Source organism: Brevibacillus ginsengisoli (genome assembly GCF_050113715.1).
Lineage (GTDB): Bacteria > Bacillota > Bacilli > Brevibacillales > Brevibacillaceae > Brevibacillus_H > Brevibacillus_H ginsengisoli.
On record NZ_JBNJQR010000004.1, the window covers coordinates 1 to 57,671 of the forward strand.

A 57,671-nucleotide genomic window follows, 5' to 3' on the forward strand; every position below is an offset into this window, starting at 1 on the left:
GCTAGGGTCCGAAGACCCTCGCTCGACTTGCATGTATTAGGCACGCCGCCAGCGTTCGTCCTGAGCCAGGATCAAACTCTCCAATAAAGTTGAGTTGATACTAAACTTCAAAACATTTTGCTTGGCTAGTGTTTGTTTCACTAAACGTTTATTGTTCAGTTTTCAAAGAGCATTTTGTCGAACGCTGTCTATCTTAGCACGTTCATTCTATCAAAGTCAAGCGTTTTTTTACGATAAGTTGTTTATTAATCACTTAACTTTTTTTGTTTCAACCGCTTGTCTCAGCGGCGACTTTAATAATCTATCACATTAATCTCTCGAGAGTCAATAGAAAACTAAAAATAAATTAATTGATTCATAAATAAGGGCTCTCACCTAAATGAGAACCCTTTTGCAAGTAACAAAACCAGACTTTTATCACTTATTCGTTACTTAACCTAATTCTTATCTTGCTTCAATTACTATTCAATGAAGAAAATAAAGCTTAAACCATTACTCTGCGTTCTCGCAAAGGATTTCCTCCAAACTGGACAAGGCTTCCTCGGCATCAGCACCGTCTATCACTACTGTTAGTGCCTCCCCCTGTTTTACGGCAAGACTCATCAATTGGATAATGCTCTTCGCATTAATAATTCTGCTGTTATATTTCACTTCTACCGAACTCTCAAACCCTTTCATCCGCTTGACAATTTCACTCGCTGGACGGGCATGGATTCCGTCTGGACGTTTGACAATCAATTCCTTTTCGATTCTCATGGGGGACTCCTCTATAAGATTTTCTGAATGGTCTTAGCCTCTTGCGCTGCTTGAAGGACTTCTTCCAATGAGCTTCCACAGCCTGATTCCACGATTGCCGCATAAGCTCCTTCCACTAGTGGAGCATCTGCAATGGCAACCTTATTTTTGCCCTCCAGCCATTCAATGGCGATTTCAGTATTAATCAAGGCACTGCCTAGATCGAAGAAGATAACAACTCCATGATCCGAATAGACAGATTCGATCGCATTTTTGATTTTCTCCGAACTCGTGCCGATCTCACCTTCTTCCGTGCCCCCGGCGATAGCAACCGGAACGTGTGGTTGAACCTGCTTGAGGATTTCTTGCAGTCCTTGGGTAAGCTCCTTGCTGTGTGAGACGAGTACCAGACCTACGCAGCTCATGGTTTTACCTCTCCTTTCTCAAGTGTCATGCATAACGTTGCGAATAAATAGTAGGAAGACACGGACCCAGGATCCAGATGCCCGATTGAACGACTGCCGAGAAAGGAAGCACGCCCCTTTTTGGCTTCCAGCGATTTCGTTTTTTCCATTTGCTCGTGAGACAATTCCTTTACGTGATCCCAGAGGGTTTCGTTTCCTTGCTCTGCGATATAGGATACGACCGGCTCCCATACATCAAGCATGGTTTTTTCGCCGATTTGCGCTTTTCCTCTTAACTTGATACCGCCTACAGCCTCCTGCAGCGCTTGTGAAAAATCCTCAATCGTCATTTCCTGCTTCCCTTTCAGCGACCCGGCCGCTTTAATGAAAGCTGTGCCGAAGAGCGGTCCAGAAGCTCCCCCCACTTTGGAAAGCAAGGTCATTCCGACATCCTGGAATACCGCTCCGATATCCTGATAGCTTGTCGCTGACATTTTTTTCAGCACTTCCGCAAATCCCCGAGACATATTGACTCCATGATCACCATCGCCAATTGCCTGATCCAATTGCGTCAAGTATTCTTTATTCTCTTGAATCAAATCATTTGCACGACGAATCCACTCCACTACATCTTCCAACCGAATGGTCACCCGAAACTCCTCCTTATCCTCTTTTCCAGCCCAATGTTTCAGCAGGAGCATCCAGCAATTCAATCAATTGATCGTCCAATTTCAACAGAGAAACGGAACATCCTGCCATCTCCAGCGATGTCATGTATTCGCCTACAAAGGTCTCATGGACAGAAATATCCAGATCCCGCAACATTTCAGAAACCTTCTTGTTCAAAATGTACAGCTCCATCAGTGGAGTAGAGCCAAGACCGTTAATCATTACGGCAACTCGATCCCCCGATGCCAGCTTCATATCTTCCAATATGTTATTTACCAATATTTCTGCCACTTCATCGGCCGTTGCGATATCGGTTTGGCGAATACCAGGCTCCCCGTGAATTCCCATACCAATTTCCATCCGGTTTTCCCCGATTTCAAACCCCGGCTTCCCGACGGCTGGAATGGTGCAAGAGCTGAGGGACATTCCCATGCTTCGCACATTATCAATTACTTTTTCTGCAGTCTGTTTGACCTCTTCCAGCGACGCTCCCTTTTCGGCAAGCGCCCCGGCAATCTTATGAACGAATACAGTTCCGGCGATTCCTCGTCTTCCGGTTGTATAGGTGCTGTTTTCTACTGCCACATCATCGTTTACAACGACTTTCGCTACCTTGATTTCTTCCATTTCTGCCAACTCAGCAGCCATCTCAAAGTTCATGATGTCACCGGAGTAGTTTTTGATGATCAGGAGGACCCCTTCACCGCTGTCGACCGCTTTAATTCCCTCCAGAATCTGATCAGGAGTTGGAGAAGTAAATACTTCGCCAGCAACTGCTCCATCCAGCATTCCTTTTCCAACGAAACCGGCATGAGCAGGTTCATGACCGCTTCCGCCTCCACTAACCAAAGCCACTTTCCCCTTCACAGGTGCATCGGCACGAACCAGCACAGTGGTGTCAGGCACGTTTTTGAGCAATTTGGGATGGGCTTGTACCATGCCGTCAAGCATGTCTCGCACAACCATATCAGGACGATTGATTAATTTTTTCATTGGGAAAGCCTCCTCAACCAAATGTATTCGCTTACATGATTATGTAGGAGCAAGTTCCATGCCAATTTCAATTCCGCCTATTTATCAGCTTTTCGGCTCGTAACGCATGTCAGTTGGGTAAAAAATATCAATTACCTTGATACTTTTTACCAACGAAGGATTCAAGGCCGTATTTCCTCACTTTGCTGGCGACCGTCTTATGGGTTAATCCTAACGCTTTTCCTACCATATTAAAGCTGGGGTAATATTGAATCGCGTGTTTGATGACCTCTTTTTCATACTCCTCCATCGACAGAACTTCTCCTTCTCGCAAAAGCTGCTTGGACTCGATTCCCGTTGAACCGCCAGAAACCGATGAATTCCTGATATATTCAGGTAAGTCGTGAAGGAACAGAGTCTCCCCTTCGCTAAGGTTGATCACTCGTTCCATCATATTTTGGAACTCTCGAATATTTCCGGGCCAGCGATATTCCATTAACACATCCATGAATCCGTTTTCAAAGTGCTTGATATTTTTTCCCATGCGTTGGTTGAACTGGACCCGAAAATAATCAAACAGAACGGGAATATCCGCCTTACGCTTGCGAAGAGGAGGAAGATGCACCGGAATGACATTGAGCCGATAGAACAAATCTTCTCGAAAACGCCCGTCCTCGACCATTTTTTTCAGATCCTGATGAGTTGCCGCTACGACTCGGACATCGAGCCTGATGGTATCACTGCCGCCAATCCTCTCCAGTTCCTTCTCCTGCAGGACACGCAATATTTTGGCTTGCAAATCGAAACTTAGGTCCCCAATCTCATCTAAAAAAACCGTTCCTGTATGGGCCAGCTCAAATTTTCCCCTGCGCAGCTGATTAGCGCCGGTAAACGCTCCCTTCTCATGGCCAAACAACTCACTTTCCATCAAGCTGGCTGGGATTGCGGCACAATTGACCCTGATAAACGGTCTGCCTTTCCTGCCACTGGCTTCATGGATCGCTTTGGCTACAAGCTCTTTTCCCGTCCCGCTTTCTCCCGTAATTAAAACAGTTGAACCGGTGTTGGCTACCTTATTCGCCATCAATAAGCTGTCCATCAACGCTTCGCTATTCCCGATAATCGGAGAAAAAGCTTCATTGAGAACCTCATGCTTGGACAACTCCCGCTCCAAATATCTCGTGCGTTCTTCGGCAATTTCTAACTGCTGCAACAGCGACTTTACCTCGTTCAAGGGGCTCATCGCTAAAACGGTTCCGCAGAACTCTCCTTCGATGATGATCGGATTCAACTTGGCGATATACGGATATCCTTTCTCGAAACGGATCAATTCGCTTACCATTTGGCCCGACTTCCGGACCTTCTCCCAAATCTCTCTGCCTACCAGTGATGACACCGAATTCTTTTTAGGTAACTGGTTTAGCAAATGGTCCATTTTGGGATTCACATAGAGAATGCGGCCATTCTTGTCAGACTGGGCGATCAGATCTTCCACGGAATGAAGAACAAGATCAAGCTGCTCTTTCAGAGACTTCACTTCTTTTAATTCCCTGCTGAGCTCTTCATTAAGGGAAATGTCCTGAAACAAGGCCACCGCTCCGACTATTTTGTGATCGTAGATAATTGGAGAACGACTGGTCAGAATCATGCGGCTTCCAATTTTTTGTCGTCGCGCAATTTCGCTTTCTCCGCTTTCCAGCACTTGGTGCAGCCTGGAATGAGGGATCACCAAATCCGCCCGTTTATTCAACAATTGATCATCGGCAAGTTCTAATAGCATCATCGCTTCTTCATTTGCGTACGTAATGATGTTCTCTTTATTGACGACCACAATGCCATTCGGAAGGCTGGATAAGACCGCCTCAACAGCGACTGAGTTCTCCATCAAAAGCCAATCGGTCTGGGATTGGTGCGGAGTTTCGTTAGGATCACCATTTTCAATAAACTGTTTGATTTCCGCTAGAACACCAGGTTCCACATCCTCCTCAAATCTTAGCGTGATTTTCTCGCCTTTTTGTATCTTCAAGGAGACAAGGATGAGCAGGCTGGTTATCGGAATTTTTTTGTCATGAAAATCGACGTAAATCTTTTTCAACATCTCGGTATTCTGAATTAACGATTGCAACTTGGCGATGAGCGCTGCAGCTAATCGGACATGTAATCCATTTGTTTTGTTGATGGTCACTTCTAATTTCTGCATGGTTCCCCTCCTTGATCTGGCAAACTCTTAATACCCCTAACGTTGGAGGAAAAAGAAGCAATCCGCCCTAACCATTCTATTATGCAAGATTCATGCTATTCCCCAAAACAGCGATTCGCACATCAGTTCTTACAATTTTGTGAGGCTCACAGTTGAAAATAGTAGACAACAAAAAAGAGCGGTTATCCGCTCCATGAAATCACACGATCATTCAGCTTGTTCTTCTGTATTTAATTTATCTTCTTTTTTGCAGCTCGGCTAAAACATGGTCGAATGGAAGCTTCTGTTCCCGCAATAGAACAAGCAAATGATAGAGCAGGTCAGCCGCTTCATAGCGGAGCTCCTCATGACTTCTATTCTTGGCGGCAATAATGACTTCCGCGGCCTCTTCGCCTACTTTTTTGAGAATCTTATCAATTCCTTTATCAAACAAGTAGGTGGTATAGGAGCCTTCTGGCATTTCCGCTTCTCGCTTGGCAATTAATGATTCGAGATCACTTAAGATAGCAAATCGATTGGATGGATCCACTTGGTGAGAAGAATCCTCAACGGCAGAAGATTCCGTTTCTAGACCAAATTCTTTCGTAAAACAAGAATACGTTCCGTTATGGCAAGCAGGACCCGCCGGAATGACTTGTACAACCAAAGCGTCGCCATCACAGTCGTATTGGATGGATTTGACCCGCTGTATATTGCCAGAGGTTGCTCCTTTATGCCACAGTTCCTGGCGAGATCGACTCCAGAACCAGGTTTCTTCTGTCTCTATCGTTTTCTCCAGCGATTCCTTGTTCATATAAGCGAGAGTCAGCACTTCTTTACTAGCCCAATCCTGCACAATAGCCGGAATCAGACCATTCTTTGAAAATTTGAGATCATCCCACGGAATCAAGTTTTTCATGGCCGAACCAGCACTCCCTCTTGAATTAAGAACTTTTTAACCGACTGAATGGATGTTTCATCATAATGAAAAATAGAAGCTGCCAAAGCGGCATCCGCTTTTCCTTCTGTCAGAACCTCGGCAAAATGCTCCGCAGCTCCCGCCCCGCCGGATGCGATAACAGGAATTCTGACCGCTTCCGAGACAAGACGAGTAAGCTCGATTCCAAAGCCTTTTTTCTCTCCATCGTCATCCATACTGGTAAGCAGCAACTCTCCCGCTCCCAACGCTTCCGCTTCACGGGCCCATTCGATCACGTCCCGTCCTGTTGCGTTTCGTCCGCCGTGGGTATACACTTCCCATTGCCCCTCAGCAACTCTTCTCGCATCAATAGCAACTACGATACACTGGGAGCCAAACACAGTTGCTCCTTCACGAATCAATTCTGGACGAAGGACTGCAGCAGTGTTCAGAGAGATTTTATCAGCGCCTGCTCTTAAGATTCGCTTCATATCCTCCACACTGTTGATCCCGCCGCCAACGGTAAACGGAATCGTAATATTGGCCGCCGTACGTTCTATGACATCAACCATCGTTTGTCGACCTTCATGAGAGGCCGAGATATCGAGAAAAACGAGTTCATCCGCACCCTCCTGGCTGTACTTGGTCGCTAGTTCTACCGGATCGCCGGCGTCGCGCAAGCCAAGAAATTGCACACCCTTTACAACCCGACCTTCTTTGACGTCCAAGCAGGGGATAATTCTTTTGGTGAGCATCTTATAGAACCTCCTCGACTTGCTTCAAGCTGGCTGCTAGATCAACCGCACCTGTATACAGCGCTTTCCCGACGATCGCTCCGCCGATTCCCTCGGAAGCGTAACGAGCAAGCGCGAGCAAATCATCCCCGACGCTGACACCACCTGAGGCAATTACCTGCTTGCCGGTTGCTCGGGCCAAGCCAACAATTTCGTCTACATTCGGTCCAGTCAACGTTCCATCTCTTGAGATATCTGTATAGATGAAGGTTTGGGCACCTAATTCCACTAATTCATTCGCCAGATCAACCGCCTGCACGTCTGTTGTCGTCAGCCATCCTCGAGTCGCAACATAGCCTCCGCGACAATCCAGCCCGATCGCTACTCTTTCTCCATATCGACTAAGAATCCGCTCGGTAAACGCTCGGTCTTCAATCGCCGCCGTTCCAAGGATGACGCGTTGCACACCACCGTCCAAATAAGCGACCACATCCGCCTCTGTACGAATTCCGCCCCCGATCTGTACGGGAACATTCACTTCACGAGCAATAGCCCGAATCAGCTCACCATTCACGGGCTTTCCTTCTTTGGCGCCATCCAGATCGACAAGGTGCAGCCAAGTCGCCCCTTTCAGTACCCATTCTTTTGCTATATCAACAGGTGAATCGCCGTACACGGTCTCCTGAGCGTAATCACCCTGAAAAAGGCGCACGCATTTACCACCACGAATGTCTATTGCCGGATAAATGGTAAAGCTCATTGGATTCCCCCCTCACATTGTTTGGCGAAATTCTGCAGCAGGCGCATTCCCGTATCCCCGCTTTTCTCCGGGTGGAATTGCATGCCGTAGATTTGGTCTCGTCCTACGATTGCTGTGACGTTGCCATAGTAATCGGTTGTCGCTAATAAATCAGTGGCATTCTTTACACGTACATGAAAGGAGTGGACAAAATAAACATAATCTTCCGTCGAAACACCTTCCAAGAGTGCGTGAGATGGCGCAGCAAGCTTCAATTGATTCCAGCCCATATGCGGGATTTTGTAATCTCCCTGAAAGCGAATCACTTCACCAGGCAGTAAATCCAGTCCTTGGTGACTACCATGTTCTTCACTTCGACTAAACAATAGCTGCATTCCTAAACAGATGCCGAGGATCGGTCGACCACTCGCTACATAGGTACGAATGCCTTCATCCAGCCCACGTTCACGAATGTTCGTCATAGCATCCCCGAAAGCTCCGACACCTGGCAGGATCAGCCCTTTGTATGTCTGCAATTGTTCCGGCACGGAAACAAATTCATAGGAATATCCCAGTCGTTCCAGGGCTTTTCCCAGGCTGTACAGGTTGCCCATGCCATAATCGATGACCCCAATCATCTACAACATTCCCTTCGTTGATGGTACTCCTTTTACTCGCGGATCAATGGATGTCGCTTCATCTAGCGCTCTGCCCAGCGCTTTGAAAATCGCTTCGATCATGTGATGCGTGTTCTGTCCATAGTGCAAAATGACGTGGAGGTTCATCCGCGCTTCCAGAGCAAGCTTCCACAGAAACTCGTGAACCAGTTCGGTCGGGAATTGCCCCACCTGATTGGAAGGATACGCGGCGCGATACTCCAAGTGAGGGCGGTTACTCAAATCGATGACGACCTGAGCAAGTGATTCATCCATCGGAACAAAGGCATTTCCGTAACGCTTGATGCCTTTTTTATCGCCCAGCGCTTCGCGAAGAGCATGCCCCAGACAGATCGCAATATCTTCAACTGTATGGTGGTAATCGATCTCAATATCTCCTTGAGCTTGCACACTCAGGTTAAAATGTCCGTGCTTGGTGAACAAATCAAGCATATGGCTGAGAAAAGGCACACCGGTGTCGAGTTGGCTGATTCCCTCGCCATCTACCGTGAATTCCAATTGAATATTGGTTTCGTTTGTTTTACGTTCAATCCGTGAAATGCGAGATTGCTGTTGCTGATCCATGGATGGTTTCACTCTCCTATCGCCTCTTTATTTATCATCAAGCCGCACCTGAATAGCTTTCGCATGCGCTTGAAGTCCCTCTTGATTAGCTAAACGAACGATTTGGTCTCCATTCGCCAAGAGGTCTTGCTTACTATAGGAAATAACACTCGATTTCTTGATAAAATCATCGACCGATAACGGTGAAGAAAAACGAGCTGTACCATTCGTTGGAAGCACATGATTGGGACCTGCAAAATAGTCGCCTACTGGCTCCGAGCTAAAGGCTCCCAGGAAAATCGCTCCGGCATTCTCCACTTTTCCCAGCTGTTCAAACGGATTCGATATCATTAACTCCAAATGCTCTGGCGCCAGGCGGTTCACTACCTCAAAGCCTTCCTCCAGATCACGCACGATACAAATTGCTCCATAATCCCGAATGGACGCCTCCGCAATTTCTCGGCGAGGAAGCTCTGCCAATTGACGCTCTACCTCTTGGGAAACTGCTTCGGCTAATTCCCGGGAAGGAGTAACTAATACGGCTGAAGCCATCGCATCATGCTCCGCTTGCGATAAAAGGTCTGCCGCGATATAACGAGGCTTTGCCGTATCATCGGCAAGGACAACAATCTCACTCGGACCTGCGACCATGTCGATATCCACCAGTCCATACACTTCTCGCTTGGCTAACGCTACATAGATGTTGCCCGGCCCGACAATTTTATCAACAGGCTCAATTGTATTGGTTCCGTAGGTAAGGGCAGCGATTGCTTGTGCTCCACCTACCTTGTACACTTCATCCACCCCAGCAATGCTCGCCGCAACCAAAATAGCCAGATTCAGCTTCCCATCTTCACCCGGAGGAGAGACGATGGCAATTTGCTTCACTCCTGCCACCCGAGCAGGAATTGCATTCATCAACACCGAGGAAGGATATGCTGCTGTGCCACCCGGAACATAAAGTCCCACACGTTTCAGCGGTCGAATGATTTGCCCGAGCAGTGTACCTGATTCTTTGGTGGTAAACCAGGATTGACGGACTTGACGCTCGTGGTAGTCACGAATGTTGGCGGCCGCTTCCTCTAACGCTTCTCGAACAACCGGATCAATCTTGGCCAATGCCTCTTCGAATTCTTCCTGACTTACGCGATAGTCTGGCAATGAGACCCGATCAAACTTCTCTGTATAGAATCGAACGGCAGCATCGCCCTCAGCTTTGACCTTTTGCAAAATGGATTTGACCGCTTCCTGCTGGGCTGTCGTCCCCGCTTCAATGCTTCGTCTGGTATCAAAGTTGCGTGCCTCTACGATTTTCATCATGTGTTTCGAACCTCTCCTTCCGTTACCTTTTCGCCTGATTGGGGATCACCTGCAAAAACTTGTTCGCAACATCATCAACCGCCTCACTCTTCATTCGGTAACTTGCCCGATTCGCGATTAAGCGAGTCGTAATTTCGCAAATATGCTCCAGTTCAACCAGACCATTCTCTCTGAGTGTTTGTCCGGTTGAGACGATATCCACAATTCGGTCAGCCAATCCAATCAAAGGGGCTAACTCTACCGAACCATTCAATTTGATGACTTCTACCTGTTGTCCCTGCTCTCTAAAGTAACGGGAAGCAATCCGAGGGTACTTGGTCGCCACACGCGGCGCTTCCTGCGGGCTCCAGTCCGGCATCCCCGCAACAGCCATCCGACAATATCCGATCTGTAAATCAAGAAGTTCGTATACATCCCGCTCTTCTTCCAGCAAAACATCCTTCCCAACTACTCCTACATCCGCCACTCCATATTCGACGTAGGTCGGTACATCTGTCGGCTTGGCTAAAATAAATTCGAGCTGGCTACCCTCTACCGGAATGATCAGCTTGCGTGAATCCTTGAGATCCGAAGTAACGGTAAGACCCGCCTGCTGAAGGAAAACAAGCGCCTCTTCAAAAATCCTTCCCTTGGGCATCGCAATCGTGAGCTTCTGCATATTCGTATCCCGTTGCATGCTAATTCCCCTCTTCTTCCAGCCAAATGACTTTGTAGTCTGGACGATCTCTCCATTGATCAAGCATGGAAACATCCTCCAAGAGATGAATCATCACCTGGTTACCCGATTCCCGCAGCCGAGTTGCCTCTGCAATCGCTTCTTCTCGTCTGGAACCGGAATAAAAAATAGCGGTACGAGCAGGCTGTTTCACCGGCTTTGCTGAAGTGACTTGCATCAGTCGATCCATTTTGATCGCAAAGCCGGTTGCGGCCGCCGGACGACCAAACTGCTCCAACAGGCGGTCATACCTTCCCCCGCCCACAAGAGGAGAGCCCAAGTCCGCGGCATACCCTTCAAACACGACCCCCGTGTAATAATCCAGATTGCTGATTAGATTAAAATCAAGCAGGACACACTCCGTTACTCCGTAGGACTCAAGAATTTCCCAAAGTGTCGCGATAGTTTGAATCGCTTTGCGCGCCTTTCCATTTACGGTCAATTCATAAGCTTCTGTAATTTTGGCCTTGCCTCCACGCAATCGGAGTAAAGCATGCAGCCGGTAGCGATCTTGCTCTGTTAATTGCAGGGTATCAATCAGCTGCCGATAACCTACATAATCTCGATCGTGCAAAAAGCGGCGAAATTGCGCATGCACATCCTGATCAGGAATAATCTCTTCCAGCAACCCGTCTACAAAATCGACATGACCCACAGCGATTTTAAAAGAGGAGACTCCTACCTGTTGCAAGCAAGAGATCGCTAGAGCAATCGCTTCCGCATCCGCATCAACGGAGACGTCACCGATCAGTTCAATGCCTGTTTGATGAAACTCCGCATTTCGGCCCGCTTCCTTCTCCTGTGCCCGAAAGACATTAGCCTGATAAAACAGTCGAATTGGATACGGCACTTCTTTATATAAAGACGAAACAACTCGAGCAATCGGTGTGGTTAAATCCGGTCGTAGCACCACCGTATGTCCTTGTTTGTCCAACAGCTTAAACATCCGATCCGTTAATGTTGCACTGGCAGCGCCAACCGTATCGTAGTATTCCAAGGATGGGGTCGAAATCTCGTCATACCCCCACTTTTCAATACAATTCCGCAAAATCAACTCCAGATGCCGTTGTTTGGCCAACGACTCAGGCAGGATATCCCGCATGCCCAGCGGTTTTTCAAATACCAACGGCTTTGTCATATGATTTCCTCCTGCGCTTTACTCTGCTAATAAACTAAAGCGTTTGATTAGTAAGAATGTAACACTAAATAAGTGCAAGGTCAACGGGTCTCTTCTAAAAAAACAGACGTCGGTTCTATCGACCCGACGTCTGTTAAGCGTTTCGCTATTTATTTGCAGTCTTGAATTTTGCCGCATAATTCTCATTCAGATTACCGGATACACCGCTTACCACTCCTGCTGGTAAGTAAATGTAATAGCTCTTATTTTTCTTCAAATTGAGCTTCGGATCCAGTGTAATTTTGCGAGTGGAGGCATTCCAGGTAACCTTGCTTGCTACGGTTTTGTTATCCTCGTCCACCAATTTTACCAGTGAGGCTACGTTGTCATTGGTTATATCCGTTCCGTCCGTTAGGGTAACCTTTTCACCAAACGTAATCTCGATATTTTGGCGAATATTGACGTTCTTGTCACCATCTTTTGGATTACTCTTGATCGTTGGTGGCGTTGTTTTCTGGCTCGTCGTAAACGTAACGTTTGTCCCCGCATTCGTTTTCTTCGAGCTTGTAAAGACAGAGTTTCCTTGAACAACCAGCGTGTAGGTGGCTCCTCTTTTTAATGGAGCCGCTGGTTTGATTTGTGCGGTTCTGTCTTTGTCACTCCATGTGAAAGTTACATTCACTGGCTTCCGATCTTCGTCATACAAACCAATAATCGTTCCAAGATTATAGTTTGTGATCTTGTCTTTATTCTTCAACGTGACAGAATCTCCAAAAGTAACCTTCAAAGTCTTATCCAACGGGACATTTTTCTCGCCATTGGCTGGTGTTGTTGTAACCTTTACCAAATTCCGGTCTCTGCTGGTGTAAAAATTCGATGTATAGGCTGGAACCGGGTTGTTTGACAAGTCGCGAACCAAACCAGCTGGCAGATAAATCGTATACGATTCATTCTTTTTCAAAGCATAAGTAGGTTTTAACGTCAGGATGGCATTCCCTTCATCCCATTCTGCCTGATAAGAAACCGCGTCTCCGCCGCTCTCCTTCAACTGTACCAGCGAACTAGCATTACTATTGGTCAATTTGCTTCCATTCGCCAACAGAATGGGTTCGCTAAACTGCAGGTAAATGTCGGTATCCAGCGGCACATCCTCTTCGCCATTCTCGGGTGAAGAATCTACAGTTGGTAAATCTCCCTCCTTCAGCGTTGTTGTAAAGGAGACGGAAAGCGCCGGGTTTTTGGCCCCTCCTCCGTTTTGAACGAGTCCAGCATCCATTTTGAGATCGTAACGGGTAGCCGAATCCAATTTGACCTTTGGTGATATGGTAATGGCTAGATTGTCGTCATCCCATGCGGCTGTAAATGGCACGTTCTTACCGCGGTCGTCCGTAAACTTCACCAATCTCCCCACGTTAGAATTAGTGAGAGGTGTTCCATTCGCCAAATATACGTAGTCACTAAACGAGATCAGGAATGAACGGTTAGTGGACACATTCGTTTGACCATTAGTAACATCAGCACTCACATAAAGCGTCCCGTAATAAACGGTATGGAAGCTAGCACTATAGCTGTAATTGCCGTTGCCAGCCATATCCTTAATCTTGTACGCGTCAATCACAATCCGGTAGTCTTCGTTGGAACGAAGAATCGGGGTAGGATCAATCGTAATGGTACGAGTGCTCGCATTATAGGTAGCCGTTGTAGGAACAACTTTTCCGCGACTATCTACGAGAGAAACAAACGTTCCTACATTTTGCGATGTCACTTCTGCTCCATTGTACAGGGTGAACGGTTCACTAACTGTGACACTCAAATTATCGGTAAGCGAGACATTTCTTGCTCCTGCAGACGGAATCGATGTAAAAGAAGGTGGTAGGGAATCCGCTTGCGTGTAGAAGTAAGAATATCCAGTCGCATTCAGCAGGTTCGAGTTATCTTTGACCAATCCCGGAAGTACCGTAACCGTATAGAGTCGGTTCGGTAATAGATCGGAAATCGGGTCAACTACGATTGATTGTGTTCCTGGCACCCATGTAGCTGTGAATGCCACGTTCGTATTCTGAACGTTGTCACGGATGGAGATATAGCTCGGGTAGCTGCTTGTCAGCAAGGTAACCGGCTTGGAAAAAGTAATCGTAATATTGGAATTCAACAGAACCCCAGAACTATTGTTGCTCGGATTGACAAAGACCGTCGGCTGATTGGTATCTGCTGCTGTCGTAAAGGTTACGGCAGCTGGAGTTACACTTCGACCGGCTGAATCCTGTACCAGCGAATTGATTGAGAGGGTATAGGATGTGTTGCCTTTCAAATTCTGCGTCGGATGAATCGTCAATTCTCTGGTTGTTGAATAATAGGTTGCTGTGAGTAAACTGACAATTGTTCCTGTACTGTTGTCTCGCAATGTAAATGTGTTTGGCGCATTGACAGATGTGATGGCACTTCCGCTGTAGTAGACGTTTTTGTTGAAGGTGATTCTCAAGTTGGCGTCTATCGGGAAGTTATTTTGAGCATTGTATGGATAATAGCTAGCAGTTGGGTTGCCAATATCCATTGCCGTAGTGAACGTAACAGCATCGGCTCCATTCACATTGTTCAAGCTATCTTGAACAGCAGAAGGTTGAAGCACCAATTCATATTTGAAGTTGCTGAGCAAGTCGACGGTTGGAGTGATGGACATTTTGCGTTGGACCGCGTCATAAGAAAGCGTAGTCGGCACTGCAACTTTATCCACGGAACGTCGCAGAATAAATTTGGTATTCGGGTTGGCTCCTTGCATAACCGTTCCGGTTGTTGCAGTGATGGACTTGTTGAACGTAATACTCAACACGGCATCCGGTGAAACATTTGTTGCGTTGTTCGCTGGATAGAAGGTTTGTGTAATGGCACGAGAGTCTGTTGCTGTTGTTGTAAAAGATAAAGTAGTCTGTCCATTTGGATTGCCGCTTGCGTCTTTTACCAATCCTGCTGGAACAGTTACTGTATAGCTGGTGTTCGGGTCCAAATCAACCGTTGGATCTAGTCGCATCTTTCGATTAGCAGTAGGCCAAGTCGTTGTATACGTGATATTGGCATTGGTGGCGTTGTTCTTCACCGTGACTACAACGTTGCTCTGCTGGGTGACATTCTTGTTAAAATCAATGTCGATGTTCGTGTCCAATGCCACGTTGGGTGACTGGGTAGACGAAGTTAGGCTAATGGTTGTCGTTGGTGGTACTGTGTCTGCTTTGGTTGTAAATGTGAAGGTTTGGCCTTGACCTCCAATCACATTCCCACCAATATCCTTCAACTGATTGGGTAATAACGTTAGGGTGTAGGTTGTATTTGGTGCCAAATCCTGTGTTGGATCAATCGTGATGGTTCGTGTTGCTGCATCATAGCTTGCTGTACTGGTTACAGTCTGATTGCTTCCATAGGTAAGCTTATAGGTCGACGCTAAAGAAGTTGGCGTCGGAACGTTTGCCCCTTCACCTGCTTGATACATTAACTCCTCAAAGGCAATGGTCAGGTTACTGGTTAGGTCGACTGGTATGGTGTTCGTAAGCTTTCCTAAGGGAGCTGTTTTGTCTTCTGCCGTTTGGAACGTGGCTATTGCCGCAGCAACCTTATTTCCATTAAAGTCTTGTACTAAGTCACCCACAACCGATATTTTGTAGTTCTGACCTGGGAAAAGCTCATTTTTTGGGGTAATGCTTATCGTATTTTTGTTAGAATCATAGTCTAACGATACTTGAACTTGCGAACCGCTACTATCTAGTAATTGAACTAACCCCAAGCTATTAATATTATTAGAAGATACTGGTGTCAGAGGATTCGGTTCTTTTACACAATAAATAGGTTCACTAAAACTAACGAAAAGTTTGCTTGTTCGATCAACTCCAGTCTTCATATTCGCTGGAGTAAAGGTTACATCAGGTGGAACTACATCTGATTTAGTAGTAAATCTTGAAGAAAATGCTTTGTTCAAATTTTTCGTAGCTGGATTGAGTAATTTCGCTTCTGGAAAATCTACTTGGTAAGTAGTTGAACCGGCTAGCGGAACCGTCGGTGTAAGAGTAATTTTACTGCCGTCACTACTTAATGTTGCTTGAAATGGTGTGTCTACTTTTTGTTGACTATCTGGATCTCTCGTAATTTTCATTTCTAATAAGCTTAAGCTTCCAGGTGTAATTGGATCGCTACTTGCAAGCTTAGCCGTATTAGGTATCGTCAATACCACATTGGTATTCAAATCAACATCTGTAGTATCCTTCGCCGGGGTACTTATATTTACCATATCCTCCTCGGCCACCACAGCCAAAGCCTGCTTCTTCTCCACACCCTTATCAGGCAAATCCACCACAATATCAAAACTAGCCTGATAGGATTCATCTTTTCCCTCAGGTGTCGCCGTGATGTGATATTTCACTGGAGTACCTGTCTCATTCCCTTCCAGCGTAACCGTTACAGGCTTTTGGGAAGTTTGCGATTCGATTTTTTCCTCCAGATGAGAAGGTTCGCCGTAAGGGGTGTCTTGAACCCAGTCGATTGAATAGGTGAACGCTCCTTCATGTTGTATGGTTACTTCCACGCTTTTAAGAGCGGTTGCTCCGTTGCGGTATTTCTTCGAAATTCGATCAACCGCAGCCACTTGGATGGTTGGTTTGGTGATCAACTGTTCTTGTGCCGCAGGAGCTTGTCCCTGTGGAGTTTGCTCCGCTTGCACCTGTACCGTTTGCGACTGTTGCGGCAATCCTTGTTCTTCAGCCCCCACTAAAGTTGGACAAGCTGCCGTGACCAGCAGAAGCAACGCCATTATGCTCTTGGCTGCCTTTTTAAACAAAATATCCTCTCTCCCTTCCCTCTGATGACTCAACACAAGTTCGTCAATCTTGGGATTTTTAATATTAATTGTAAAAAACAGTTTATACCCTATTATAAGGCAGATTATTCCAGAGCAACACCCCTGTCTACAAAATGTTACAAATCTCTCAAAATAGAAAAAACTTCGTCCCTCTATGCTCTGTTTAAGCTCGCGTGTAGCATCAGCTGTCCGCTCCGTTCACTCCGGAAGGGAGTCGACAAGAAAATCACTTAGTTTATCAGTCTGATGTAAAGAATGCCGACTCTTTTCCTTCCTGCGTTCAATCCGCTTGCTTTCACTTAAAATGAGCGGTGTTTCGCCCCCCCCCCGATGAGAGGGGGCGAGCGGACGAAGTCTTTTCTTGAGCGGGCTTACGCGAATGAAAGGAATGTTTAGTTACTTTACCTATGTAAAGCAATTAACATTCCGATATTATGAAAAAAGCCTGACGCTTAAAAAAAGCATCAGACTTCGATTTCTTCTCGTATCGACTCTCGGATCAATTGCATAGGATTGCCTCCTACAAACGCTCCGGCTGGGACGTTCTTATGGACAACCGTTCCCGCGGCGATCACGGCCCCATCCTCAATGACAACTCCTGGCAGGATCGTACTATTGGCGCCAATCAACACGCCGTTGCCGATCTTAACCTCACCCAGCCGGTATTCATTGACCAAATACTCATGGGCGAGGATCGTGGTATTGTATCCGATCACGGAGTTTTTTCCGATCTTAATCAGCTCTGGAAACATGATGTCCATCATGACCATAAGGGCTACAGCGGTCTGTTCACCGACTTCCATTCCGAGCAAGTTGCGATACAGCCAGTTTTTCCAAGAAGGAAAGGGCGTGTATCGAGCGATCTGAATGACGATAAAATTCTTCATAACCTTGAAGAAACTTACTGTCCGATAAAGCTGCCACAACGGGTTCGCTCCATGAACCTCATATCGTTTTGTTTGTCGCATGGTTGCGGACTCCTTTTGCTATCAAATATCTGGTTCGGGATCTTCAATAGTTTCGGTTAGGCGCTTGGAGAAGTGCACGGCGGCGTTGTACCCCATTCGTTTCAAACGGAAATTCATCGCGGCCACTTCAATGATGACCGCCAAGTTGCGGCCTGGACGAACTGGTACCGTGATGACAGGCATCTCCGTATCCATGATCTTCATCTTCTCTTCATCCAATCCCAATCGTTCATAGTTCTTATGCTGCTCCCATAGCTCCAGCTGTACGACCAAGGCGATATTTTTCACGTTACGGACCGCCCCTGCTCCAAACATTGTCATGACGTTAATGATGCCGACGCCTCGAATTTCCAACAGGTGTTGGATGAGATCGGGAGCAGATCCAATCAATTGCCCCTCTTGTGTTTGTCGGATTTCGACCGCATCGTCGGCTACTAGTCTGTGTCCGCGTTTGACAAGTTCCAACGCGGTCTCACTTTTTCCAATTCCGCTAGAACCAAGGATCAGGACACCTACCCCGTAAATATCGGTTAATACTCCGTGCATGGTGGCAGTTGGCGCTAATCGGTTTTCTAAAAAGTTTGTCAGTTTGCCTACCAGACTGGTTGTTGAAAGTGGTGAGAGAATAACCGGAACTTTGCGTTGGTTGGATACTTCAATCACCTCTGGAGGAACTTCCTGATTGCGGGTCACAACAAAACAAGGAGTCTCATCGTCCATCAAGAAGTGGAGTCTCTCAAGCTTCTCCTCACGATTTAACGTCTGAAAGAAAGTAATCTCCGTCAAACCGAACAATTGAATGCGGTCACTAGGATAGTGTGAGTAATATCCCGCCAATTGTAATCCAGGGCGGCTCAAGTCGGTTACAGCAACCTCTCGCCCCAGTCCTTCTTCACCACTTATGATTTTCATTTGAAAATGTTCCACTATATTACTTACTCTTGTTTTTCTCATGAATATCTCCTTCGCAGTCGAAGTCAAATCTAGTATGTATACTATTGTAACGAACTAATCATCGATACGCCAACGATTCTATTACAAACTGGAAGTGCTTACATTTACAATATTCGACTTTTTTCTTAAGATAAAGATGAATCTTATATGAGCACCAACAATCTCCTGTTCAACCATTATGGAAAGGGGGAACCGTACAAATTGCCGTTCACGCTGGATTTTTTCCTGGTTCATATACCAGAAGCTCTTGTCTTACTTTTTGTTGGATTGTCCTTATACGGGATCCCGATCCAAGCCTATGGTTATAAAGCATACGTTTTCGGCCTGATCTATGCGCTTTTCACTTTGTTTTTATCCGTTTACGATATAAGCTTTCCCTTTAAAATATTGGTTTTGTTCGTATTGATGATCCTCATGATCCGGTACTATCTTCGAGAAAGCCTTGCTCTTAGTGTCGGCATTACAGCCAGCGCGTTTATCTTATTACATGGCATGCAGTTTCTGCTTGTCTCGGCGATTTCGTTTATCATCGGACAGCCATCCATGCTCACTCAACATTCTTGGACACAAATCTGTTTTACCTGGCTTATTTTAATCCTTCTGGTGGGGATCGGCATTGTCCTGATGAGGAATTCTTTCAACATACGAAATTGGTTGCCCCAAAGCGTACAGAATCGTTATTTGGCCATCATCATCCTGTTCGGAAGTATTGAGCTTCTCTCTATTTTGACGCTGAACATCAACTATTTAGTGAACCTGGCTCAGCCTGATAATTCTACAGGGATTACCTATCAGTTGCCTTTTTTTCATGTGGTGGTTTTGGTTCTCTTTGTGCTGATTATTATTTTGCTCCGTATTTATCTAAATTTAACCATTCATCAAGTGGAACACGAGACGCCAACCCCTTACATACAGAATCTGAATGACTTGTTTACAGCGATTCGCTCCATCAAACATGACGCTGTCAATCATTACACCGCAATTAACGGACTAGTGAAGTTGGGAAGCAATGGATTGGCAACCGATTACGTGAAACAGCTGATCAAAGAGGCAAGCAGCATTATTACGGTTGTCGAAGGCGTAAAAAACCCCATGGTTTCTGCCCTGCTCCATTCCAAAATGGCCATATGTATCGCCAATCGCATTTCGTTAAGCGTTTCTGTCACGTCCAGCCCTCAATTCCGTTTCGTTAAATCCAACGAGCTGGTGGCTGTGATGAGTAACCTGTTGGACCATTCAATTCGAGCGGCACTGGATGAAGCAGAAGAAGAACGTTTTATTCGAATGATTTGGCAAGACGAGGGAACCATCACGAGCTTGCTAATTGAACATTCTGGGCAACTCATACTTCCTTCGACAATGGAGGAAACAGCTCAGCTAACCGACCCAGCCAGGCCTTCCAAGCAAATCGGACTTGATCTCACTCTGCTAAACAAGTTCGTGAATCGGCACAAAGGAAAGCTTCAAGTCACTTCTGAACAAGGTCTTACTCGGATTGTTATCAGGTGTAAATGAAAGGCTTTCCTCTAAGCGATGGTGAAGACCTAAAACCAAAAAAGCCGAATCCCTCGCAGGATCGGCTTTTTAACGTTAATCTACTTTCTTCGTCAACCAGTGGATAATCGATCCAAAAAAACTCATAAAGGCTGCGGCAACCATAGTGGTAATGAAAGACTGCGGCCATGGTCCAAGCTCGAATCCATCAATTAAATAAGCGGTCAATGCAAACGTAAGAGCATTCACGAAAAACCAAAAAATCCCCAACGTCAGGAAAGTCAATGGAAGTGTAAGCGTCACAAGTACCGGACGTATCAGTGTATTCACCAGTCCCAAAATAATGGCTGCCCATACAGCAGTACCAAAGTTGTCAATATAGATACTGGTAAACATATGGCTGATCAGTAAAAGTGCCCCCGCATTAAGCAACACGCGGATAATCCAACGAATCATCCGTTTCCCCTCCACATGTTTCTTTTTCTTCCATTGTACAAAGAAATTCCCCAATAAGCGATGATGTTCTTTGACAGGATGATTGTTCGAACGGAACCGATGGGCAAGGGGTCACCCATATTAGGCTTCTTTGCTGCTCGTAACCAATTCCTCCATCCGCTCTTCCGTACGTTTGCGGTCACGCTCTAAAATTGGAGACAAGAACTGTCCGGTATAGGATTCTTTTACCTTAATAACCTCTTCCGGAGTACCTTTGGCTACGATTTTGCCTCCACGTGTACCACCTTCTGGCCCCAAGTCGATTAAATAGTCCGCCGTCTTGATCACGTCAAGGTTGTGTTCAATCACGAGCACCGTGTCGCCATTCTCCACCAGACGTTGCAAAACCACCAACAATCGCTTGATATCATCGGTATGAAGTCCAGTCGTCGGCTCATCCAGAATGTACAAGGTACGTCCATTGCTGCGACGGTACAGCTCGGAAGCGAGCTTGACGCGCTGTGCCTCACCACCCGAAAGCGTCGTAGCAGGTTGTCCAAGCTTCATATACCCTAAGCCTACATCAACCAAAGTTTGCAGTTTGCGTTCGATTCGTGGAATATTACGGAAATACTCAACTGAGTCCTCAATGGTCATCTCAAGCACATCTGCAATGCTCTTGCCCTTGTACTTCACATCCAGCGTCTCACGATTGTACCGTTTTCCATGACACACCTCGCAAGGAACATAGACGTCTGGCAAGAAGTGCATTTCAATTTTGATAATACCGTCCCCGCTGCACGCTTCACATCGTCCGCCTTTTACGTTAAAGCTAAAGCGGCCTTTCTTATAACCGCGAACCTTGGCTTCGGTGGTTTGAGCAAACAAATCGCGAATATCATCAAACACACCCGTATACGTGGCTGGATTGGAACGAGGCGTGCGTCCGATAGGAGATTGGTCGATGTCGATGACTTTGTCCAGATTCTCCAAGCCCTTGATCCGTCGATGTTCCCCTGGCTTCGCCTTAGCGCGATTCAATTCACGAGCAAGCGCCTTGTGCAGGATTTCATTGACCAAGGTACTTTTACCGGAACCAGATACGCCAGTAACCGCAACAAAAAGCCCAAGCGGAATAGAAGCATTGACGTTCTTCAAATTGTTTTCCTTCGCGCCTTCCACTTCGATCCATTTGTCGTTCGGCTTGCGGCGCTCCAACGGAACAGGGATGAATTTACGACCGCTCAGATACGCTCCTGTCAGCGAATTAGAGTCATTCATGACTTCCTGAACAGTACCCGCTGATACAACTTGACCACCGTGAATCCCCGCTCCCGGGCCTATATCGATAATATAATCGCAAGCCATCATCGTATCCTCATCATGCTCGACAACGATCAGCGTATTCCCCAAGCTGGTCATATGCTCAAGAGTCTTGATCAACCGGGCATTATCCCGCTGATGCAATCCAATACTCGGCTCATCCAAAATGTACAATACGCCCATCAAACTAGAGCCAATCTGCGTAGCGAGCCGAATCCGCTGTGCTTCACCGCCAGATAATGTTCCGGCTGCACGACTAAGCGTCAAATAATCAAGACCGACATCAATCAAGAAGTTAAGGCGTGACGTGATTTCTTTTAAGATCAGGTTGGCAATTTTCAGGTCCTTTTCGCTTAATTCAAGACCTTTTACGAATTCATAGGCATCGACAATGGACAAGTCCGTCAATTGGGATACGTTGCGGCCGCCCACTAATACGGCCAAGCTCTCTTGACGAAGCCTCTGGCCTTTACAAACAGGACAAGCTTTCTGACCCATAAATCCTTCAATCATCTCGCGGATGTAATCTGAGCTTGTCTCCAGATGGCGCCGTTGCAAATTGGAAATAACCCCTTCAAATGGCACGACCGCTTCCCTTACTTGCCCAAACTCGTTTTCATAGCGGAAGTGGATTTTTTCTTCCTGACTGCCGTAAAGGATAACCTGCAACTGTTCAGCCGGAATTTCCTCGATAGGAATATCCATTTTGATGCCAAAGTGTCGGCAAGCCGATTCAAGCAGCTGTTGATAATAAGTGGAAGATTTCGGCTCCCACGCTTCAATCGCTCCATCAGCCAGTGTTTTGGTCATGTCCGGAATGACTAAATCAGGGTCTACCTCCAGCTTCACACCAAGACCGTCACACTCCGAGCAAGCACCATATGGACTGTTGAAGGAGAAGATCCTCGGCTCCAACTCTCCAATAGAGAATCCACAGATCGGACACGCGTGCTTCTCGCTGAACAACAGCTCCTCTTGATCAATGATATCGACAATGACCTTGCCGTCTGCCAGACGAAGCGCCGTTTCTAACGAGTCCGCAAGACGTGGTGCGACGTCTGGCTTCACGACGATCCGGTCAATGACGACCTCGATGGAATGCTTCTTGTTTTTCTCTAGCTTGATCTCTTCCGACAAGTCTCGAACCTCGCCGTTCACTCGTACGCGAACATAGCCTTGCTTGCGGATGTCATCCAACAGCTTCACATGCTCACCCTTGCGTCCTTGAACAAGTGGAGCGAGAATTTGCAGACGAGTCTTCTCTGGATACTCCATCACACGGTCTACCATTTGCTCAATGGTCTGAGAAGCAATCTCGATCCCATGCTCCGGACAAATCGGCTTCCCGATCCGGGCGTACATTAGTCGCAGATAATCATAAATCTCTGTCACTGTGCCCACCGTCGAACGCGGGTTGCGGCTGGTTGTCTTCTGGTCAATGGAGATTGCAGGCGATAATCCTTCGATCGAATCCACATCCGGCTTATCCATCTGGCCCAAAAACTGTCTCGCGTACGCGGAGAGGGACTCCACATAGCGTCTCTGTCCCTCTGCATAGATGGTATCAAAAGCAAGCGAAGACTTCCCTGAGCCCGAAAGACCAGTCAACACAACAAATTTATCGCGTGGGATTACGACGTCCACGTTCTTGAGATTATGAGCGCGGGCGCCTTTTACCACGATTTTATCTAATGGCATTCATCTTTCTCTCCTTACAGATCAGCTTTAAGCTCCAGAATTAAATCTCGCAGTTCTGCCGCACGTTCGAATAACAGGTTGCGCGCTGCTTCTTTCATCTCTTCTTCCATCCGCTGAATAACGACTAAGCGATCTTTTTTGGGCAATTTCTTGTACTCGGCATGTGGGAGATACTCCGCTTTCTCCTCTGCCACCCTTGTCGCTTCGATCACATCTCGGACGGCTTTCTTGATGGTTTGCGGTGTTATTCCGTGCTGTTCATTGTAGGCCATCTGAATGGAACGACGACGCTCGGTTTCGCGGATCGCCGCATTCATGGAATCCGTCATTTTATCCGCGTACATAATGACGCGACCTTCCGCGTTACGCGCCGCGCGGCCAATAGTCTGAATCAATGAACGCTCGTTGCGAAGGAAGCCTTCCTTATCCGCATCCAAAATGGTAACCAAAGAGACTTCGGGCAAATCCAATCCTTCCCTCAACAGGTTGATCCCTACCAGCACGTCGAACTCGCCCAAGCGCAACGAACGCAAAATCTGCATACGCTCAATGGTTTTGATATCAGAGTGCAGGTAGCGAACCTTGATCCCGATTTCTTTTAGATAATCGGTTAAATCCTCTGACATTTTTTTCGTCAGGGTAGTAACCAGCACACGTTCGTTCTTGGCAATCGTCTCTTGAATCTCACCGATCAAATCGTCAATCTGTCCTTTAATCGGTCGGACGGAGATCGTCGGGTCAACCAAACCTGTCGGACGAATCACTTGTTGAACCAGTTCAGGGCAATGTTCCATCTCATATGGCCCCGGTGTGGCTGAAACGTAGATCGCCTGCGGAATTTTCTTCTCGAATTCACTAAATTGGAGCGGTCGGTTATCTTTGGCTGACGGTAGACGGAAGCCATGCTCCACCAATACATCTTTACGCGCGCGATCCCCATTGTACATTCCCCGAACCTGCGGCAAGCTCATATGCGACTCATCCATGATCAAAAGGAAATCATCCGGGAAGAAGTCAATCAAAGTGTACGGCGGATGCCCCGGTGGCAAGCCTGTCAGATGGCGGGAGTAGTTCTCAATCCCCGAACAAAACCCCATCTCCATCATCATCTCGATGTCATAGCGCGTTCTCTGCTCCAATCGCTGCGCTTCCAGCAGTTTGCCTGCTTCACGTAATTCAGCCAATCTCACTTCCAATTCAGCTTGAATGCTCTCAATGGCGATTTTCATTTTCTCAGCGCGAGTCACATAGTGAGACGCCGGAAAAATTGCGATGTGCTCACGAGTTCCGATAATTTCACCTGTCAGCACGTCTATTTCTGTAATGCGCTCAATCTCATCGCCAAAAAACTCTACACGAATCGCCTGCTCGCTTCGCGAAGCCGGAAAAATCTCCACAACATCACCGCGAACCCTGAACGTGCCACGCGTAAAATTAATATCGTTACGATTGTATTGAATATCCACCAGTCGATGGAGAATTTCTTGCCTGCTCTTCTCCATGCCGACCCGAAGTGACAACAGTAGTTCCTTATATTCTTCTGGCGAACCCAAACCGTAAATGCAAGAAACAGATGCCACAATAATGACATCTTTACGTTCCAGAATCGCACTGGTTGCGGAGTGGCGCAATTTATCTATTTCATCATTGACGCTGGCGTCTTTTTCGATAAAAGTATCCGACTGAGGAATGTACGCTTCCGGCTGGTAGTAGTCGTAGTAGCTAACGAAGTATTCCACAGCATTGTGGGGAAAGAACTCTTTGAACTCAGCAGCCAACTGCGCCGCCAAGGTTTTGTTGTGGGCCATCACTAACGTCGGCTTGTTGACTTGGGCAATGACATGCGCTGCTGTAAACGTCTTTCCTGTCCCTGTCGCGCCCAGAAGTGTCTGATGTCGCTTGCCAGCCAACACGCCATCCACTAATTCCGTTATCGCTGTCGGCTGATCCCCAGACGGCTGAAACTCGGAAACCAATTGGAATCGATCCATGAAGTCGTCATCCTTCCTTTCTCGGTCTAAGCATTAGTATATCATAAATTACCAGTAAATCGAACGTTTGTTTGTCTAATAACTTGTTTCCATTTTGCCGATATCTTTATAGAGGTATACGAACGAACACACCATCCCGATTGACCACGAAATGGAGTGGAACAAATGGCAGACACTGTACAAAACTCTTCGTTTATTCCAAGCGAATACAGCTATAAGAATAAAAAGGAATTCTCTTCTGAAATGGATTCCAACGCGTTCATGCAACTGTTTATAGCGCAATTGAAGAACCAGGACCCCATGTCGCCTATGGACAACACACAGTTCATGCAAAATACGTCTATGATGACTATGGTTGAGCGCCTGACCAATATGCAAAAATTAATGGAAGAGTCCAACAGCAGCATGTTAAACCTTCCGAAATACGAAAGTCTCGTTGGTAGATCGGCTACATACAACAAAGTGACCGAGGACGAAATTACTGGAGAAAAGAAAACGGAACAAAAGACAGGTAACATTGACAGCGTTAAGCTGGTTGATGGTAAAATCATGATGGCGATCGGTAGTGATCTTATTACTCCCGATAAAATCAAAGGACTTGAATCCAAAGGGATGACAAGCGATTCCCTGTTGGACAACACGCTCAAATACACGCAAATGGTTGGCAAAACGATTACCTATGTGGAAGAGAAATTGGTAGATAAGGACGGCAATCCAAACACAACCAACGATCAGTACACAGAGAAAACAAGCAACACGGGTGTCATTACCTCCTTTAGCCTAAAAGACGGCAAAGTGGAGTTCACCGTGGATAACGGTAAAAAAGTAACCGTTGACCAAATCAGCGGCCTGAGTGCGTCGGATACTGGATCAATGGATAATACTCTGAAGTACGCACAAATGATTGGCTACCAGGTGACGTATAAAGATATTGTTCAAAACGACGGCAAAGACCAAGAAGTCGATAAGACCGGGATTATTAAAGCCATGAACATGAAAAACGGCATGATTGAATTCGTGCTCGACAACGACAAGAAACTGAAACCATCGGACATTATTGGAATTGAAGTCAAACAATAAATTCCTCTATTCACGTCTATTGTAGACAAAAAAATCGCAGGATAGTATATAAAACGGCTATGAGAAGATAACACTTCTCATAGCCGTTTTTTGTAATGAGAAGTTAATTACTTTACATCAGTAAAATAATTAACTTCTCTTCCATTCGCGTAAGCCACTAAAGAAAAAAGCATCGTCCACTTGCCACCTCTCATCGGGTGGTTGAAACACAGTCTCCTTGGAAGTGAAACCTAGTGAAAGAAAGGAGAAAGGGAGTTGAGTCGCCACCCAATCCCGTAGGGGCGCGCAGCGTTTGGCGACTCCCTTTCGGATTGACTGAACGGACTTTCCCACATCCTTGCGAACTTCCACAGAGCGAAAAGGGACGAAGCTTTTTTACGCTCCAAGTTTAACCTTTTCCATCCGATCTCGTACCAGCTGTAGCAGGCTGATCTTACGCAAGTCCACGAAGTAGTCCGTCGTACTGTCAGGAACGACGATAATCCCCAATTGATGATGGTTCCCCTCATAAATGGCACATTGCACAAATTTCAGCTCGTTGTCGTAGGTCAGCACTTCCATTTTGCAAAAAGCCGGATTCGACTGGAGCGCAGGATAGAGCTGTGACTTATCCTGGACTGTTGACCCATTCACTTTGACAATAACTTCTCCGGGAAGAAGTCCAATCTGTTCGGCCGGTGTGTCGGGGATGACCGCCATAATCTTCACGCCTTTAGGCGGCTGAATGAAGAAAGGCGCGGCATTCTGTTCCCGTCTTTGACTTAGCCAAAACAATCCTTCATGTCCGATCAAGGCAAACAATGCGGTAATTACAGAGAGAACAGGCACCCATACCGAGGCGTAGGAAAGCCCTAATAGAATGAGGGCATATATCACTAATTGTCCAGAGATCTGTCTGGATTTCGCTAACGGAGTCATCGTTTGCGTCAAATCAGAGAAACCGGTAATTGCCGGAAGCAGCAAGATTCCAAAGCCTAACCCCATATACTCCGGTGAGAAAAGCGGCCATCCGGGATAAATCGACGCAGTGACAACCGCACTCGCTTGCGTCGGCACCAGAATCAATAGCGGTGTCAGCCAAAAGGACTGCAAATGATAAGCCCCAATGATTCTTCCGCGTTTCCCTTCTACAAACAGAGGAGTGGCATCTCTTCCAGCATTCCAGCGAACAAGTAATCCCTCGACCAAATGCAGAATCGCAACCAATGCCAGCAATGGAACTGGCTTCACATTGGCAATCCATGTCCATACTTGCGCCAGACCCTGAGTTTCGGCAGAGAACGGAATCAAAGAGACAATAGTATGCAGTAATGTCAAGACACCTGCCGAATAGGCCAGGCAGAGATACCTCAAACGAACCACAGCGAGCAGGATGGAAAGAAACCATAACAACCACATGTCGGTCTCTTGAACCATAATCCCCAGTACGCCTGCCGAGAGAGAAACAACGAATCCTCCGACAAGTCCCATTCCAATTGAACGAATTGTCTGTCTCACTGGAGATTGGATCCGTACAGAAAACAGTTGCCGCTCAACAGCCATTTGTTTTCGGTAATGCAGGTAAATAAACAGTACAAACACATATAGTAAGGGATTCACCAACAAATGAATCATTCCGTCAAGGTAGCTTGTCAACAGAACCCAACCGCTAGCCATCTGATCACCTCAGATTTCATATAAAAAAGACCATGGCATTCTTATACCATGGTCTTTTACTTTCTACATGCAGTTGGCAATTCCCTGCCTTCCTGCGACTGGTTTATTTACCTTTAGCTTGCTCCGACACGACTTCCACTGCCTTTTGCAGCTGTAAATCGTTCTGCGGGTCTTTAAATACAGCCACCAAAGCTTCTTGTAGCGCTTTTGCTGTCGCTTGATCCACTTTTCCTGTGACAGGCAAATGCTTATCCGTTTGGAATTGTTTCACCGCTTCTTCCGTTTTCTTGTCGAAATAGCCGTCGGTGCGGCCTGGAGAGCGCTTGATGCCTGTCAAGATTAACTGAAGATTTTTCACATCAATGCCCGTCATATCGTACTGAAGCACCTTATCCTGCGGCAATTGAGTCGCCTTGAAGTATTCAGGCTGAGAAACCTTCACATCCGGTTCGATTCCTTTTTTGTGAATCCATTCGCCTTTTGGCGTCAACCATTTGGCAATGGTCAGCTTCAACTGGCTCTTGTCGTTCATCTCAACTGTGTTCTGTACGGTTCCTTTACCAAAAGACTTCTCTCCGACCAGCTTATAGCCACCGCTCTCATGCAGGGCTCCCGCCAGGATTTCGGAAGCGCTGGCACTTCCTCCGTCAATCAAGACAGCAATCGGGTAAGGCTTCGCTTTATCCATTTTGGATTTGTATACCTCTTCTTCTTTGGACTTATCTCCATAGGCGATTTTGACGATGACTCCTTTATTCGGAATCAGCATCTCCCCGATTTGCTTTACAGCCATCAGATAGCCGCCAGGGTTGCCGCGGACGTCGATGACCAAACCTTTAATTCCTTGTTGTTCGAGTTGCGCCAATTGCTTGCCAAAATCCTTGGCTGTATCTTCCGCGAACTGCGACAACTCAATTTTTCCGATTTTCAAGCCATTACGCGTAAGGACTTCGCTGTGTACGGTTTCAAGCGGAATGTCGTCCCGTACGACCACGAAGGTCAACAGCTCATTAACGCCAGCACGTTGAATTTTTAAAGTAGCTTTTGTGCCTTTGGGACCACGAATCTTGGAAACAGCTTTTTGCAGATCAAGTCCGTCCAATGACTCCCCGTTTACACTAATGATTTTGTCATTTGGCAGAATTCCGGCCAATTCAGCAGGAGAGCCTTTGATCGGAGAGACAACCGTTACTCGGCCTTCCTTCAGCGTAACTTCGGCTCCTATCCCCTGGAAGGAGGATTGCAGGGATGAATTGAAATCATCGGCTGCTTTGGGGTCCATATAGTTGGAATAAGGATCATCGAGGGAAGAAACCATCCCTTGAATTGCCCCTTCAATCAGTTGATCACTTTTTACATCATGCACATAATCTTTTTGAATGATTTGATAGGCATCGTATAATTTGGAGAATTCCTTGGGAACCTCTCCAGAAGACTGCCCCATAGACAAGAAGCCGTTACCCGCCGCAACCGCTCCCGCTGGAGTGGATGCACTTGCATTCGTTCTGACTGCTGCCATGGTTATGAGACTACTTGTCATCATACTAACGAGGACAAGGACAAATACAGTACGCCCATTCCATTTCATAGAGTTTCACACCATCCTTTGTGTTCCCGCTATAAAGATATAATTCTAGTATATGCTAAACGGAACCACAATATTTGTATGGAACAGATTATCGTATATATGGGGTTGGGTCAACGGCGACATTGTTCTTATAAACGGTAAAATGCAAGTGATTACCGGTGGAACGTCCAGTTGATCCTACTTCGGCGATTTTTTCCCCTCGGCTCACTTCTTGTCCAACTTTTACAAAGATCCCGCCTTCACGGATATGTCCGTACAAAGTCGTAATCGAGTCACTATGCTTAATCATGACCGTATTACCAAACCCGCGTGTATATCCGGCGTGAATGACGATCCCTTTCTCGGCAGCAAAGATGCTTGTCCCTTTTGGCGCAGCCATATCGAGACCATTATGACCAGCTTGTGCACCTGTAATCGGATCGGTACGGACCCCGAAGCCGGATGATATGCGATAGCTGCCGGCTGGAAGTGGAACTCCCATTCTGCCGCCTTTATAGCTACCTGCGGACGCGAAAAGCAATCGACTGCGTTCAGCGAGTTTCGACGCCTCCTGTTGGGCAATCGCTAACAGCTGCTGTTCTTCCTCTTCCGCAGCTTCTTGAAGCTCCGATTCTTTATTCTGAAGCTGCTTTTTGATCGCGACGCTTTGTTGATGCTGTTGATCCAAATCGGCTTTGAGATTCTCCGACTCGGCAAACATTCCTTCTAATGAGGCAAGTCTCTCTTCGACCGCTTTCTTCTGTTGTTCGACGGTCTCTTTGTCTTTCTTATTCTCTTCTAGAATTTTCGTATCTTGCTCAACGATCATCTGGAGTCCTTGCAGGCGGGTAAGAAAATCGCCAAAATCAGAGGAACCTAACAGAACTTCCACATAAGAGACGGATCCCCGTTCATACATGGTTTTGAGGCGGGTCTTCAGCAGGGTATCCCGCTTGGCCACCCGATCTTTGGCTTCATCCAACTGTACTTGTGCTTCTTGTGCTTCCTTGGTTTTGATGTCGATCTGCTGATTTAGCTTGTCTATCTTCGCTTGCGTTTCATTGCGGCGCAAATCAATATTCATCAAATCGTCTTCCAACTCGGAACGTTGCTTCTTTACATTGCTTAGTTGAGCTTGAATATTTCGTATCGTCTTTTGTTGCTCTCGCTTTTTAGCCTTTATCTGGGAGATTTCTCGGTTAATCTTTTCAACCGAGGCTTTACTCGCCCATGTAGTTGACGGCGTTATAATCCCCCAGGACAATAAACTGGTGATGACTAGTGCGTATACAACTTTCTTGTTCATACTTCCCCTCCCAAAGCCCAAATTACTGGGTTAATCTTCTGGAGCTTTTTATACACGTAAAAAGCGTCTAACCGAAACCAGACTTCCCCAAATCCCGATAAAAGCTCCCAGCGCAAGCAAGATGCCCGCTACCTGATAGGCAAGTGGGAAGAACGGCAACAGGTCAAACAATGAAGCAGCCAAATTGGTATGTAGCGCATCCAACAAATAATAGTAGCAGATGCCCAGTATGATAATTGGGATTATCGCACCAGAAACACCCATCAACAGTCCTTCCACAAAGAAAGGCCAACGGATAAACCAGTTCGTTGCACCAACCAGTTTCATAATTTCAATTTCTCTTCGACGAGCCACAATGGTCAGCTTAATAGTATTGGCAATCAAGAACATCGCTGTAAAAGCCAAGCCCACGATAAACACGATACCCACATAACGAATCGTATCCGTGGCAGCAAACAGCTTATCTACGGTACCTTCTCCGTAGTTCACGTTGGTGACATGTTCAAAACCTTTTATAGCTTTTGCCGCTACTGAAGTGTCCTTCGGCTGTTTGGTTTTAACGACCAACGTGTCAGGGAGCGGATTTTCTGAATCCAATCCATCAAGCAGATACGACTTTTCCCCGAGTCGTTCACGCAGCTCCTTCAAGCCTTCTTTCTTGGACACAAACTTGACGCTCTCTACTTGAGGCAAATGACTGATTTTCTGTTGCACACTATTGATTGTTGGCTGATCTGCTGTAACATCCAGAAATACCCGAATTTCCACTTGCTTCTCAACATTCTGAGCGATGTGATTCACATTCAAGGCAAGCACAAGGAATGCCCCCAGAATCAACAGAGTGATGGTAACGGCGCTGACAGACGCAAAGGTCATCCAGCCGTTGCGGTTGAGGTTCTTCACCCCTTCACGCACGTGGCGTCCCAAGGTACTAATCTTCATAGCCGTAGTCTCCTCTCTGCTGATCACGGACGATTTCGCCAGATTCGATGGCGATTACTCGTTTGCGCATGCTGTTTACGATTTCACGGTTATGTGTAGCCATTACGATAGTTGTACCGCGTTGATTAATTTCTTCAAATAACTTCATAATCTCCCACGAAGTATCAGGATCGAGGTTACCTGTAGGTTCATCCGCTATAATTACGCCCGGATTGTTCACTAGCGCTCTCGCCAAAGCGACACGTTGTTGTTCTCCACCAGACAGTTCATTCGGCAGCATCTTGGCTTTATGTTTCAGCTTTACCATGCCAAGAACATCCATTACTCTTGATTTAATCAGCTTTTGCGGTGCCTCAATCACTTCCATGGCAAACGCGATGTTTTCAAAGACAGTCAATGTCGGCAACAATTTGAAATCTTGAAACACTACACCAATACTGCGGCGAACCACCGGAATTTGTCGTTCCTTGATTCGGCTAATGTTAAAACCACCGAGGAAAATCTGTCCCTTGGTCGGTTTCTCCTCCCGATACATCATTTTAATAAAGGTGGATTTACCTGCTCCACTTGGACCAACAACGTAAACGAAATCGCCTTTGTCAATTTTGATACTAATCCCTTTTAGCGCGTTAGTGCCGTTCGGATAAGTCTTCCAAACGTCAAACATTTCTATCAAAAAAATCACATCCTAGCCTAGCTGTTTTCATCCTATTTTCTCTATCAGGACAGACTTGAATAGCAGAAAAAGCATCCCCCAAAAACTAAATCAAGCAATTTCTGCCAAATGTCGTGAAAAAACGACCGTCTCTTCTATTATACCATTGGCTTTTGGGATTGTTATCCCCCAAATCGCTCATTTCCCGCAATTTCTACATTTTTCCTGCAATTATATAAAAATCCAAAGATTCGCTCCGCTGCTTTCGTATAATAGTAAGACAGTGAGTACACTCTACTGAAAAAGGAATCGAATACATACATACATACATAAATCCACTAGAAAAAAATAATAGAATGAATTAAAATAAGTTGCATGCAAATTAATTGCACGAAAGGGGAATGAACCTTGAATCATTTTGTTTTTCAGAACCCAACAGAGCTTATCTTTGGCAAAGGTCAAATTAGTCAATTAGAAAAGAAGGTTGAGCAATTAGGACGTACCATCCTGCTTGTTTATGGCGGTGGCAGCATTAAGCGATCCGGCCTTTACGACAAGGTTCTGTCCATCCTGAACGAAAAGAACTGCAAGGTGCTGGAGCTGTCTGGTGTTGAACCAAACCCACGCCTTTCTACCGTGAATAAAGGAATTGATCTTTGCAAAAGCAATCAGGTCGATTGGATTTTGGCTGTTGGAGGCGGCAGCGTAATTGACGCGGCCAAAGCAGTGGCAATAGGCGCCCTCTATGACGGAGACGTGTGGGATTTCTACTCTCGTAAAGCGGTTGCTGCCAAGGGCTTGCCTTTAGGAACCATTCTTACCTTGTCTGCTACCGGCTCTGAAATGAACCGGGGAAGTGTTGTCACCAATTGGAAAACACAAGAAAAATACGGGGCAGGAACGGTATTCCCGACCTTCTCCATCCTTGATCCGGAGAACACCTATTCCGTTCCTAAAGATCAAACCATTTATGGAATTTGCGATACGATGTCGCATGTCTTCGAACAATATTTCACTCATACAACAGAGATCCCGCTTCAATCTCGCCTGGCTGAATCCATTCTCCTCACTGTGATTGAGAACGCTGAAAAAGCCATCAACAATCCCAATGATTACGATGCGAGAGCCAACCTGATGTATTGCAGCACCATGGCGCTGAACGGCTTGCTTCCTATGGGAGTAACCACCGACTGGGCGTCCCATTCCATTGAACACGCGGTAAGTGCCATCTATGACATTCCACATGGCGGAGGATTAAGCATCATCTTCCCGAACTGGATGAAATACGTGTACAAAGAAAATGTGGATCGCTTCAAGCAATATGCGATTCGTGTCTGGAACGTTGATCCAGCGGGCAAAACTGACGATGAGATCGCTCTTCTGGGCATTGAGAAAACAAGAGAATTCTTCGATCGCATCGGTGCTCCGGCGACTTTGTCTGATTACAACATCGGAGAAGAAAACCTCTCCGTGATGGCAGAAAAAGCAACGCCATACGGCCCAATCGGTCAATTCAAGAAGCTGGATAAAGAGGATGTTTTAGCGATTTTGAAAATGAGTTTGTAAGAATACAGAAGCCGCTCCTTTTGTTGCTGTAAACAACAGGGGCGGCTTCTTTTTAATTCGTATCTGTTACCCGGCAAGCTAACGTTTTTTATTTGACGTTATTTTTTTCTGTGAAAAACGTCTCGACGTTTTTCATAAAAGTAGATGTGACCGTATAGCGGTCAACAAAAAAACGGTCTTGACCGTTTTTTTGTTCTTTCACCTGATTTTCACCAAACCCTCCTACACTTCAATTGTAGACAAGCCCAAAGGAGGAAATGATGGATGAAATCAAAATGGAAAAAACGATGGCTACTCTTATTCGGAAGCATGCTCACCGTCACAGCCGTCATCGCAGCATTGTGCTTTGCCGGGCGGGATTATGGGGCACATCAGTTTAAACAACCGTTTCAAAATGGGATGTCTTCCATTACTCAGCAAATGAATGGTACGGTAAGTCAATTCCAGAGGAAGTTCCATTATGTACTAAAACAAGGTGATCATCCGGCTGTAACCCGAGGACATGAAGGGTATGGCATGAATCAATTTGCTCAACGAACCGGGGCTCACCGACAATCCTTTGAGAGAGGTCACCATAGATGGTTTGGCTTTGCAATCCGTTCGCTTCTGACAATCGCATTCTGGGGAGCGCTGATTGTTCTAGCGATTGCCTGGATCAAGAAAAGAAAATTCGGCCGTGGCCGTATGGGAGGCAAAATGATTTGGAAAGCACCAACAGCACTTGCCTTGCATGACCACACAAACACCAATGCCGCATTCTTAGACCAATGGGAAAAAGAACACCAATCAAAGGAGGACAAATAATATGGGAATCTTCAATCGCGTAAAAAACATTGTGACATCAGGAGCCAATGACTTGTTAGATCAACTCGAAAGCCCGATTCGCAGTATGAATCACTCTATTCGTGACCTAGAGAAAAAATTTGAGCGAGGCCAAGACGCACTGGCTACTCAAATTTTCCTCGAAAACAAACAGATTGCTTTGATCGCTGAAGCAGAACAGCTTCTCGCCAAAAGAGAACGTCAAGCGAAGCTGGCTGTTGAACAAGGAGAAGAGCAAGTAGCGAAAATCGCCATACAGGAAAAGCTTCTATTAGAAAAGAAACTCTCCATCTACAAAGAGCAGCTTGTGACCATTCAGGAGCAAACTGCCCAACTGCAAGCGAAGTTAAGCCATTTGAATAAAACCTACGAAGAAATGAACCACAAACGGCTTTTGCTTGTATCGAGATCCAATGTAGCCCACTCCGTACGTGATATTTCCTGCACGTTGAACTCTTTTTCGACTGAAGAGATTGCGAGAGACTTCGCCAGAGCGGAGGATCGAGTCCTCTTTCTCGAAGCGAAGCTTGAAGCGGGACAACGCATGAAAACCTCATCTCCTTACATTATCGATGTGACCGTTCATGAGGAGGTCGAGGAAGAATTAAAGAAATTAAAAGAGGGTAAGTCAGAGTAAACTTAATCCGACAACCCAAAAGGCAAAAGCATCCCACTCCTTCCTTTTCAGTAAGGGGGCGGGATGCTTGTTTTCGTTTTATTCGTCTTCCTCGTCTTCCGCAAACAACTCTTCCAGCATAGCCTGTGTATTTAAGAGAAACCGTCTGGTGAGTTGGTAGTGAAGCGTTTCTTCATAAGTAATTTCCGCAATCGGAGACGTATCAAACGTGAATATTTGCGCGCCGGGATAGGCCAGTAAGATCGGTGAATGGGTTGCAATGATGAACTGGGTGTCTTTTTCCAAATCCTTCATGATCTTGAGCAAGGATAACTGACGCGCTGGTGAAAGAGCCGCCTCTGGCTCATCTAATAAAAAGACAGCCCGACCGCCAAAACGGTGTCTAAACAGGGAAAGAAAAGACTCACCATGAGACTGTTCATGTAATGAACGACCACCATAATATTGCAGTGATTCCGGCACTGTATCCAGATAAGAAGCGAAATTGTAAAAGGTTTCGGCTCTCATGAAAAATCCATTGGTCACTTTGGGCAACCAGGAAAGCCGAAGAAACTCACCTACGTCGGAATGAGAAGCTTGTACCTCATACAGATTATTTCTGCCGCCCCCTGCTGTGTTAAACCCGCATTGGTAAGCAATTCCTTCAAGAAGAGTAGACTTTCCCGAGCCATTCTCCCCTACAAAAAAGGTGACGCGATTACGAAAGCTCATTTCCTCCAGATTCCGTATCGCCGGGATGGAAAAAGGGTACGTTTTGGTCTTCGTTTTTGGGATATTTTTTTGAATCGAAAGGCTTCGGAGGTACATGTTGTTCTGCTCCATTCTCCATTACTGCCCATTAAAAATAGAGTATTAGACTCACAATGTTGATTTGACGCGTTTTTTATGCTAGAAAATCGTTTACCTTTGAAAAATTAGATTTAGACTATTCTAACCTAATAAGCAAAAGTGAGTCAAAAAGCACGAAAGTATTGTCTGCCTTTCGTGATTTCTTTTGATTTATCCCAAAATGGACAAGAGCAGGCACCGCGGCACCTGCTCTTGTCCATTTCACACTCGTGTTCACTTTAAGTGATAGCTAATTTACTGACAACACTATCGGGACCAGAAAAAATGGAACCACCGTTGCGAACGGTATCGCGAATAAGTCTTATCATCGATTCTCGATCGTCTTTCACCGCGGAAATCCAATTCTGCGGCGCATCAGTCTCAGAGTCGTACTGGGCGCCCCAATCGGCTAACTCAAGCAATAATGGTATTAAATCCAAGCCTTTGTCCGAAAGAAAATAAACCTCTTTGCGCTTATCTGTAGCGTGGGGCATTTTAACGAGAATGCCTTTCGACTCTAAATGAGCAAGGCGGCTTGCCAGTATATTTGATGAAATTCTCTCTTCAGAGTCAATGAACTCTCCGTAGGTGTTCTTTCCGAAATATATGATGTCTCGGATAATCAGCAACGACCAACTATCGCCAAAAGCCTCTAAAGAAAAATTAATCGGGCAGTGTGATCTAGGATCTGAACGTTTCATAAGACCAATGTATCATACTTGCATAACAAGAGCAACTTCACTTGCATTATAAAAGTAATAATCATATACTAGGATCATTGCAACATGTTTAAAATTTCCAATTCATGCAGGGAGGAATGGATTACATGAGCATATTTTCAATGCCTCAGATCGTTTCTGAAGAAGAGTGGCAGATTGCTCGTCAAAAACTGCTTGTCAAAGAAAAGGAACTCACCCGCGCGTTGGACGCACTTGCCGCGGAGCGCAGAAGGCTGCCGATGGTGCGATTTGAAAAAGATTACGTGTTCGAGGGACCGAACGGCACAGCGAGCCTACTTGATCTTTTCGACGGACGTCGGCAGCTCATTGTCTATCATTTCATGATGACTCCAGGCTCCGACCATTTCTGCCGAGGCTGCTCATCCTTTGTTGACAACATTGGTCACCTAGCTCATCTGCACGCCCGTGATACTTCCTTCATTCTCGTTTCGCCAGCACCCTTTACACAGATCGAATCTTTTCGTAAGCGCATGGGTTGGACAATCCCTTGGTTTTCCTCAAACGGCGACAATTTCAATATCGACTGCGGTGCAGGCAAGGGATTTGGTTTGAGCATCTTCCTACGTAATGACGATAGTGTGTTTCGAACCTATTATACAACGGCACGCGGTGTAGACAGGATCAGAGCCGATTTCAATTTCCTCGATCTGACGCCTTACGGTCGTCAGGAGGATTGGGAGGATTCACCTGAAGGGTGGCCGCAATCACCTCCATACGCGTGGTGGCGATTACACGACGAGTACGAAGTATGACCCAGGATGGAAAATAACCCTTTCGTTGAATAACTTGCTGTCAGTCTAAACCGTTTTTTCAGCGAACAATTACACATAAAATTACGATCAGACAGATATCGATAGCCAATATTCTACAGAAAAAAGACCAGTGGATCACGAATTCTCGTGTCCGTTCTGGTCTTTTTCTAAACGCTATCTATTTTTACTCCCCACGTCTACCAGTGACTCGATCATGACCTTCTGGCTGTTGCGGTCGATCCAGGCAACCGTCTCCGTTACTTTCTCTTGATAGAAAGCAATTTGAAGTTCTACCTGATTACGAGCGGTTCCCCCGAGAACATTGCGGGCATTCACGACTGTATCAATATCGAGTGCCGCATACACGTCCTCTTCAATTAACGGGGAGAATTCCTTGAACTCCTGCAAGCTACAATCGAGCAAATACTTGTTCTGTTCAATGCAGTAAAGTACGGCGCGTCCTACTACCTCGTGAGCCTGACGGAATGGCAAATCCTTGGTCACCAGATAGTCGGCCAAATCGGTCGCATTGGAGAAATCCTGCGTAACGGCTTGACGCATTCGTTCTTTGCGAACCTGCATGGTTTGAATCATCGGCGACAACAGAGCTAACGCTCCATGAATCGTATTCACCGTGTCGAACATGCCCTCTTTGTCTTCCTGCAAATCCTTGTTGTACGCGAGCGGCAGTCCCTTCAATACGGTCATCAGACCAAACAGATTGCCGTAGACACGACCGGTTTTGCCGCGCACAAGCTCCGCTACATCCGGATTTTTCTTTTGCGGCATGATACTTGAGCCGGTGCAGAACGCATCATCCAACTCGATAAAAGCAAACTCCTGGCTGCTCCAGATAACCAGCTCTTCACACAGACGAGAGAGATGCGTCATTAATAAGGAGGCCGAGGACAGGAACTCCACGATGAAATCACGATCGCTCACCGCATCCATGCTGTTCTGATAAATTCCGTCGAATTGCAGCATCTCCGCTACAAAGCCACGGTCAATCGGGAATGTCGTTCCCGCAAGCGCTCCGGCACCAAGCGGCAACACATTGGTCCGCTTCCAGCCTTCCTGAAAGCGCTCGATATCTCTTTGCAGCATGGAGACATACGCCATCAGATGATAGCCAAGCAAAACAGGCTGCGCTCGCTGCAGGTGTGTATACCCCGGCATCACGGTATCGAGATGCTGCTGTGCTTGTTCCAGCAGGGCATTTTGCAGGTACATGGCCAGCGAAATAATCTCCAGCGTCTTTTCACGTAAATAGAGGTGCATATCAAGCGCTACCTGATCGTTACGGCTTCTTCCGGTATGCAGCTTTCCTCCGACCGGGCCGATTTCTTCAATCAGAAGCTTTTCAATATTCATATGAACATCTTCATGGGCGATTTGGAAAGCCACTTCGCCACGCTCGATGCGTTCTTTTACCTTTTTCAAGCCAGCGATGATCGTTTTCACTTCGTCCATTGGAAGAATGCCGCATTTGCCAAGCATCGCCACGTGCGCCAGGCTGCCCACGATGTCTTGTCGCCACATCTGCTGGTCGAAGGTAATCGACGCTGTGTACTCTTCTACTAATTGATTCGTCGGCTTGGTAAAGCGACCTCCCCAGAGCTTCATTGTTTAATCGCATCCTTTTCATCGACAATCGAGAGTTCGGTTTTGAAGCCCTTCTTCAACAAGCCATCGTTCACTTGTGCATGAACTTTGGTTGGCAGACCCCAGAGCTTAATGAATCCGATCGCCGCTTTATGATCAAATGTATCTCCTGCCGCATATGTCGCTAATTCATGGCTGTACAGCGTGGAATCGGATTTGCGTCCAACGACAATCGCGTGACCTTTATACAGTTTCACACGAACAACACCCGTTACATAGGTTTGGGTTTCTTCGATAAACGCTTCGAGTGCCGTACGGATTGGCGAGTACCACAAGCCTTCGTAAATCACTTGCGCCATTTTTTGCTCGATGATCGGCTTGAATTGAGCCACTTCACGCGGTTGAGTCAGGAATTCCAGTTCGCGGTGGGCAAGAATCAGCGTAGTTGCCGCAGGTGTCTCATACACTTCACGAGATTTGATACCGACGAGACGGTTTTCTACGTGGTCGATACGTCCAACACCGTGTGCTCCTGCAATTTTATTCAATTTGAGAATCAATTCGGACAAAGAAAGCTCTTCTCCGTTCAAGGCAGTCGGCATACCTTTTACAAAGGTAATCTCGATCTCTTCCGGTTGATCAGGCGCATCCGCGATGGATTTGGTCAGATCGTATGCACCCTCTGGCGGAGCCGCCCAAGGATCTTCCAGCACGCCGCACTCACAGCTTCTGCCCCAGAGATTCTGGTCAATACTGTATGGATTATCGAGGTCAATCGGAACCGGAATTCCGTTCTCCTCCGCATATTTAATCTCTTCATCACGCGTCCAGCCCCATTCACGAACAGGCGCCACGATTTTGATATCGGGATTCAAAGCGGTGAAGGATACGTCGAAACGAACCTGGTCGTTCCCCTTGCCTGTGCAGCCATGCGCTACCGCTACTGCTCCTTCTTTCTCCGCAATCTCAACCAATACTCGGGAGATGAGATAACGGGAAAGCGCAGATACCAATGGATATTTGCCTTCATACATGGCATTCGCTTTAAGCGCAGGAAGTACAAACTCTTGGGCAAAGGTTTCTTTTGCGTCAACCACGATGGATTTTAATGCACCGACCTTCAATGCTTTCTTTTGCACAAAATCAAGGTCTTTCCCCTCACCAACATCAAGCGCCACCGCAATTACGTCATAGTTATATGTGTCCTGCAGCCATTTGATTGCGACAGAAGTATCAAGTCCACCGGAATACGCCAATACGATTTTTTCTTTTGCCATCGTTTCATGTCTCCCCATTCATTCAGTGTATGTGAGTAATTATACAAACACATTAATAAAAATACAACAGGAAAAAATAAAAAGACCTACGCACCTTTAATTGGCGCGTAAGCCGTTCATTAGAATATCAACTGTCATTTCAATCTGCCGCTCTCTGCCCTGCTCTGCAAATAGATCGGGTGCTATCGCGTAACGGTGAATAATGAGCCCAATGATTTGAGAGAAGATGACACGAAAAATCACATCTGGAGGAAAAGGCCGAATCTCTCCTCGTTCAATTTTACGCTCGACGACTTGTGTCACGATCTCCTTCCCCTGTTTGAGAACCACGCGCATCATCGCTTCACGAATCTCCTCATGAAAGAACACCTCTTGAAGCAGGATCCTTGCATGGTTGATGTTGGACTCGACTAACTCCATACGATTGCGAATCAGATCTTGCACAAGCTCTTCAAACGGCTTATCCTCCGACAAACTAAAAATTCTTCTGACGTCCTTCAAGACCAGCGGAGCCGCAAACTTGATGATCAATGGAGCAACACTGGCAATCAGAATATCCTTTTTCGATTTGTAATGTCGAAAAATGGTTCCCTCCGCCACATTCGCCTCTTTGGCAATTTCACTTGTCGAAGTTGCATGAAACCCTTTAGTAGCAAAGAGCTTGATTGATGCTCTCAGTATATTCCGCTGTTTCTCGGTCATCTCGTCTTCATCTTTCAACTCTTCCAGAAACCTCTGTAAACTCTCTTCAAATGAAGAATCGGACATGACAGATCTCCCTTCCACTTCTATTCAATCTGTTTCTTGAATTTCAGGATTACGACTGTACATATAACCATAAAGATGGCGGCCATTCCAAGCGTCTGCTTCCACAGGGAAGCCAGATCCACTCCTTTGAGAAAAATCCCCCGCAGAATCTCCAGGAAGTACGTGAGTGGTATCACTCCGCCCAGCCATTGAATGATAAGCGGCATCGTTTCGCGCGGAAACATGAAGCCGGAGAGCAACACACTTGGCAGGATCAAGGCAAAGGCAACCTGCATGGCTTGCAGCTGTGTTCGAGCGATCATTGAAATAAAAATCCCCAGTGTCAATGTCGTCACTAAAAAAAGCAGTGATAAGACAAATAGCAACAATATACTTCCTTTGACAGGCACACCAAACCAGTAAGTCCCTACCAAGAGTACAACACTAAAAGAGGATAAGCCGATAAATACATATGGCGTAATTTTGCCGAGAATAAGTTCGTCTGGCCGAATGGGGGTGACGATTAATTGTTCCATCGTCCCGCGTTCTTTTTCTCGAACTAGCGAGAATGCCGTTAAGATCACCGTCACGTTCTGCATAATCAATCCAATCAGCGCAGGTACGTTAAACACAATGCTTTTCATATTGGGATTAAACAGGACGCGTGTCTCTGCATTGATCGGAGAACTCAGCTTGTCAAAGCCTTGCTTATGCAGATATGATTCTTGGATCGTAAACGCCTCATTCTGAATGATGATTTGGGCATTATTCACTGCCGTGCGGGCGTTGTTGGGATCGGAGCCATCGATGAGCAATTGGATACTGGTCGGTTCACTCTGATCGAGCTTATTCGCATAGTCGGGCGGAATGATCACTCCAACACCAATCTGTCCTTGGTCAATCATGCTTTCGATCTCCTTATAGCTGGAAACATACTGGGTTAGCTCAAAGATTTGGGTATTCGCCAGTTTTTGAACAATTTGACGACTAGCCTGGGAGTTACTCTGATCCCATACGGCTGTCTTAATATGGTCGACGTCCGTATTCACCGCATAGCCAAACAAAAACAGCATCATGATCGGCATCACAAGGGCAATCCCCAGGCTCGGCTTATCGCGTTTGATCTGAATAATTTCTTTTTTCACGATTGCCATATACCTCGCCATCGAAAAACGCTTCATGAAGGATTCCCCCCTTGTACGCTGGTTCCCGATTTTGCTTCCGCTTCCTCAACTAAACGGATAAACACATCTTCCAGATTCGTGACACCCATTTGTTCGATCAATTGTTGGGGCGAGCCTTCTATCAAGAGATTTCCATAGAAAATGAACCCGATGGAATCACACGTGGTTGCTTCGTCCATATAGTGCGTACTGACCAGAACCGTAATTCCTTCCTTCGCCAAGCGGTGAATCACTTCCCAAAAGATCCTTCGCGACACGGGGTCAACACCAGCAGTTGGCTCATCCAGAATTAATAGTTCAGGTTGGTGCAACAACGCACAGGAGAGCGCCAATCGCTGTTTCCATCCTCCTGATAAGGACCCCGCCAGCTGTTTCTCCCGTCCGGTTAATCCGGCCATCTCGATTAGCTCATGCTTGCGCTGCCTTAACGTCTGTCCCGTGATCCCATAGATTCCCGCATAAAACTCCAGGTTTTCATTTACGGTTAGGTCTTCATACAGGCTAAATTTTTGCGACATATAGCCAATCCGTTGCTTAATCTCTTCACTTTCTTTGGTAATGTCAAAACCAAGCACCGTTCCTGTTCCCGATGTCGGGATTAACAAACCGCACAGCATGCGAATCGTTGTGGATTTACCCGAACCGTTGGGCCCTAGGAAACCGTATATGGAACCCTTAGGGATAGAAATCGTTACGTTGTTGACCGCGACACGTTCCTGAAACTTTTTGGTTAGGTTATGACAGGATATCGCGTAGTCCATCACTTGCCCACTCCATCCATTAGGTACACGTCAGCCGGCATCCCAGGCTTTAATTGATCGAGGCCCTCTTGAATCTGCACGGTTACGGCGAATACCATCTTGGTACGTTCATCTTTGGTCTGAATATTGCGAGGCGTGAATTCTGCCTTTTGTGATATGGCGGAGATTTTGCCTGTAAACGTCTTATCGGGATACGCGTCCACCTGAATATGAACGGTCTGATTCACTTTCACCCTGCCAAGCTCTGCTTCAGGGATGTACATGGTCAGCTTCAACTTGCCCTCTTTCATCATCGTAAACAGAGGTGTTCCTGGTTTGACTACTTCCCCTTCTGTGACGTTCTTCCGCAGGATTGTGCCATTCACCGGGATTCGAATCGTCGCTTTGTTCAACTGGAGCCTCGCTTGATCCAATCTAGCGGCTGCCTGTTGTTGATTGGCAATTAATTCTTTGATGACATAATCCGTGCTTCCTGCTTGCATCAAATCCAGATCCGATTGGGCACTTCTCATCTGTGCCTGTCTCGCCTCAATATCGCCCGCTGCAGCATCCAAATCACTCTGGGCACTCGTCACTTGCGCGCGATTCACTTCGACTTGAGAAGTTAAACGCTTCACGGCCGTTTGCGCTTGATTCACGGCTTCTTGCTGAGTGTCGTAATCTTTTTTTGTGGCTGCACCGTTTTGATACAGGCTGGCAATCTCACGCAGGCGCTCCTGTTGATAATCCAGCGTCTTTTTGGCTCCATTCAGGTCAGCTTCTCCTTGCGTCAATTGATCTTGGGCACGAGTCAAATTGGCTAAGGACTGACGTTTGCGTGAATCGGCTGTAGTGATCGCCGCATTGGCTGATTGTACATTGGCTAAAGCCTTATCAATCATTTGATTGCGATTACCCGCTTTGGCTTCGTCCACTTTGATACTGGCATATTGAAGAGCGGCCTGGGCTTCTTTTACGGAAAATTGATAGCTTTGATCGTCTAGGGAGGCGACGACCTGATTCTTGGTTACCGTTGAGCCTTCGTCAGCCATGAGCGATGTAACCTTTCCTGAGACTTCAGCAACAATCGGCACTTCATCGGCTTCAATCATTCCGGAATACGCCGCATCATCACTTTTTTGTAAGGAGCATCCCGTCAGTAAGATTGCAAGTATTCCTGTCATGAGAAAATAAAATAGCGTACGGTTCACTCGTAACCACCTCGCAATTTATAGAAGTGAGTAATCACTCGCTAATTATAGTATGCTAGGAAGCTTGTTAAAAAATCAAGAAAAAAGAAAGACACATCCTCAATAAGGTGCGTCTTTCGGCGTGAATCTATGTAAATGGGAACGTTCTTATTCCCCTCTTCTATATTGTTTTAGGATGTTGGCTGCCACTGTTTCGGGCAGAACTAATTTGCCTTCTTCTTTGAACCCTACAAATCTTGCAAGCTCCGGAAACTGCTCTTCATTAGCGCTTCGAATGCTCGCTTGCATTTGTGTGTCCATCACTCCTGGATTCACATTCGCTACTTCCACCTGGGGATTGCCCTCATATTGAGCAGCCAACACGTTAAAGAACATCTCATTGCCCGCTTTAGCCGCACAGTACATCGCCCATCCCGCTTTGGGTTTAGTGGCCGCCCCTGAAGAGATATTCAGGACCTGAACTCGCATACGGGAGATTTCTGGCAAGGAAAAAAGGGTATTAGTGATAAGCTGCGCCGCCAAAAAATTCACCTTGATATGATCTATCATTTGCTCAGCATCCAGTTGACCAATGCTACCGATCGGTTCCACCACCGCCGCATTATTGATAAAAAGAAGTTCCTCAATCGCAGGGTCTGCCAGAAGCTTGGATAGTTCATCCGCGGTAGGCAGTTGATCGATGTTGCGCAAATCCCTCTCCACCAAGAAAATTCGATTGGGATGCTTTTGCGCCGCCTCCAGTTGTTCTGGCAGAAACCTTCTGGCAATCGCAATCAGATAAACCGAATCACTGGCGAAGGATTCAAAAAACGCTTTTCCCAAACCGCTTGAAGTTCCCGTTACAATAACTGCTTGCATTCGATCCTCTCCCTTGTCATTCGCTCAAAAAATTGTTGATCAATTCAAAATTTTTCCTGCTTATTTATTATACTGGGTTACCCTCTCATTTGAAAATGAAGAAAACCCCTTCTTTCGGAAAAAGAAGGGGTTCCCGACTATAAAACTGCCGCTAAGATAGCTTTCTGAGCATGCAAGCGATTCTCCGCTTGATCAAACACGACGGAATGCTTGCCGTCAATAATTCCAGCGGTTACCTCTTCACCCCTGTGTGCGGGCAGGCAGTGCAAGAAGATGTAATCTGGTTTGGCTAATTGCGTGAGCTTTTCGTTAATCTGATAGTTCGCGAATGCTTGCAATCGGACTTGGTTCTCCTCTTCAAATCCCATCGAAGTCCACACATCGGTGTACAGCACATCCGCTTGATGTACGGCTTCTTCGGGATTATGGGTAAAGACGAGTTTCGAACCACTGACCATCGCATATTGGTAGGCCGTCCGAACAATCTCTTCTTGCATCTCATATCCTTCTGGTGTCGCTACGCTCACATCCATCCCCAATAATGCGGCGATCAGGACAAGCGAGTTGGCTACATTGTTACCGTCGCCGATGTAAGCCAGCTTCATGCCTTTTAGCTTGCCTTTATGCTCTAAAATCGTCATCATATCCGCCAACGCTTGGCAAGGATGGAACATATCCGTTAACCCGTTAATGATCGGTATCGAAGCGTGGTGCGCCAGTTCCTCCACACCCTCATGCGAGAACGTCCGAATCATGATGGCGTCAACATAGCGGGATAGTACTTTCGCGGTGTCGCTGATCGGTTCCCCGCGTCCTAGCTGGAGGTCTTTGCCGCTTAGGAACATGCTCATTCCGCCGAGCTGGTACATGCCTACTTCAAACGAAACCCGAGTACGGGTAGAAGACTTGTCAAAGATCATCCCCAACGTCTTCCCTTTCAACGGCTGATCAATCTGGCCGGTTTGTTGGCTTGCTTTTAACTCAATAGCCGACGCCAATAACTGATTCAGCTCTTGTGGCGTAAATTCGTCGATACGCAGTACATCTTTTCCTTTACAGTTTAACAGCGGTGCGTTTGGATAAAGTTCCAATGTCTTCGCAGGCTTCATGCCCTTCACTCCCCTTCGTTGAAAAAGCTTGTAAATACAGCTCAAACGTCTCCACTGCTGTCATCAGCGGCACGCCTTTTTGGATGGCAGTGCTGCGCAGTTGGAATCCTTTGCGTTCTTGACGGTTTCCTTTGGTTGCCGTAATCAAAGCCAGCGAGATTGGATGCCCTGATAGACTGGCGGCAAATTCCGCTTCGTTCTGAACGGTGAACAGGGGCTTGATTCCCTGCTTTTGCAACATTGCTGCTGTTCCTTCCGTTGCGGCGAACACGATCCCTGATTGTGCCAATCCCGCCAACACGTCGTGGATTTGAAGTTTATCTTGATCAGCCAACGAGAGGAATACGATATCTCCCGCTTGCAGAACGGGATAGCTGGAATCCTTATAGCGGAACGCTTTGGCAGCCGCCTCCTCAATCGTGCGGCCTAATCCCAGGATTTCACCTGTAGACTTCATTTCCGGCCCAAGTACGGGATCCACTCCATTTAGTTTAACTGTTGAAAAAACGGGAGCTTTGACGACCGCGAATGGGATATCTGGCAACAACCCTGTTCCATGTCCCATTTCGTGCAATTTCTCGCCTAATTGGGCGCGTACGGCTAACTCCACCATCGGAACTCCTGTGACTTTGCTTGTAATCGGTACTGTCCGAGAAGCGCGAGGGTTTACTTCCAGAACGTAAATCGTCTCCCCATCCACGACAAACTGGATATTCATTAATCCGCAAGCCTGAATACGCTGCGCAATTTTCTCTGTGTAGAGGGTTAGCGTCTGTTTCTGTTGACTCGTAAGCCCTGGTGCTGGGAACAAGGCGATGCTGTCACCCGAGTGAATCCCCGCTTTTTCAACATGTTGGAAAATCCCCGGAATCAGCACATTCTCCCTGTCACAGATGGCGTCAACTTCCACTTCCATACCAGGAATATATTTATCCACCAGCAAAGGGAAGAAGTTGATCTCCTGCTTCTGATTCAACCATCCGTTAACCGCTTGAGTTAACTCGTTGAAATCATACACCACTGTCATTCCTTGACCACCGATCACGTAGGAAGGACGCAGCAATACGGGATACCCGATTTGGTCCGCTGCATGAAGCGCTTCTTGTACGGTAGCTACACCTTCTCCAGGGATATGAGGAATCTCCAAGTCCCGGAGCATCTGATAAAACAACTCCCGATCCTCTACGCGATCAATCTCGGAAAGAGACGTACCCAGTATAGTGACTCCTGCCTCTGCCAATGGCGCTGCCAGATTGATGGCTGTTTGACCACCGAACTGGACCATTACTCCTTCTGCTTGCTCCCGATCGATCACGTTGAGCACATCTTCTACGGTAAGTGGCTCGAAGTAGAGGTGATCCGCCGTTTCATAATCTGTGCTTACGGTTTCTGGATTGTTATTGACCACAATGGAGACGATGCCTTTGGTTTGTAAGGCTTTCGCCGCATGCACCGAGCAATAATCGAATTCCACGCCTTGACCAATCCGAATGGGACCTGAACCGAGGACGAGAATTTTTTTGCCTGTTTTTTCTTCCACTTCATCGATTCCGTTCCAGCTGGAGTAATAATAAGGTGTTTGAGCATCGAACTCCGCCGCGCACGTATCGACGATTTTATAGCGAGGGGTAATCCCTAGTTCCAATCGCTTTTGGAAAATGACTTCTGGCTTTACTCCGACTAACTCCGCGATCGTTTTGTCGGCGAAGCCGCGATGTTTGGCCTCCTGTAAAAGCTCCTGGCTCAATTGTTCGATACCCGCACGAATCAACTGCTGTTCGATGACAATAATGACGGCGATACTGCGAAGGAAGAACGGATCGATTCCGGTTGCTTCATGCAAGGCGAGCTCCGTCATACCCCGTCGCAAAGATTCTGCTACAACAAACAGCCGAATATCAGTAGCGCTCATTAATGCTTGCTGCAGCTCTTCATCGGACATCGCTTTGACATCCGCTCGATTCAGGTGGGTGTAGCCCAACTCCAACGAGCGAACCGCTTTTAACAGACCAGCTTCCAACGTACGAGCAATCGACATCACTTCTCCGGTCGCCTTCATTTGAGTCCCGAGCAAACGATCCGCCAGCGGGAATTTATCAAAAGGCCAACGCGGTATTTTGACCACCACATAATCGATGGCAGGCTCGAAGCTGGCGTAGGTATAGCCTGTAATCGGGTTGAGCACTTCATCGAGATGGTAGCCTAGCGCCAATTTGGCGGCGATGCGTGCGATTGGATAGCCGGTTGCCTTGGATGCAAGCGCACTGGAACGGCTCACCCGCGGGTTTACTTCGATCAGGTAATATTGATCAGAGAGCGGATCAAGCGCGAACTGAATGTTGCATCCCCCAACCACACCTAGAGCGCGAATAACTTTGGTTGAAACGCTTCTTAGCATCTGATATTGACGATCCGTCAGCGTCTGGGATGGAGCAACTACGATACTATCCCCTGTGTGAATCCCTACCGGATCGAAATTCTCCATGTTGCATACGATGATGCAGGTATCGTCTTGATCACGCATTACTTCGTATTCAATCTCTTTCCAGCCCTTTACACTGCGTTCGATCAAGACCTGATGGATGGGGCTGGCATTCAGACCACGCAGGGCCACTTCCTTAAGAGTTGCTTCATCCTGGGCAATCCCTCCGCCTGCGCCTCCCAGCGTATAAGCGGGACGAACAATCACCGGATACCCAATCGATTGCGCAAATTGCAAAGCGGCTTCGACTGACTTAACCGTTTCACTTTCTGGCACAGGTTCCCCGATCTGTTTCATTAAGCTTTTGAACAATTCACGGTCTTCCCCATTTTTGATCGCTTCTAATGGTGTCCCTAACAATTCCACCTCATATTGTGTAAGCACACCGGCTTCCGCCAAGGCAACAGCCAGATTCAAACCTGTCTGGCCGCCCAGTGTTGGGAGGATGCCGTCTGGTCTTTCTTTGGCGATGATTCGGGTCACCGATTCCACGGTAAGTGGTTCCATATAGACTTTGTCTGCCATTTGTTCATCCGTCATGATGGTGGCAGGATTATTGTTGACGAGAACAACTTGCACTCCTTCTTCTTTTAAGGAGAGACATGCTTGCGCTCCGGCGTAGTCAAATTCGGCCGCTTGCCCAATGACAATGGGTCCGGAGCCGATAACCAGCACTTTCTTAATGAGTTGCTGCTTAGGCATAGTGCTTCGCCCCTATCGCGTTCATCGACTGAATAAATTGCTTGAAAACATGGGAGGTATCATCTGGTCCCGGATGAGCTTCCGGATGAAACTGTACGCTCATGATCGGGAGGTATAGGTGCTGTAAGCCTTCTACCGATTTATCGTTTACGTTGCGATATGTCACCATGAGCTGACGCTTATCCACCGTTTCTTCTTTCACAACGTATCCGTGATTTTGCGAGGTCATATAAACCTTGCCTGTCGTCAAATCCTTCACCGGATGATTGCTGCCCCGATGACCAAAAGGCAGGCGTTCCGTTTGTGCGCCAAACATTAATGCCAAGAGCTGATGCCCGAGGCAAATCCCCAATGTTGGGTAGGATTCCGCAACCTTGCGCCATTCCGCACAATAAGAGAGAAGCTCGGTTGGATCTCCAGGTCCGTTCGAGAAAACGATACCGTCCGGATGAAGCGCACGAATTTCCGCCAAAGTCGTATGAAAAGGCACTACCGTCACGCGACAGCCTAATTCACGCAGGGAGTTGAGGATCGACCGCTTCATCCCCAGATCCACGATGACGACATGCTCACGCTCTCCAGGATATTGAACGATCTCGGAACTAGAAACCTCCGGAACCAATGCTCTGTTCGCATGCTTCTCAAAATACGCCGCCACTTCCAAGGTGGATAGCGGCTTATCCGCGATGACTCCAAACACGTTGCCAGTGGCTCGCACCAGTTTGGTAACCGCTCTCGTATCGATGCCTGCCAGTATCGGAAATTGGAATGTTTCGGCAATTTCCGCAAGGGAGAATTGCGAGCGATAGTGACTCGGTATCTCGCAAAGCTCACTCACGACCATTCCGGATAACGCTGGCGCCAACGCTTCAAAATCGGCGTCATTGACTCCGTAATTGCCAATTAACGGGTACGTAAACGTAACAATTTGTCCCGCAAAAGAAGGATCTGTCATAACCTCTTGATACCCTGTCATACCTGTATGAAAAACGACCTCTCCTATTCCGTTCAGGGGAGCACCGTATAATCGACCGCTAAATACCTCGCCACTCGCCAGCGTCAAATATCCTGTTCCGTGGGACTTGGTATACTTATTCAACATTGTTCCTCTCCTCTCTCCATGTTCCCTATCCTCTGTTCTTCTTATCACCGTATACATATGCGTTGTTTTGTATTATTATACGTTCGTGTTTATAAAAATGCAACGGCTATTTTATCGTTCTTTCGACAAAACAACCGTTGCTTGTTTGCGGTTATTTAACAGTTTGATTCAGAGCATTTTCTAGCGCTTGAATCATCTGATCCATCTCTGTTTCTGTCGTGATAAAAGACGGGAGAAGGCGAATCACTTGGGGCCCCGCTTGCAGCACAATGACTCCGTGCTCTCGCATGTGGCTTAGAATATCGGCTACAGGCTCCGACATCTCCACTCCAAGCAGCAGGCCTTTGCCCCGTACTGCTATGATCTGCGGATAATCGGTAGCCAATTGCTCCAACTTCTGCTTCAAATCAATATGCAGTTGATTTACTTTCTCCAACAGGTTCTCCTGCTGAATCGTCTCTAGTGTTGCCAATCCGGCCGCCATTGCCAGAGGATTGCCTCCAAAGGTTGTTCCATGTGTACCTGGTGCGAAAGCCTCCGCTACCTGTTCAGTCGCAAGCACAGCTCCTACCGGAAACCCGCTGCCTAAACCCTTGGCAACCGAGACTACATCCGGTTTGATGTCATACTGCTGAAAAGCAAACCATGAACCTGTTCGACCAATTCCGGTTTGAACCTCATCGATCATGAGCAATAGTCCCTGTTGATCACAGAGTTGACGCAGTTCTTTTACCCACTCGGAATCAGCGGGAAGAACGCCACCTTCCCCTTGGATAAGCTCTAAAAGAATGGCGCAGGTTTTATCGGTAATCACCTGTTTGACAGCGTCCAAATCATTATAGGGAACTGTAACGAAGCCTACCGGAAGCGGCGCGAAACCATCCTTCACCTTGTCTTGTCCGGTTGCGGTCAAGGTTGCCAATGTCCGTCCGTGAAAGGATTGCTGAAAGGTGATCACCTCATAGCGATCCTCTCCCTTCACCTTCTGAGCGTAACGTCTGGCCAGCTTAATGGCTCCTTCATTCGCCTCTGCCCCGCTATTGCAAAAGAACACCCGATCAAGCCCGGATACTTCCGCCAATTTACTTGCCAACTGTTCTTGCAACGGATGTTGAAACAAGTTGGAGCTATGCCAAAGCGTATCTATTTGCTGATGCAAACGCTCGGCTACCTGCTTCGGCACATGTCCTAACGAAGTAACCGCAATGCCAGAAGTGAAATCCAGATAGGCCATCCCCGATTGATCCCATACCGTATTTCCTTCACCTTTTACCAATGCCAATGGCCATCTGGCATAGTTATTCATCAGATTGCATACATTTGCAGTTGATTGCATCTCTCATCCCTCGCCTTCTATAGATACACGCTAGCTTCCTTGATGAATCGTCGTCCCTGTCTCTCCATCACCAAACGCACCAATCAAGTCCTCCACAGTCCCCTGACAAATCATCACCTGGGGAACTCCTTGCGCCAACGCGTCCAATGCCGACTGTACTTTAGGAATCATCCCGCCATATACGACTCCGCTTTCGATCCACTCCCCAATCTCATCTGTTCCAACCGAGTGTCGTACTTCCTTATTCCCCGCTTCGTTTGGCACCATAATCCCCGGTACATCCGTGATCAATAAGAGATTATCAGCATGAAGCGAGGCCGCTATGGCACCAGCCGCTACATCCGCATTGATGTTATACACCTGCCGACCATCAGCGGATACCCCAAGTGGTGCAACAACCGGTATATATCCTTGATCAAGATGACTCTCGAGCAGGGAGGAGTCAATGTGAATAATCTCCCCGACCAACCCAAGAGGGCGTTCCGTCTGTTTCGCCACAATCAAATGGCCGTCAACCCCGCTGATTCCACACGCCTTGCCTTGTGCTTGAGACAGACGACGTACAAGCTTCTTGTTAATAGAACCGCTTAGCACCATTTCGACCACATCAATCGTTTGTTCACAGGTGTACCGCAATCCGTCGATGAATCGAGCCGGGATGTTTAACTTCTCCAGCATGGCATTGATGGCTGGCCCCCCGCCGTGTACGATCACGATTTGTTTGCCTTCTTGCTGCAAGCCAACAAGTGTCTCAAAAAAAGAAGCTGGAAGCTGCTCCATTGTACTTCCGCCACATTTAATCACAATCAGCGACGCCATTTTACCCTCCCCTCTATGGAAAAACAGGTGTCAGCAGCAGTCCTGCCGTCTCTTGAAGTCCCATCATCGTATTCATATTTTGGATGGCCTGACCGGCGGCCCCTTTTACCACGTTATCAATGACGCTCACCACGACAACTCTTCCAGTCCGTTCATCCAGATGAAGGGCTATGTCGCAATAATTCGATCCATACACTTCCTTGGTTCGTGGATAGCTGCCGAATTCTCTCATTCGCACAAACGGTTTGTCAGCGTATATCTCTTCGTACAATGCCTGCAGCTCTTGACTTGCGACATCCGTTGTTAGTTTGGCATACGCCGTTACCAGAATTCCTCTGGTCATCGGAATCAGGTGCGGGGTAAAAGAAATCGTTACGTTTGCACCCGACTGATTGACGATTTCCTGTTCGATCTCAGGTGTATGCTGATGCGATCCGATTTTGTACGCGGATAAATTTTCATTGACCTCGCTAAAATGAACGCCAAGCGAGACCCCTCTGCCCGCTCCCGAGATGCCTGATTTTGCGTCAATAATCAGGCTGTCGACGTCAATCCACCCCGACCTTACCAACGGCAAAAGGCCGAGCAGCGTAGCCGTTGGATAACAACCTGGATTGGCAATCAGCTTGGCGGACGCAATCGCCTCTTGATTCCACTCATGTAAACCGTAAACGGCCTGTGCAAGCAGATCGTCGGTTGCCGTCTCCTTTTTATACCACTTCTTGTATTCTTCACGTGAACGAAGCCTAAAATCGCCTGATAAATCGATCACCTTCACAGAATGCTTCAGCAATTCTGGCGTTAATTGCGAACTTACGCCAGCAGGAGCCGCTAAGAAGACCACATCGTTATCATTAGCCAACTGCTTTGCGTCGATGGCTTCCAAGCTCGGTAAGACTACGTTCTTCAAATGAGGAAAAAACTGCGCAAGCTCCCCTTCAGAAGAACTGGAGTATAAATGATGAACATTCACTTCAGGATGATTGTTCAACAGACGAATCAATTCGACCCCACTATATCCTGTTGCTCCGACAATTCCGGCTCGTAGCATGTTCCTCTCCTCTTTCTGTATTTTTATACATGAATAATAATAAAAATTCAAACAAAAAACAACCACCTTCCTTTGTGAAAGTGGTTGTTCATTTCAGCCTATTCCGATGTGAACTATTTTTTGGTAGCTAACCATGCGGCAAGATTTTCAGCATCTGCGCCTTGAACCAAGCCTGCAGGCATGCCGCCGCCGCCTTTACCGTTTTTCAAAACATCAAGGATTTGGTCCTTGCTTAGACGAGAGCCAATATCAGCAAGTTTCGGACCGATTTGACCTTGCATGTCTACACCGTGGCAGCCTGCGCAGGTTTGTTTAAAAACACCTTCAGCTTTAGCCGTATCAACAGTATCTGCACCTTGAGATGGAGTAGACGCAGGTTGTTGCGCTGCTGGTTGTTGCGCTGCAGGTTGTTGAGCTGGTTGTTGGGCTTGGTTTCCACCACCGCCACAAGCAGTCAACACAAGAGCAACCGCTCCAGCCAACATAAGTGGGGCAAAACGTTTCATCAAATTTCCCTCCTGTAATCATCGTGAGAAAAGCTTATGTAAACCCCTCTCTCCATAAATGAAGTTGAGGACGCTTTTCTTCCCTGCTCTACTAGATTTCCACAAATTAAACTGAGGCAATCATCAGCCAAGTGGTAATTCTAGCGGATTCCACTCTCGTAATTCCAAGGTTCGGGCTCCTGATGTAACGGCTGGATCGGCTTTTGCTAACAATTCTGCTTCTTCCATGGTGTCTGTCTTATAAATAACCAATCCTCCGCGTTTATCAGTGAATGGACCAGCCATGACCACTTTCCCATCCAAGTACAGGCGATTGATGTAGTCTAGGTGTGCTGGTCTTTCCTTGGCGTTTAACTCTTGGTCAATAATCGGCAAGAATGCTACGTAAAGCATGTCTATCCCCTTTCTGGTTCAACCCTTGAAATTGCAATCGAGGTGATCTCTGGAAAAGTATAACATGTTCCGTAAAGAACCTTCGATGGTGAAAATGTGAATATCCTGTGAACAAACCTATCCTAAAATATAGGCAAAGACAATACCAGGTCCATGTACACCGATCGTTAAATCATTCTCAATGTCGGCAGAGCGGCTCGGCCCCGTAATGAAGTGGATACCTGCTGGCATACAATTCCCGTTCCACTTATGGATTTCGCTCATCACTTCGCCCATGCGTGTACGAATATCTTCTGCGCGAATAATCGCCATGAACGCAGTTGGCAGCAAGCTGATCGAACGACCTTTGTTTAGACCAGACGTGACGACGACCGTGCCTGTATGCGCAATGGCAAAATCAACAACCCCGACGCCTATATCGGCTACCGCTGCTTTTTCCAGCAAATCGACTGAGCTCTCATTTTTCCAAACGGTCATATCAACCTTTGAGAGCCGATCATCGAGTCTTAATTCTTCGAGAAGCGGATTATTCTCTCGAATTATGCTGCGAGCGGTCATCGAGTCGGCCACCTTCGCAATGTGAACAGCCAGTTCTTCCTTGGTAGCAAAGCGTTTGGCCTCTCCGCCCAAACCCTGCCAATTTTTCATGAACAGCTCAATTCGTTCATCTGATGACAACCTATAGGATTTCCAATACTCCGGAACTCCACGCACTGGTTGTTCTGGTTTTTCGGTGATTCTCGGTCTATTTAAGCGGTTGGCGATACGGTTCAAGAATGCCTCTTCTTTTTCTTTCGCGGCTTGATCCAACTCTGCAATGATCTCTTTACCCTTTGTGTTCATGATTGGTTCCTCCGTTTTGCTACAATGTCTTGCATGCGCTTTTTCATTTCAGGTGACATTTCACGCATTTCAAGTTGCAGATCGCGATCTAATGCCTTCCATGACTCCCTAAATGATTTCTGTGCCAGAGCAGGTGCATAACGGTAGCGATTCCATCCCTTTAATGGTCCGATCTGGGACTTAATCACGCCGTCTTTCACCAACGGAAGCTGACCAATACGCCCTAATTTCAAAACACGTCCAAACAGCTTATGATTCGATGTGATCAGCTTGAAGGCCTTCATTCCAAGTTTCTCGGAGTTCTTGGTCACATTGGCTTCCACATTCCGGCGACGAATGCTGACCAGCATATCATGCAAAGGAATCTTTACCGGACACGCCTCCCAACAAGCGCCACAGAGGCTGGAAGCATTGGCTACCTCGCCCCACTTTTCTGCGTCGTCGTTTAGACGAGGGGTTAACACCGCGCCAATCGGTCCGCTATACACCCATCCATATGTGTGCCCCCCTACATGACGATAAACCGGACAAGCGTTGAGGCAAGCACCACATCGAATGCAATTCAGAACCTCCTGGAATTCGGGATCACCCAATTGTCGGGAGCGACCATTATCTAGAATGATGACGTGCAAATCTTCCGGACCATCGGAATCATCCTGACGACGAGGTCCGTTAATGGCTGACATATAAGCGGTTAGCTTTTGGCCTGTAGCCGAACGAGGCAATAAGGTAGCCATCGTTTCCAAGTCTTCCCATGAAGGGATAATCCGTTCCATCCCCATGAAGGTGATTTGTGTTTTCGGGACGGTACTGACCATTCGGCCATTCCCTTCATTGGAGAAGAGCACCATGGAGCCGGATTCCGCAATGGCAAAGTTACATCCGGTCATTCCGATATCCGCTTTCAGGAACTTCTCGCGTAATTTGGTACGGGCAAAACCAGCCAGAATCTGCGTATCAGCAGGCAGCCTTCTTCCCGCTTCCGCTGAGAACAGATCGGCAACTTGCTCTTTGTTCTTATGAATCGCTGGAATGATAATATGTGAAGGAGTTTCATTGGCTAATTGAATGATGTATTCCCCGAGGTCTGTTTCAACGACTTCAATTTTGCTTTTTTCGAGGAACTTGTTGATGTGAACCTCTTCAGAAACCATAGATTTGGATTTCACGACCGACTTGGCTTCTTTGGCAGCGGCAATTTTCATCGTAATCTCTACCGCTTCTTCAGCTGTTGACGCAAAATGTACATGTCCTCCAGCTGCACGCAGGTTTGTCACGAATAAAGAAAGATAGTAGTCCAAATGCGCAATCGTGTGGAGACGGATAGCTCTGCCCTGAGTTCGCCATTCTTGCCAGTTTCCAAGTTCTTCTGCCGCTGTTTTTCTGCCGTTTCTCAGCTTCTCCGTAGTAAATCGAATGGCGTTGCGCAAGAATTCATCATTTAACGCAACTTTGGCACGCTCTTCAAGAGGAATGATCGGTTGGGATTCACTCATACGTCTGGTTTCACTCCTTCATGTAACAACTCGATCAGATGCATGACACGAACTTGCTTGCCTTCATGTTTCAAACGGCCACCAATGTTCATGAGGCAACCCATATCAAGCCCGACGAGCACCTCTGCTTCTGTCTCCAATACGTGTTGCGCTTTCTCTGTAACCATCGCCCCGGAGATATCCGGAAGTTTAACCGCAAAAGTGCCGCCGAAACCACAGCAATCCTCGGCAGA

General features: G+C 46.9%; 50 protein-coding genes and 1 rRNA gene (1 of these 51 running past the window's edge). 6 read left to right on the forward strand and 45 right to left on the reverse strand.

Going from position 1 to position 57,671, the window contains the following annotated elements; genetic code table 11:
* From ACQCN2_RS09510 to hprK, 17 genes are all read right to left on the reverse strand, one after another.
* A 16S ribosomal RNA gene (locus ACQCN2_RS09510) occupies positions 1 to 87 on the reverse strand; the annotation flags it as partial.
* Between the two features lie 405 nt (positions 88 to 492).
* Complete coding sequence (locus ACQCN2_RS09515; protein WP_426928672.1) at positions 493 to 756, reverse strand: HPr family phosphocarrier protein; 264 nt, start codon at positions 754 to 756, stop codon at positions 493 to 495.
* An 11-nt stretch (positions 757 to 767) separates the two neighbouring features.
* Positions 768 to 1,160 carry a dihydroxyacetone kinase phosphoryl donor subunit DhaM gene (dhaM, locus tag ACQCN2_RS09520; protein WP_426928673.1) on the reverse strand — a complete coding sequence of 131 codons (393 nt, stop codon included), beginning with the start codon at positions 1,158 to 1,160 and terminating at the stop codon, positions 768 to 770.
* Positions 1,157 to 1,789 (reverse strand): dihydroxyacetone kinase subunit DhaL, encoded by a 633-nt coding sequence (gene dhaL / locus ACQCN2_RS09525; RefSeq protein WP_426928674.1) that lies wholly within the window; start codon positions 1,787 to 1,789, stop codon positions 1,157 to 1,159. Before dhaL ends, dhaM begins: the two co-directional genes overlap by 4 nt.
* 13 nt (positions 1,790 to 1,802) lie before the next feature.
* Complete coding sequence (gene dhaK / locus ACQCN2_RS09530) at positions 1,803 to 2,801, reverse strand: dihydroxyacetone kinase subunit DhaK (RefSeq protein WP_426928675.1); 999 nt, start codon at positions 2,799 to 2,801, stop codon at positions 1,803 to 1,805.
* A 127-nt stretch (positions 2,802 to 2,928) separates the two neighbouring features.
* Positions 2,929 to 4,980 (reverse strand): sigma 54-interacting transcriptional regulator, encoded by a 2,052-nt coding sequence (locus ACQCN2_RS09535; RefSeq protein WP_426928676.1) that lies wholly within the window; start codon positions 4,978 to 4,980, stop codon positions 2,929 to 2,931.
* 235 nt (positions 4,981 to 5,215) lie between these two features.
* The gene (gene hisIE, locus ACQCN2_RS09540) at positions 5,216 to 5,878 is read right to left on the reverse strand and encodes a bifunctional phosphoribosyl-AMP cyclohydrolase/phosphoribosyl-ATP diphosphatase HisIE (protein WP_426928677.1); all 663 of its coding nucleotides are present in this window, start codon (positions 5,876 to 5,878) and stop codon (positions 5,216 to 5,218) included.
* On the reverse strand, positions 5,875 to 6,633 hold the full coding sequence (gene hisF, locus ACQCN2_RS09545) for an imidazole glycerol phosphate synthase subunit HisF (RefSeq protein WP_426928678.1): 759 nt from the start codon (positions 6,631 to 6,633) through the stop codon (positions 5,875 to 5,877). Before hisF ends, hisIE begins: the two co-directional genes overlap by 4 nt.
* A gap of 1 nt (position 6,634) precedes the next feature.
* Positions 6,635 to 7,372: a 1-(5-phosphoribosyl)-5-[(5-phosphoribosylamino)methylideneamino]imidazole-4-carboxamide isomerase gene (hisA, locus tag ACQCN2_RS09550; protein ID WP_426928679.1), complete on the reverse strand. Its 738-nt coding sequence runs from the start codon at positions 7,370 to 7,372 to the stop codon at positions 6,635 to 6,637.
* Positions 7,369 to 7,989, reverse strand: coding sequence for an imidazole glycerol phosphate synthase subunit HisH (gene hisH, locus ACQCN2_RS09555; RefSeq protein ID WP_426928680.1), 621 nt, complete (start codon positions 7,987 to 7,989; stop codon positions 7,369 to 7,371). The genes hisA and hisH overlap by 4 nt, the downstream gene beginning before the upstream one ends.
* Positions 7,990 to 8,592 (reverse strand): imidazoleglycerol-phosphate dehydratase HisB, encoded by a 603-nt coding sequence (gene hisB, locus ACQCN2_RS09560; protein WP_426928681.1) that lies wholly within the window; start codon positions 8,590 to 8,592, stop codon positions 7,990 to 7,992.
* A gap of 27 nt (positions 8,593 to 8,619) precedes the next feature.
* Positions 8,620 to 9,888 (reverse strand): histidinol dehydrogenase, encoded by a 1,269-nt coding sequence (gene hisD / locus ACQCN2_RS09565; protein ID WP_426929040.1) that lies wholly within the window; start codon positions 9,886 to 9,888, stop codon positions 8,620 to 8,622.
* 25 nt (positions 9,889 to 9,913) lie between these two features.
* On the reverse strand, positions 9,914 to 10,567 hold the full coding sequence (hisG, locus tag ACQCN2_RS09570; RefSeq protein ID WP_426928682.1) for an ATP phosphoribosyltransferase: 654 nt from the start codon (positions 10,565 to 10,567) through the stop codon (positions 9,914 to 9,916).
* 1 nt (position 10,568) lies between these two features.
* Positions 10,569 to 11,744: an ATP phosphoribosyltransferase regulatory subunit gene (locus ACQCN2_RS09575; protein WP_426928683.1), complete on the reverse strand. Its 1,176-nt coding sequence runs from the start codon at positions 11,742 to 11,744 to the stop codon at positions 10,569 to 10,571.
* 145 nt (positions 11,745 to 11,889) lie between these two features.
* Complete coding sequence (locus tag ACQCN2_RS09580) at positions 11,890 to 16,545, reverse strand: Ig-like domain-containing domain (RefSeq protein ID WP_426928684.1); 4,656 nt, start codon at positions 16,543 to 16,545, stop codon at positions 11,890 to 11,892.
* A 485-nt stretch (positions 16,546 to 17,030) separates the two neighbouring features.
* A complete protein-coding gene (locus ACQCN2_RS09585; RefSeq protein ID WP_426928685.1) occupies positions 17,031 to 17,534 on the reverse strand; it encodes an acyltransferase in 504 nt (167 codons plus the stop codon).
* A gap of 21 nt (positions 17,535 to 17,555) precedes the next feature.
* Positions 17,556 to 18,488, reverse strand: a complete 933-nt coding sequence (gene hprK / locus ACQCN2_RS09590; RefSeq protein WP_426928686.1) for an HPr(Ser) kinase/phosphatase — start codon at positions 18,486 to 18,488, stop codon at positions 17,556 to 17,558.
* A 147-nt stretch (positions 18,489 to 18,635) separates the two neighbouring features.
* Between hprK and ACQCN2_RS09595 the strand changes: the two genes are divergently transcribed.
* The gene (locus ACQCN2_RS09595; RefSeq protein ID WP_426928687.1) at positions 18,636 to 20,003 is read left to right on the forward strand and encodes a sensor histidine kinase; all 1,368 of its coding nucleotides are present in this window, start codon (positions 18,636 to 18,638) and stop codon (positions 20,001 to 20,003) included.
* Between the two features lie 75 nt (positions 20,004 to 20,078).
* On the opposite strand, the gene ACQCN2_RS09600 is transcribed toward ACQCN2_RS09595, so the two are convergent.
* The 3 genes from ACQCN2_RS09600 to uvrB all read right to left on the reverse strand — a co-directional run bounded on the left by ACQCN2_RS09600 (position 20,079) and on the right by uvrB (position 25,429).
* Positions 20,079 to 20,438, reverse strand: coding sequence for a phage holin family protein (locus tag ACQCN2_RS09600; RefSeq protein ID WP_426928688.1), 360 nt, complete (start codon positions 20,436 to 20,438; stop codon positions 20,079 to 20,081).
* Positions 20,439 to 20,558: 120 nt separating this feature from the next.
* The gene (uvrA, locus tag ACQCN2_RS09605) at positions 20,559 to 23,438 is read right to left on the reverse strand and encodes an excinuclease ABC subunit UvrA (protein ID WP_426928689.1); all 2,880 of its coding nucleotides are present in this window, start codon (positions 23,436 to 23,438) and stop codon (positions 20,559 to 20,561) included.
* 14 nt (positions 23,439 to 23,452) lie between these two features.
* Entirely contained in the window at positions 23,453 to 25,429 is a 1,977-nt protein-coding gene (gene uvrB, locus ACQCN2_RS09610; RefSeq protein ID WP_426928690.1) for an excinuclease ABC subunit UvrB, read from the reverse strand.
* Between the two features lie 165 nt (positions 25,430 to 25,594).
* Here uvrB and ACQCN2_RS09615 point away from each other — a divergent pair, with 165 nt between their 5' ends.
* Positions 25,595 to 26,509 carry a flagellar hook assembly protein FlgD gene (locus tag ACQCN2_RS09615; RefSeq protein WP_426928691.1) on the forward strand — a complete coding sequence of 305 codons (915 nt, stop codon included), beginning with the start codon at positions 25,595 to 25,597 and terminating at the stop codon, positions 26,507 to 26,509.
* A 375-nt stretch (positions 26,510 to 26,884) separates the two neighbouring features.
* Here ACQCN2_RS09615 and ACQCN2_RS09620 read toward each other — a convergent pair whose 3' ends face one another.
* The 5 genes from ACQCN2_RS09620 to ftsE form a co-directional block, all read right to left on the reverse strand.
* Entirely contained in the window at positions 26,885 to 28,165 is a 1,281-nt protein-coding gene (locus tag ACQCN2_RS09620) for a PDZ domain-containing protein (RefSeq protein ID WP_426928692.1), read from the reverse strand.
* Between the two features lie 103 nt (positions 28,166 to 28,268).
* Complete coding sequence (locus tag ACQCN2_RS09625; protein WP_426928693.1) at positions 28,269 to 29,753, reverse strand: S41 family peptidase; 1,485 nt, start codon at positions 29,751 to 29,753, stop codon at positions 28,269 to 28,271.
* 88 nt (positions 29,754 to 29,841) lie between these two features.
* Positions 29,842 to 31,038: a murein hydrolase activator EnvC family protein gene (locus ACQCN2_RS09630; protein WP_426928694.1), complete on the reverse strand. Its 1,197-nt coding sequence runs from the start codon at positions 31,036 to 31,038 to the stop codon at positions 29,842 to 29,844.
* Between the two features lie 48 nt (positions 31,039 to 31,086).
* A complete protein-coding gene (ftsX, locus tag ACQCN2_RS09635; RefSeq protein ID WP_426928695.1) occupies positions 31,087 to 31,980 on the reverse strand; it encodes a permease-like cell division protein FtsX in 894 nt (297 codons plus the stop codon).
* Positions 31,970 to 32,656 carry a cell division ATP-binding protein FtsE gene (gene ftsE, locus ACQCN2_RS09640; protein WP_426928696.1) on the reverse strand — a complete coding sequence of 229 codons (687 nt, stop codon included), beginning with the start codon at positions 32,654 to 32,656 and terminating at the stop codon, positions 31,970 to 31,972. The genes ftsX and ftsE overlap by 11 nt, the downstream gene beginning before the upstream one ends.
* Before the next feature lie 387 nt (positions 32,657 to 33,043).
* On the opposite strand from ftsE, the gene ACQCN2_RS09645 reads away from it, so the two are divergent.
* The 3 genes from ACQCN2_RS09645 (at position 33,044) to ACQCN2_RS09655 (ending at position 35,660) form a co-directional block, all read left to right on the forward strand.
* Positions 33,044 to 34,201, forward strand: coding sequence for an iron-containing alcohol dehydrogenase (locus ACQCN2_RS09645; protein ID WP_426928697.1), 1,158 nt, complete (start codon positions 33,044 to 33,046; stop codon positions 34,199 to 34,201).
* A 264-nt stretch (positions 34,202 to 34,465) separates the two neighbouring features.
* Positions 34,466 to 35,005, forward strand: coding sequence for a hypothetical protein (locus tag ACQCN2_RS09650; protein ID WP_426928698.1), 540 nt, complete (start codon positions 34,466 to 34,468; stop codon positions 35,003 to 35,005).
* A 1-nt stretch (position 35,006) separates the two neighbouring features.
* On the forward strand, positions 35,007 to 35,660 hold the full coding sequence (locus ACQCN2_RS09655; protein ID WP_426928699.1) for a PspA/IM30 family protein: 654 nt from the start codon (positions 35,007 to 35,009) through the stop codon (positions 35,658 to 35,660).
* A 78-nt stretch (positions 35,661 to 35,738) separates the two neighbouring features.
* Here ACQCN2_RS09655 and ACQCN2_RS09660 read toward each other — a convergent pair whose 3' ends face one another.
* Both ACQCN2_RS09660 and ACQCN2_RS09665 read right to left on the reverse strand, forming a co-directional pair.
* Positions 35,739 to 36,467 carry an AAA family ATPase gene (locus tag ACQCN2_RS09660; RefSeq protein ID WP_426928700.1) on the reverse strand — a complete coding sequence of 243 codons (729 nt, stop codon included), beginning with the start codon at positions 36,465 to 36,467 and terminating at the stop codon, positions 35,739 to 35,741.
* 260 nt (positions 36,468 to 36,727) lie between these two features.
* Positions 36,728 to 37,189, reverse strand: coding sequence for a winged helix-turn-helix transcriptional regulator (locus tag ACQCN2_RS09665; protein WP_426928701.1), 462 nt, complete (start codon positions 37,187 to 37,189; stop codon positions 36,728 to 36,730).
* A 125-nt stretch (positions 37,190 to 37,314) separates the two neighbouring features.
* Here ACQCN2_RS09665 and ACQCN2_RS09670 point away from each other — a divergent pair, with 125 nt between their 5' ends.
* Complete coding sequence (locus ACQCN2_RS09670; RefSeq protein ID WP_426928702.1) at positions 37,315 to 37,980, forward strand: DUF899 domain-containing protein; 666 nt, start codon at positions 37,315 to 37,317, stop codon at positions 37,978 to 37,980.
* 174 nt (positions 37,981 to 38,154) lie between these two features.
* Here ACQCN2_RS09670 and argH read toward each other — a convergent pair whose 3' ends face one another.
* From argH to ACQCN2_RS09760, 18 genes are all read right to left on the reverse strand, one after another.
* Positions 38,155 to 39,603 (reverse strand): argininosuccinate lyase, encoded by a 1,449-nt coding sequence (gene argH, locus ACQCN2_RS09675; protein WP_426928703.1) that lies wholly within the window; start codon positions 39,601 to 39,603, stop codon positions 38,155 to 38,157.
* Positions 39,600 to 40,859 carry an argininosuccinate synthase gene (locus ACQCN2_RS09680; protein WP_426928704.1) on the reverse strand — a complete coding sequence of 420 codons (1,260 nt, stop codon included), beginning with the start codon at positions 40,857 to 40,859 and terminating at the stop codon, positions 39,600 to 39,602. Before ACQCN2_RS09680 ends, argH begins: the two co-directional genes overlap by 4 nt.
* Positions 40,860 to 40,955: 96 nt before the next feature.
* A complete protein-coding gene (locus ACQCN2_RS09685; RefSeq protein WP_426928705.1) occupies positions 40,956 to 41,627 on the reverse strand; it encodes a TetR/AcrR family transcriptional regulator in 672 nt (223 codons plus the stop codon).
* A 20-nt stretch (positions 41,628 to 41,647) separates the two neighbouring features.
* Positions 41,648 to 42,787, reverse strand: a complete 1,140-nt coding sequence (locus tag ACQCN2_RS09690; RefSeq protein WP_426928706.1) for an ABC transporter permease — start codon at positions 42,785 to 42,787, stop codon at positions 41,648 to 41,650.
* On the reverse strand, positions 42,784 to 43,551 hold the full coding sequence (locus ACQCN2_RS09695) for an ABC transporter ATP-binding protein (RefSeq protein ID WP_426928707.1): 768 nt from the start codon (positions 43,549 to 43,551) through the stop codon (positions 42,784 to 42,786). Before ACQCN2_RS09695 ends, ACQCN2_RS09690 begins: the two co-directional genes overlap by 4 nt.
* Positions 43,551 to 44,741 (reverse strand): HlyD family secretion protein, encoded by a 1,191-nt coding sequence (locus ACQCN2_RS09700; RefSeq protein WP_426928708.1) that lies wholly within the window; start codon positions 44,739 to 44,741, stop codon positions 43,551 to 43,553. Before ACQCN2_RS09700 ends, ACQCN2_RS09695 begins: the two co-directional genes overlap by 1 nt.
* 147 nt (positions 44,742 to 44,888) lie before the next feature.
* Complete coding sequence (locus ACQCN2_RS09705) at positions 44,889 to 45,599, reverse strand: SDR family NAD(P)-dependent oxidoreductase (RefSeq protein WP_426928709.1); 711 nt, start codon at positions 45,597 to 45,599, stop codon at positions 44,889 to 44,891.
* A gap of 137 nt (positions 45,600 to 45,736) precedes the next feature.
* The gene (gene argF / locus ACQCN2_RS09710) at positions 45,737 to 46,708 is read right to left on the reverse strand and encodes an ornithine carbamoyltransferase (RefSeq protein WP_426928710.1); all 972 of its coding nucleotides are present in this window, start codon (positions 46,706 to 46,708) and stop codon (positions 45,737 to 45,739) included.
* Positions 46,653 to 49,892 carry a carbamoyl-phosphate synthase (glutamine-hydrolyzing) large subunit gene (gene carB / locus ACQCN2_RS09715; protein ID WP_426928711.1) on the reverse strand — a complete coding sequence of 1,080 codons (3,240 nt, stop codon included), beginning with the start codon at positions 49,890 to 49,892 and terminating at the stop codon, positions 46,653 to 46,655. Before carB ends, argF begins: the two co-directional genes overlap by 56 nt.
* Complete coding sequence (locus ACQCN2_RS09720) at positions 49,885 to 50,991, reverse strand: carbamoyl phosphate synthase small subunit (protein WP_426929041.1); 1,107 nt, start codon at positions 50,989 to 50,991, stop codon at positions 49,885 to 49,887. The genes carB and ACQCN2_RS09720 overlap by 8 nt, the downstream gene beginning before the upstream one ends.
* A gap of 154 nt (positions 50,992 to 51,145) precedes the next feature.
* Positions 51,146 to 52,330, reverse strand: coding sequence for an acetylornithine transaminase (gene argD, locus ACQCN2_RS09725; RefSeq protein WP_426928712.1), 1,185 nt, complete (start codon positions 52,328 to 52,330; stop codon positions 51,146 to 51,148).
* A 30-nt stretch (positions 52,331 to 52,360) separates the two neighbouring features.
* Positions 52,361 to 53,149 (reverse strand): acetylglutamate kinase, encoded by a 789-nt coding sequence (gene argB, locus ACQCN2_RS09730; protein ID WP_426928713.1) that lies wholly within the window; start codon positions 53,147 to 53,149, stop codon positions 52,361 to 52,363.
* Between the two features lie 13 nt (positions 53,150 to 53,162).
* On the reverse strand, positions 53,163 to 54,200 hold the full coding sequence (argC, locus tag ACQCN2_RS09735) for an N-acetyl-gamma-glutamyl-phosphate reductase (protein ID WP_426928714.1): 1,038 nt from the start codon (positions 54,198 to 54,200) through the stop codon (positions 53,163 to 53,165).
* Between the two features lie 113 nt (positions 54,201 to 54,313).
* Positions 54,314 to 54,706 carry a c-type cytochrome gene (locus ACQCN2_RS09740; RefSeq protein WP_426928715.1) on the reverse strand — a complete coding sequence of 131 codons (393 nt, stop codon included), beginning with the start codon at positions 54,704 to 54,706 and terminating at the stop codon, positions 54,314 to 54,316.
* A 123-nt stretch (positions 54,707 to 54,829) separates the two neighbouring features.
* Entirely contained in the window at positions 54,830 to 55,099 is a 270-nt protein-coding gene (locus ACQCN2_RS09745) for a YciI family protein (RefSeq protein WP_426928716.1), read from the reverse strand.
* A 117-nt stretch (positions 55,100 to 55,216) separates the two neighbouring features.
* On the reverse strand, positions 55,217 to 55,942 hold the full coding sequence (locus ACQCN2_RS09750; RefSeq protein ID WP_426928717.1) for a LutC/YkgG family protein: 726 nt from the start codon (positions 55,940 to 55,942) through the stop codon (positions 55,217 to 55,219).
* Entirely contained in the window at positions 55,939 to 57,438 is a 1,500-nt protein-coding gene (locus ACQCN2_RS09755) for a LutB/LldF family L-lactate oxidation iron-sulfur protein (protein ID WP_426928718.1), read from the reverse strand. Before ACQCN2_RS09755 ends, ACQCN2_RS09750 begins: the two co-directional genes overlap by 4 nt.
* On the reverse strand, positions 57,435 to 57,671 hold the 3' end of the coding sequence (locus ACQCN2_RS09760) for a (Fe-S)-binding protein (protein ID WP_426928719.1). It continues 498 nt past the right edge of the window; the window shows 237 of its 735 coding nt (coding positions 499–735); the start codon falls outside the window, past its right edge; it ends in the stop codon at positions 57,435 to 57,437. Before ACQCN2_RS09760 ends, ACQCN2_RS09755 begins: the two co-directional genes overlap by 4 nt.

Coding starts and splice junctions, on each gene's coding strand:
- ACQCN2_RS09670 (WP_426928702.1), top strand. CDS start 37,315: ATGAGCATATTTTCAATGCCTCAGATCGTTTCTGAAGAAGAGTGGCAG.
- ACQCN2_RS09615 (WP_426928691.1), top strand. CDS start 25,595: ATGGCAGACACTGTACAAAACTCTTCGTTTATTCCAAGCGAATACAGC.
- ACQCN2_RS09680 (WP_426928704.1), bottom strand. CDS start 40,859: ATGGCAAAAGAAAAAATCGTATTGGCGTATTCCGGTGGACTTGATACT.
- ACQCN2_RS09695 (WP_426928707.1), bottom strand. CDS start 43,551: ATGGACTACGCGATATCCTGTCATAACCTAACCAAAAAGTTTCAGGAA.
- ACQCN2_RS09740 (WP_426928715.1), bottom strand. CDS start 54,706: ATGAAACGTTTTGCCCCACTTATGTTGGCTGGAGCGGTTGCTCTTGTG.
- ACQCN2_RS09600 (WP_426928688.1), bottom strand. CDS start 20,438: ATGATTCGTTGGATTATCCGCGTGTTGCTTAATGCGGGGGCACTTTTA.
- hisIE (WP_426928677.1), bottom strand. CDS start 5,878: ATGAAAAACTTGATTCCGTGGGATGATCTCAAATTTTCAAAGAATGGT.
- ACQCN2_RS09690 (WP_426928706.1), bottom strand. CDS start 42,787: ATGAAGCGTTTTTCGATGGCGAGGTATATGGCAATCGTGAAAAAAGAA.
- carB (WP_426928711.1), bottom strand. CDS start 49,892: ATGCCTAAGCAGCAACTCATTAAGAAAGTGCTGGTTATCGGCTCCGGA.
- ACQCN2_RS09755 (WP_426928718.1), bottom strand. CDS start 57,438: ATGAGTGAATCCCAACCGATCATTCCTCTTGAAGAGCGTGCCAAAGTT.
- hisB (WP_426928681.1), bottom strand. CDS start 8,592: ATGGATCAGCAACAGCAATCTCGCATTTCACGGATTGAACGTAAAACA.
- argC (WP_426928714.1), bottom strand. CDS start 54,200: ATGCTACGAGCCGGAATTGTCGGAGCAACAGGATATAGTGGGGTCGAA.
- uvrA (WP_426928689.1), bottom strand. CDS start 23,438: ATGCCATTAGATAAAATCGTGGTAAAAGGCGCCCGCGCTCATAATCTC.
- ACQCN2_RS09625 (WP_426928693.1), bottom strand. CDS start 29,753: ATGAAATGGAATGGGCGTACTGTATTTGTCCTTGTCCTCGTTAGTATG.
- ACQCN2_RS09750 (WP_426928717.1), bottom strand. CDS start 55,942: ATGAACACAAAGGGTAAAGAGATCATTGCAGAGTTGGATCAAGCCGCG.
- ACQCN2_RS09575 (WP_426928683.1), bottom strand. CDS start 11,744: ATGACAAAGCCGTTGGTATTTGAAAAACCGCTGGGCATGCGGGATATC.
- ftsX (WP_426928695.1), bottom strand. CDS start 31,980: ATGAAGATTAGTACCTTGGGACGCCACGTGCGTGAAGGGGTGAAGAAC.
- ACQCN2_RS09660 (WP_426928700.1), bottom strand. CDS start 36,467: ATGTACCTCCGAAGCCTTTCGATTCAAAAAAATATCCCAAAAACGAAG.
- ACQCN2_RS09650 (WP_426928698.1), top strand. CDS start 34,466: ATGAAATCAAAATGGAAAAAACGATGGCTACTCTTATTCGGAAGCATG.
- ACQCN2_RS09630 (WP_426928694.1), bottom strand. CDS start 31,038: ATGAACAAGAAAGTTGTATACGCACTAGTCATCACCAGTTTATTGTCC.
- ACQCN2_RS09655 (WP_426928699.1), top strand. CDS start 35,007: ATGGGAATCTTCAATCGCGTAAAAAACATTGTGACATCAGGAGCCAAT.
- ACQCN2_RS09685 (WP_426928705.1), bottom strand. CDS start 41,627: ATGTCCGATTCTTCATTTGAAGAGAGTTTACAGAGGTTTCTGGAAGAG.
- hisH (WP_426928680.1), bottom strand. CDS start 7,989: ATGATTGGGGTCATCGATTATGGCATGGGCAACCTGTACAGCCTGGGA.
- argH (WP_426928703.1), bottom strand. CDS start 39,603: ATGAAGCTCTGGGGAGGTCGCTTTACCAAGCCGACGAATCAATTAGTA.
- hisF (WP_426928678.1), bottom strand. CDS start 6,633: ATGCTCACCAAAAGAATTATCCCCTGCTTGGACGTCAAAGAAGGTCGG.
- ACQCN2_RS09745 (WP_426928716.1), bottom strand. CDS start 55,099: ATGCTTTACGTAGCATTCTTGCCGATTATTGACCAAGAGTTAAACGCC.
- argD (WP_426928712.1), bottom strand. CDS start 52,330: ATGCAATCAACTGCAAATGTATGCAATCTGATGAATAACTATGCCAGA.
- dhaM (WP_426928673.1), bottom strand. CDS start 1,160: ATGAGCTGCGTAGGTCTGGTACTCGTCTCACACAGCAAGGAGCTTACC.
- ACQCN2_RS09585 (WP_426928685.1), bottom strand. CDS start 17,534: ATGCGACAAACAAAACGATATGAGGTTCATGGAGCGAACCCGTTGTGG.
- ACQCN2_RS09620 (WP_426928692.1), bottom strand. CDS start 28,165: ATGGCTAGCGGTTGGGTTCTGTTGACAAGCTACCTTGACGGAATGATT.
- ACQCN2_RS09705 (WP_426928709.1), bottom strand. CDS start 45,599: ATGCAAGCAGTTATTGTAACGGGAACTTCAAGCGGTTTGGGAAAAGCG.
- uvrB (WP_426928690.1), bottom strand. CDS start 25,429: ATGGATCGATTCCAATTGGTTTCCGAGTTTCAGCCGTCTGGGGATCAG.
- ACQCN2_RS09595 (WP_426928687.1), top strand. CDS start 18,636: ATGAGCACCAACAATCTCCTGTTCAACCATTATGGAAAGGGGGAACCG.
- hisD (WP_426929040.1), bottom strand. CDS start 9,888: ATGAAAATCGTAGAGGCACGCAACTTTGATACCAGACGAAGCATTGAA.
- hprK (WP_426928686.1), bottom strand. CDS start 18,488: ATGAGAAAAACAAGAGTAAGTAATATAGTGGAACATTTTCAAATGAAA.
- ACQCN2_RS09665 (WP_426928701.1), bottom strand. CDS start 37,189: ATGAAACGTTCAGATCCTAGATCACACTGCCCGATTAATTTTTCTTTA.
- argB (WP_426928713.1), bottom strand. CDS start 53,149: ATGGCGTCGCTGATTGTGATTAAATGTGGCGGAAGTACAATGGAGCAG.
- argF (WP_426928710.1), bottom strand. CDS start 46,708: ATGAAGCCTGCGAAGACATTGGAACTTTATCCAAACGCACCGCTGTTA.
- hisA (WP_426928679.1), bottom strand. CDS start 7,372: ATGAGCTTTACCATTTATCCGGCAATAGACATTCGTGGTGGTAAATGC.
- hisG (WP_426928682.1), bottom strand. CDS start 10,567: ATGCAACGGGATACGAATATGCAGAAGCTCACGATTGCGATGCCCAAG.
- dhaK (WP_426928675.1), bottom strand. CDS start 2,801: ATGAAAAAATTAATCAATCGTCCTGATATGGTTGTGCGAGACATGCTT.
- ACQCN2_RS09515 (WP_426928672.1), bottom strand. CDS start 756: ATGAGAATCGAAAAGGAATTGATTGTCAAACGTCCAGACGGAATCCAT.
- ACQCN2_RS09535 (WP_426928676.1), bottom strand. CDS start 4,980: ATGCAGAAATTAGAAGTGACCATCAACAAAACAAATGGATTACATGTC.